Source organism: Sphingobacterium sp. InxBP1, assembly GCF_026191775.1.
GTDB lineage: Bacteria > Bacteroidota > Bacteroidia > Sphingobacteriales > Sphingobacteriaceae > Sphingobacterium > Sphingobacterium thalpophilum.
This window is the reverse complement of sequence record NZ_JAINDX010000049.1, coordinates 346,029-403,699: the sequence shown is the minus strand read 5'-3', so window position 1 is coordinate 403,699 and position 57,671 is coordinate 346,029. Positions and strand designations below refer to the sequence as shown.

The window sequence follows — 57,671 nt, the reverse complement described above, 5'->3', positions numbered from 1 at the left end:
CGTAACCAACTTGTGATAGCTGACTTATCCGGAAGTTCAAATCCTGCTTTATCTGTCCCTAAAACAATGATCACTTGATCCTTTTCAGCCAAATAATTGCTGATGTATCGATTGATATCGGCTACCTCTACCTGACCCAAAGCTTCCCTAGTCAATTTGATTTTTTGATCAATTGATAAATAAGTGTCACCATTGAGAAAATAATTCAAATAATCCTCCACGAGACTGCTCGAAGAAATTTTATTTTTTTCTTTTTCCTGCATATTGATTCTTGCAGCCAATCTCTCCTTGACGTCCTTCATTTCTTCTATAGTAAAACCATGACGATTAATACGCTCTACCTCAGTCCAAGCTGCAATAAAGCCTTCTTGGATTTTATCAGGAGATAGAGAGACACGAACATTGAATGAAGTTAAGTCTGCTATGAACGCCGATGCCCCCATGCTCAATCCGGTGAAAGATTTACTTCCCTGACGCATTATCTCCTGGATACGCGAAGCCATTAAACTATTGGCAAGATCGGCCACTAAGGCGGCTTTGAAACTCGCCTTATCAATCACTTTAGTAGCTTTTCGTTTAAAAACAATATCTATATTGATATTGGAAAACTCCTTATCCTTACTTTCTACAAATCGGGTGCTGTCTATTAAAGGGATAGTATATTTTTTGCGTTCATACCCTTTTTTTTCAGCTTTTAAATCAGAAAAAAGGTTAATAATCTGTGATTCAACCTGGTCCACATCAATATCGCCTACTACAATGAGCGCTTGCAAATCGGGACGGTACCATCTTTTATAGAAATCTCTAATTAGGGAAATATCTGCATGTTCAATAACATCATCAAGCCCTATGGGTAATCTATCTGCATATCTCGAATAATTGTATAAGGTAGGCATATACTTTTCCCGCATGCGACCAGCAGCTGTCTGTTGTAATCTCTTCTCCTCTAAGATGACACCACGTTCTTTTTCAAATTCATCGCGATCCAGTGTAGCTTCGGCAGCCCAGTCACGCATAATCTGCATGCCATTTCTCCAAAGTTCTCGATCATCCGTTGGTAATGGAAGTTGATACACTGTTTCATCATATGATGTATAGGCATTGAGATCTGCGCCAAACTTAACCCCAGCCATCTCTAAATAATCAATTAAAGCATTTTTGGGAAAATGAGTCGTACCTTTAAAATTCATGTGCTCCATAAAATGGGCTAAACCACGTTCGGAGTCCTCTTCGAGAATCGATCCTACTTTATTGGCAAGATATAATACTGCGCGGTTTTCTGGAAATCGATTTGCCTTTATTATGTAGCGAAAACCATTGGACAAAATTCCTTCACGAACTGTTGTGTCTAATGGGAGATTCTGACCGAGGGTAAAATTCAAACTGACCCAATAAACACAAACGCCTATTAATATTTTTTTTATATTCATAATTTTACTGCCTTTTTAAAAATGGCTATTCCTTGTTTATCGGCAATTTTCAGTTGACTATATGAACTGAAAATTGCCGATAGATTATCTTCTTTTTCTTCTTATCAGGAAAGTCGCAACAGCTCCTGCAATACCGATTGGCAATAAAACCAACCAGCCCCATTTGATATAGTTAAGCTGCCTTGCAGTAACGTTCACAACGTCAGTCGGCTCGGGTCTATTGGTATTGATTGGAAATTGATCGTTACTGAACCATCTGAATAAATCAGTCATAACGGAAAAATTACTTGTACGCGGTGACTGTCTAATGAGTTCAGCATTATTGATAAAATCTGCGTCCCCAACAACCAGTATGCGCTGTTGCTTGTTTTTTACTTCACGAATCAAAGTCATTGCGATCGGGAACGATTTCTTTTCCACATCATTTCTAGGGTCCGCCAAAACTTGAGTTCTATCAAACTTAAGGCTGCCTTGCAGCCAGGTATTTGCTGCCTGAGTCACCAGCAAAGGCTTCGCTTCAAATGGAGAATTAGGCAAGACAGTCAATGAAACTGCGGAAGGCATGGAAATCAATACGCTATCTTGGCCTAGAAAGTTGCTTTTTCCAACTGTATTTAACCAATTGGCTTTGGATACATTTGCAAGTATAAAATCGCGGTCATAGTTTTTACTCTGTTGAACGAGCATTCCATTGTCCATTTCAATATTTAAAAGACCTAGTATTGGATTGATATAATCTCTGTTCTCAGCCTCGCCCAAAATCATCATATTTCCACCGTGCTCGATAAATTGCTGCAGATGTTGAAGTTCGGACGTACTGAAAGCCACCATTGGGTCGGCAATGACCAGGATATCGACACTTTTGGGGGCAAGGGGCTGTTTTAATTCGACCGATCTTACATCAAACCCTTGGTTGACCAGCGCATATCTAAATGCAATCTCAGTAGTGGCAACCTGATAATCGCGATCTCCTGACCTTTCAATGCTTCTTTCATTGTGACCACCCACAAATCCAACAACTGGCGCATCTACCAATAGACGCTTGAATGCGGCAGATATCTCCTTCTCATTAGGATGCTTAAATAGGTCATCGTATACGCGAAGGTATGCAGACTTATTTTTATACGTCAACACTCTCAAAAAACGATTTCGCTCAGTGCTAAGATCGATCTTTTCCCTGATCTGTTTTGGGGTGAGAAACATATCAAATGGCAACTTGTTTATCTTGGCCATCTTGCGCGCGATCTGCTCGTCATTGAGTCCAGGATTTTCTTTATAGATACGGTCGTTTGCTACATGATCCCAATAGTATACATAGTCCATTTTTAGATAGGGCATGTAACGCAGATACATATCAAAACGTTTCTTATCGCTGTTATGTCCAGATGGAACGCCCGAATGGTAGTTATCATCCAAAAGATTGACATAGGTCGTAATTTGGACCGGCTCTTGAAATTGTGTTATTATTTTTTGACTGGCAGCGGTGAGTGTACGGCCTTTATTCGCGGTCATATCCTTATATAGGATGAATTGAGGAAGAGCACTGACATATCCGATAATAAGCATCGTCGCTATAAAACCCATATATCGGATTGCTTTGCTGGCTTTCGATAAGGTTTCACGCTCGAATTGAAGTTTTAAATATGTCAGCCCCAGAAACAGGACGATTACGATGATAAAATAAAAAATATCACTGCTGCTCAACAGACCATTGATCGACTCTTCCACACGCCCCGACATAGAGAGAAAATAAGTGATGTCACGGACAAATGCGATATCCTGCCACAGTCCGCCAATAAAATTCAATGCGGCAAGTACGACCAACGTACTAATGGCGGCTACGACCTGATATGTTGTTAGACTAGACATAAATAACCCTATTGCCGCATAGGCACATATCAGCATATAAAGTCCAATTATCCCACTCAACACCAATGAAAATTCGGCATTTTTGACTGTAAATAAAGTGAGTACCCCAAGGCCCAATAACACAGAAATCAGGAGGAGACAGTAACCCATGATGGCTAAATATTTACCCAATATAATTTCACTGACCTTGATCGGGGAGGAATACAATAGTTTTATAGATCCGCTATTGGTCTCCCGGCTAATCAATCCCATGGTCAGCAATGGTATATACAGATAAAGATACTCCTGCATCTGAGGAAACAGGGATCTAAATCCCGCAAATATTCGGCTCGTTACGCCCGGGATTCCCTGTCCCATCTCATTAGCCTGGTATATACGCTCCAACATGGAATGATATTGCCACCCAGATTGTACAATAAGAACGATGAGCACAATCCAGGCTACTGGAGAATAAAAAAGCTGGCTTAATTCTATCTTTGCAATTCTTAATGTCGTTTTCATATTTTCTTGTTGGAAGTTTTATTTGATAATTGGGCGAAAATCTGATCCAAGGAGCTTTTCTCTAAGGTAAGCTCCTGAAGCCGCCATCCCGAAGAGACACTTGCTTCAATAAGGCGCTCACTAATATCTGGGACATCTTCAAATCTGACACGGAACTGCTTAGCAGACAGCACCTCCACCTGAGTCACACCAACGATAGACTCCAGGAGTGCTGGAAGCGGTGGATTTTCCATCCGCATAATTATACTATCCGGCTCAATGTAGTTGTTGAATGCATCCATGCTATCTTCGAATACCATCACTCCATTTTCAATCATCTTGACCTGTTCACAGGTAGCTTGCACCTCAGATAGAATATGTGAAGAGAAAATCACGGATTTTTCTTCACCGATCTCTTTAATCAGTTTGCGTACCTCTAAAATTTGATTGGGGTCTAGTCCGTTGGTTGGTTCATCCAGTACCACAAGCTTTGGCTCATGAATAATCGCCTGAGCTATACCAACGCGCTGTTTGTAGCCTCCTGAGAGATTGGAAATCAATCGGTTTCGAAAATGACTGACCCCACACTTTGCCATAGCACGATCAACAGCTTTTTCAATTTCTTTTTTTGGAATAAGTCTTAAATGGGCACACTGTGTTAGGTATTCATATACTGTTAAATCGAGATAGAGAGGTGCATTTTGAGGCAAAAATCCAATTAAGCGCTTTGCTTCGATGGGATTTTTTCGAATATCATGACCACCAACGGTAACCTCTCCTTTTACCTGATTCAATACGCCACACATAATATTCATGGTCGTGGATTTCCCAGCACCATTAGAACCCAAAAGACCTAGCACGCCAAACTCGTTAATCTCAAAATCAATATCCTGAATGGCCCAAGCAGATCCATAGCGATGCCATAAATGTGATATTTTTACGATTGTATTATCCATTTATATAAAAATTTAGAAGTAGTGGGAACATGACTTACGTTCCCACAAAATGTCTTGAAATCAGTTAATGTTATCTATAACCATCATTTTGGGTCAGAAATGGATTGGTATCCCGCGCAGGCTGTGGTATTGGATAAAGCTGCGCATAAGATTTCCAGAAAGAAGGTCTCAACTCCTGCATGATCACATCTACCTTGCCCATCCTTTTGATGCTATACCAGCGATCTCCGAGCTCACAAAAATATTCGGTTTGTCGCTCCTTCAAGATAGCTTCATCCAGATTGATATTTGAGGACAAATCCTGCAAACCAGCTCGATGACGAATAACATTAAGATCCTCACGTGCTCCCGTGCTATTATTGAGCTGTGAACGTGCCTCGGCACGAATCAGATATTGTTCGGACAAACGTAGAAGCATTGGCACTTCGGTACGGCCTGAGGATAGTGCTACGGTCTGGTTATAATTTTGATATTTAAAAGGTTGAAAAGTTCTTTTGCCCAAATAATTACTTTCTTTTATCCAAGCAGCGCGGCGTGCATCATTGCTCTCGAAGGCTGCCAAAAGATTTTGCGTAAGTTCATAATTAGCTACTGTAGACGTTGGAGTCGGCAAAAAGGTTGATCCTTCGACTGTATAGCCATTTGTATTCATTACGGCGGGACCAAGTTGAAGAATAGCCTCTTTTGAGTCTTTTAAAAAGACTTTTCCTAAATCAGACTTAGGCAACAAAGTATACAAATCGGTTTTGTTTATAACTTCCGTTGCATATTGTTCTGCCTTTTGATAGTTTTTCTGAAAGAGGTAAACGCGGGCAAGCAGCGCTTTTGCGGCCGACCTATTCACCTGCGCTCTACTGGTCGTTCCTACTGTGCCTGGATAAGTATCACTGACAAGATCTTTAGCTTCTTCTAACTCTGAAGCTAACCAGTTATAGATTTCTGGCACGGCAACACGTGGCAATGTACTGGTTTTATTTACGTCGGTTATCGTTACCAAAGGGACCTCACCAAACATATTTACCAAATGAAAATAACAAAATGCACGCATAACCCTGGCTTCACCAATCATCTGCTGCGCAACCGGCGCTGAAATAGCATTATTGTTTAAAAGACCGTCAATAATGCTATTAAAACGGTAAATCACGTTATAGGTATCTGCCCACACATTGTTTATCCTGGTGGTGACAACAGGATCATACGTATTTTGCATAAAATCCTGAAAAGTTGTAGAACCGACAAAATCGATCTCTCCGGCAGACATTCCATTAAACTGTGTAATATTCTGATTGAAAGCACTCGAAGAAGTCATGGATGAATATGCACCCGCCAGTGCCGACTTGGCGGTTGTTTCTGATTTAAAAATAACTTCAGAGGGCAATTCATTTATCGGGTCATCAATTTCAATGAGCTTTTCGCAACTGCTTAGGGTAATTGCTGCAAAAAGGGCACCGATATATAGTTTTGATTTAAATTTCATGTCAAATAGCTTAGAATGTGAATTGTAAAGTTCCAACGACTGTCCGGAGCGGTGGCAAAGATAATCCCTGAGACTCTGGATCAAAACCCAAATAATCTGTAATGGTGAATAGATTATGAGCCTGTACCTGTAAGCGTAGATTCCTAAATTTCAGGCGCTCGACCAATGCTCCCTTTATATCATAAGATAGACTCACGTTTTTCAACCGAATGAATGAAGCATCGACAATTTGCGCACTGGAATAAGTATAATTGGACCATGCTGTATATGCATCAGTAAAATCCGCTGCCACCTGCAACTGCTCCGACTTTCCTTGATTGATATAATCGAGCAAAGGTTCAGCGGCAAAGTTTGTCATACCGTACCCAGGCGGGCTCCATGATGCAGAAAGAATGCCCCGACCCTTCTGTTTGACAAACTGAAACAGAAAGTCCAAAGTAAAATTTTTATAATTTATCGTATTAGTTATACCCCCAAAATACTTTGGTAATGTAGTACCGGCCAAATAACGGTCTCCTAATTCATAATCCACTAAACCCGTACTAATCTTTCCGTCACCATTAAAGTCTTTAAAGCTCGGAAGTCCCGTTGCTTGATCAAATCCTGTGTATTCATAGGCATACAGTGGATTCATCGGGTGCCCCACTACCAATGTCGAAGCGTAGGCAGATGATCTTATGCCGGGAAATTCAATTAGTTTATTTCTATTAAGTGAAATATTGAAATCGGTACGCCAACGGAGATCCTTTTGCTGGATATTCTTTGTGCTTAAAGTGAATTCCCACCCTTTATTTTCAACAACCGCTGGAAAATTGGCCTGATAGCTGTCCCATCCAGTTTGAGAGCTCACTTTCTGGCTAACAAGTTGATTTCCGGAACGATTTCTATAAAAGGCTGTAATAAGCGAAATGCGATCATCGAGTAAACCTAATTCCAGTGCTGCCTCAAACTTTGCTGTGCTTTCCCAACGGAAGAGGTTATTTGCCAAACGTGTGGGAACTAAACTTGGAATACCATTGTAGACATATGAATTGGACCTGTAAGAATCAAAATAACCATAATCGGCAATTTTATCATTTCCTACCCACCCATAACTTGAACGAAGCTTAGCAAAGCTTACTAGTGGAACCGACTTTAAAAACCTCTCCTCGGAAATAATCCAGGCTGCACCAATGGATCCAAAGTTTCCGAAACGTGCATTCTGAGCAAACCTTGACGAGCCATCGCGACGGAAGCTTCCATTCAGGATGTATTTTCCCTCCCAATTATAATTTAAACGGCCAAAAATAGAAGAATATTTATATTCGCTGCTGCTTCTGGAAATACTCACCGTTTTGGCACTCCCAATATTTTCTAGAAATTCGTCCGAAGAGAAGTCGCTCGCACTAATGTAAGATGGCTGTTTGGAAACACTGTGCTGCCATGTCGACCCTACCATTGCGGAAAGCTTACCTTTAGAAATATCGGTCGTGTAATCCAATTGTGGCTCAATGGAGTACGTATTATTGACGTTGTAGGCGAATAAACTATTGGATAGACTCGTAGCCAGCCCCGGATCCATGGCCGTCTTGGGCGTTAGCCGTTTTTGGTCCATATCGGACTTGCCATAGCCAAAATTACTCTTGAAACTCAACCCTTTCCATATCCTGTAACTTAGATTTAGATTAGCAATCAGGTTACTGCCTTTGTTGCTTACAAGCTGGTTAAGCTGTCCTAATGGATTGGCTGGCACACCATAATTGATACCGCTCCAATAAAGGCTTCCATCTGAGTTGTATAAAGGATAATTGGGCGGTAAATTGTAAGCGATCGAGGTCTGGTCCAAGACAGATACATCGTTATTGTCAGCAGCATAGATCGCCGAAAGGCCTACGTTAAAACGTTCATTGGCAGATTTATGTTGAAGGTTAAAATTAACGGCTGATCGATCGTAACCCTGATCTCCAATAAAAACATTACCTTCCTTGTGAAAGGTTCCACTTATTCTAAAATTTGTCCGTTGATCGCCACCGCTTAAAGAAAGATTCGCATCGGAAGACTGCGCAGTGTTACCTATGAGCAGCTTTTGAAAGTCGGTATAGGCAGTCTGATCCCATTTCGTCAAGTCAAAAGCATTGGCCAATTCAGGCGTTGTATATTGACTTGCGGCATTTTTGAAAGCTGTCCTTCGCATGGCCAAATACTGATCCGTATTAAGCGTAGATACAAAGTGACTTACTTTTGCAACCCCGTGCCTAAAGAGTCCTTCGACCTGTGTGCGACCAGCTTTTCCTTTTTTGGTCGTGATCATTAGAACACCATTTGCGGCACGAGAACCATAGATTGCTGTCGCATCTGCATCCTTTAAGATATCTACGCTTTCGATATCCATAGGATTGATCAAATTAAGTGGACTTGCACCACCTAAAGGGGCATTGGCGCCATTCAGACCCGTTCCTACAGTACCGTTAACGGCGTCTGTCAAATAGGGAACACCATCGACAACAACTAAGGGTGCATTGCGGTCAATTGTACTCCCCGACGTAATCAGCGAATTTTGACCCCTGATTGTAATTTTCATCGGACTACCGGGAAGACCATTACTCTGAACGATCTGAACGCCAGAAGCCCGTCCCTGAAGAGCATTCAAGAAGTTTGCTGATGGCGTGTTCAGTATGTCCTCTGATTTAATCGTCACGGTGGATCCTGTATTATTTCTCCGCGTAGTAGTGCCGTAACCAATGACAACAACTTCATCCAAGCTGGACTGATCGGGAACTAGAGACACTCGAAGAACTCTATTTCGCGCACTTTTTTCATGGGACGTCTTGTAGCCCAGATAACGAAATTCTAATGTGTAGGGGTCATCAATTATACCGATCATAAACTGGCCGCTTTCATCTGTCTGAACAACATTTCCAGCTTTCGGTACAGAAACGACTACACCTGCTAAAGGTTTTCCTTTTTCATCTGTGACGACGCCACTCTGTACAAAACCGCTTTGATTGACTCCTACGGGTAATTCTGTGGTAACAATTTTATTCCCCCTAACATGCTGTAATATAACGTATTGATTGTCAATAAAATCAAATCCAAGTTTATAAGGGCTCAACAATTGATTGATAACGTTTTCTAAGGTGCCATTGAACACGCCATCCGCCTTCATGCTGGACTTTATGTGACTATCATTAAAGACAAAACGGACTTTGGTTCTGCTCTCAATAGCCTTTAAAGCTTTCTCGAGGGTTAGATTGTTGAACTTGATATTGATCTGCTCTCTTAAAACCTGCCCATAGGAGAAAGGGATGATACAGAGAAAGATTAGAAGCAAAAGGAATCGTTTCTTATGTTTCGATAAAACATAGCATTCCTGTGTCAAATTTTTTTTATACATTTGATAGGTTAATTTTGTTGATTGAAATTAATTGAATTAAGGTATTTGCGGGGATGTAGCCGCATCTCCGCATATCCTAATACTCAGGTTTGTTTTCTATACATTTTTTGGTTAGTGTTTATTTCATTAAAAACAGCCTCCTCCTGTTAATCTGATCTCTTTTTTATTAATTTTATAATCTGCATTTATAGACATACCGATTATTTTCAATGAGGTTTCAAGCGATTGGTCTGTCAGGTTAGCGGTCACTTTACATGAACTATATTCACCCGTATAACCTATAAAAGTGACATCGAATTTTCGTTCAAATCGTTTCATTATTTCCTCCATAGGAGTAGAAACGAAATTCATATCGTATTGTGTTCCCCGCGCCAAGGTCTCTTTGTCATGATCACTCATAACTTTCGTCGGCAGCTCGGAAGTGGCATTGGTCGTGTACAGACTTTCATTAGCTGCTACCGTATATTTCTTTTCTAAGGTTAAACCGGAACCTTTTTTTATGACCTCAACTTTTCCGGTCAACACATCCAGATTCAACAAACCATTTTCGGGAACGACTTTGAGGTTAAAGCTCGTTCCGAGGACCCGAGTGGTATAATCTCCTGCATGAATCACAAATGGTTTTGATTTATCCTTTGTTACTTCAAATAGAGCTTCCCCTACCAACTCCACTGCTCGACTCTTGCCGCTAAACTGTTGGGGATAATTTAACTTACTGTTACCTTTTAACCATACGATTGTTTGGTCCGGCAAAATTACCTTAGTTATTTCATTGTTTTTTGACTGTACGGAAATCGGCGCGATCAGATCACTCTTTCCCTGCAGGGAATAAATCCATATAGCAAAACAAAGTAAAACAACGGCTGCGAAGGAAGCTATCAGAGTTTTGGATAGGAATGGCCAGCCTGATGATACTTTCCTACCTTCCAATGCGAGACGGAACCTCACATTTGTCTCTATTCGACTTTTTAATTGAGTTTCTGTATCGCCGTACCAATAAAGCTCATCTGGAAGCTCCTCATTATACCAGTTATCCAGGATTACACTTTCTTGGTCAGTTAGTGACCCCTTTTGATGTTTCAGAATTAAAAATTTAATATTTTCGGGGATATGCTCCATCAGTAATGCCAGCTGTTAAGTTGTTTATTACTATAGAGTCAATAACTTGTTGAGCTACGTACGCAAAAAAAATATTTTTCCTTTTTTTTACATAACACGTAAACTGCTCACAAATTGATTTATTGTTAGGAATATAACAATGTACTTAGCTTCCGGATTGCATCTTTAAGTACACGGATTGCCTTGCTAATTTGAGTTTCCACTGTACGATGAGAAATATTAAGTTGATTAGCGATCTGCTTAGCAGTCATCCCATCATCGCGGCTCATCTGAAAAATTAATCGACATTTGTCTGGAAGCCCACTTACGATTTGCTTAATTTTGTGCTGAAGCTCAACATATTCAATTCGTTCATGTCCATCGCTATCCATAGAAACAAATTTTCGAGATGCAATTTCATCGATAGAAATATTGTTTGATTGTCTAAGACGATCTTCCATATATCGAAATATTTCATTTCTCAATATGGTATATAGGTAATATTTTAGTTCGCCCTTTAAGACGATATTCTCCTTCCACTTCCATAGATTAACAAAAACATTCTGTACTACTTCTTCTGCAGCGACTTGATCCGAAAGTTTGTGTAAAGCTTTTTTAATCAAATTTGCCCAGTGACGGCCATATAGTATTGAAAACGCTCCCTGGTCGCCATGTTGAAACATGACAAAAAGCTCTTCATCCGACATTTCTTCTTTGCTTTTCACGAGGCAATTGTATGGTAGTAAATATAGAGAATGTTTGATATTAAAAAAAATAGACTTGTCAGCATCATTTGGTTTATTGAAGAATATGGACTACTGGTCCGTAAGATAAAGTAATTGAAAATAGTTTTTTGGACACTTAAATTGATTGTTGCTGGCTATAAACGTTATCACAGTGAACAGCAAATTCGCATGAGGCATTTGAAGACATTATTCAATGCTGTACGTGATTGTATAACACTTAAGACCTCGAAACATACCGTATCACGCACTGAACATTCTAGAAATTTAAGGTTGTTTCCCCACTACAAACCAAGAAAGGAAATTGTAAACTAGTACAGATAGTGCCAATTCACGACTGTGCCACAAAAGCCGGAACGGGATTGGATATTGTGGACGATAGACATCAAAAGAATATTTAGAACATTATAGTTCTCATTTTAAGTTTTTATATCCATCGATTTGCGTATTACTATTTTTTTTAGTATATTTATCCTCATAAAAAGTAAATAAAAATTGTAATAGCCTGTATTCCGTCTAGGAAATCTCGAGTGTACCTATCTGAAGAGGTAGTTTCACCATACTTCCACACATCACCTTTATTTAAATCTATGCTGCCTGTAGAACTGTGCATAATGATGTGCTAATCTATATCTCAAGAAAAGCATGCCAAATGTCATTTGCAATTCAGATATGCTATATCGAACATTCTTATCAAGCTGTGCCTTCCGTTATTTGTAATGGATCATCCAAAGGAGAAGTACAAACTTCCATCTCGACCAACGGCAATAACAAGTTTGTGGTGGTGCCAGCTTCTTCAAACGGTGTCAATTGTGTAGTGATATTAAATTTCAATTTGTTATTTCTAAGTAAAACAACCTCGCCTCCTATTGCAGAACATAATAGAAGTTTAGCATTCTGCGATCTTGTCAATGAATTACAGAGTGAATTGCAGCATTTGATCGACTCAATGATTTTCCCTGTTCCCTGTTCGATATAATTTATATGGCCATTATAATAAGGTACGATCAGATTGGAAGACGATATCAAAAAATCGTTATTATAAGTTATACCCCTGGTGTTACCCCAGGGTTCAGGCATATTTAACCCGTCGTCGTCCGTAAATTCGTTAATAAAATCCAGTGAAGGGAACATATTTACCTGATAACTAAAAGGTGGAAATCCGCCCGTTGTGACAATTTCCTCGCCATTCTCCGAAAAACTACAGGCACTTGGAGCAAATAATGTGGCTATATATTTCCCGTAAAGCTTTACCGAGTTGTCTTTTATTTCGAAAAAACGGATACTTCCGGTATCTTCTGATTCTGTTATTTGTGCTGCAATTATTTGCTCACTCGGATGAACTACTATGTTCTTCGTATAGACCTCGCATAAAGCATCGGTATTATCCAGCCTGAGCAGGGAATTGAGATGATAAAATTCAATTTTGCATGAGCCAGCGTTCGCCGCGATAAGAAGGTTTTTTGAAACAATAACCCTGATACAGGAGTAGCCTCTTAAATGTGGGACCAAATTATTTTGCACCACGTCTCCACATGTTCTTGAAACAGTTTTCGTATTAATATTCCATTCAATATTCCTCGTACCGTTTAGGGCAAACCAAACATAGTTTTCTGTAGAAAAACAGGCGTCTAAAATAACAAAATCAAATTGGTGGTAGTAAGATAGAATTAATTGATCATCTACAATATCAATAATTGCAAATTCAGAAGAGTTATCAAATAACACAAGAGCTGTACTGCCACTTTCGTTAATTATAGATTTTGAAATTTTACGCTTTAGATCTATTTTATCTACTATCTGCATTAGTAATTTTTTTAACGCTTTTTAGATTTAAAAAAGAGGCTCAAAATTTCTGCCAATACCTTTCAAAACCGGAGTCTGTATAATCATGTGTTTCAGGCAACTGTGTTTGTTTACGTATTCAAATTGTTTTTTTCGTTACTCATGGTCCAATAAACTATTCGTTATAAAAATAATAGACGTTATTCCAGCGCTTGGGGATCCAGTTATTCTTGACCACAACAGAATCTTCAGTGATATAAAACTTCATTGTAACAGACTTGGAAGTATCTATTTTATTATATTCCGCCGCCTGGAGGTCAATGACCCTTCCGGAGGAATCCGTTCCAGATATTTCAAAAGAGATATGTTTGTGCGTGAGCATATCAAATAGTTCTTCCACTTCGATAAGCTCATCGTCAGAATTGGTGGCCGTAGTTATTTTATTCCATAGATCATCTATTTTTTTCATGTCAGTTCTGGATGAGCTGCACGAGAGCAGACACGTTATAATACTGTAAAAGAAAAATACCTTTTTCCTCTGGTGCATGAGACTTTTTTCTATAAAGTTTGGATTGTGCATGCTAAACCTCATGATCAATCTAAACAATTTTCAAGTTAATAAAAAGAATTGAGAGAGTTGTCGTCTTCCCCAAATTAAGACTGCATAAGTTTACAAATTTCTCATCAAATTAACCTGAACCTAAATAGCCTAACACGCCTGTTTGTCGCTTTCAAAATCGGATAGGCAGCATATTCCGTTGGCGACATATTACCTGGGCTGTTGTGCGGTCTGTGATTGTGATAGTCATCCATCCATTGCCAGGTCACTTCCCTAAATTCATCCAGGGTGTTAAACAGGTAACAGTCCACCACATTTTCACGGTAGGTTCCATTCAATCTTTCTAAGAATCCGTTCCGCATGGGCTTACTCGGCTGGATGTAGATAAACTGAATGCCGTTGGCCATACTCCATTCCGTTAAAACAACACATTGAACAATCCCCAACGCTAGGTTTGTCAGAACAAAGGGGGCATGATGATAAACTATACAATTATTTGAAAAACAGAAAAATATACATATATTCGTTAGAAATATTAACCTTAAACTAGATATAATTATGAAAAATCTAATTCTATTTTTATTTGTCGTCGCGGGATTGCTACTTGCGTCTTGTAAAGATTCAATTAAGTTTGAAGAAATCCCCGCTCCAACTTTGCCAGAAGTAAAAATAAAAGATGTGCTCGCCCTTTCTCCTCAAGCGCAGAAAGTTTTTATTTCCGGTATTACGGATAAAAATGAAATCATCTCACTCTTCAAACAAAAGTTCAGTAAAATAATTGAAGAAAAAATTACTTTTAAGACAGATGCTGAAATTAAACAAATAGCTGTACTCAAAGATTTTTTAGATTCTGAAACTGTAAATCAGATCTCTACACATGAGCGAGAATTTGACAATTTCATTGCTAAATGGTATTTAGAAACCTCTAATCAGTTCAAATGGAATAATAACATTTATAAATTCCTTTTGTATTCTCTAGAAACTGATCTTGAAAAGTATTTAGCTCAGCAATCCGTATCATCGTTGGCGAATGCTGTCGCTGGGTTTGACTGTGAATGCTACACTGGTGGACAGGGAATTGTTATTAAAGACTGTGCAGGTCCCGAAGCTAAATGCAAAAGCAAAAACAGCTGCGCTAATAACCAGACTGGCTGTGGGTCTTTTTGGTTAAGACCCTGTGACGGTGCGTGTGAGATAGAGAGAACTAATCCTCCTAATCCTCCTCAGTAGATAATAGAATATTCGGAATGAAAACTCTAACAAAACAAAGGCTTATGAGCAAAGCGGGTAAAATTTTATCGTATGTAATACATTGTATTTATGTAATGGTTCTCCCAATGTTTATACTTAGGAGCGGATATTTTCAGGCCGATGTCAGATTTAAATACTTACCCATTTTTTCTTTGTTTCTACTCGGTTTATTTTTAATAAACCGAGTAATGCCTATTAAAAAAAACAAAATACTAATAGTATTACCAATTTTATTTTTAACAGTTTTTGGGCTTTGTGTGAATTTTGATGGCCTAGTACCGTTTGTTTTTCCGGTTATAACAATTCTTTTTTTTCTCGCATTCGCTATCCTTATAATAATTCCCAAAAAAAGGATGATCATGATATTGATCAGCTCCTTTATCATTCTAATCTATTCTTTTGGAATTTACCCAAAATTGATCGTCCGAAAAGAAATTGTTGAAACTTCATTAAGCTTGAATAGTATTACGTTATACCCTTTTGTTTCCGTTCAAAAAGATTCTGTAAACATTCATCTTGAGCGCCCTGTACTATTGGACTTTATGTTTACTTCCTGTGAGCCATGCCTTAAAAAATTAACATATTTACAGGCAATCAAAAACCTTGATCTGTCTATTTATGTTATCGTTGACGGGAAAATAGATTCATACACAGCCTTCCAGAACTATTATACGATCCATAACCAAGCTTTGCAAGGAATTAATTTTCTATACGATCCAGATGGAAGATTCACCGAACAATTCAATATCGATAGCTACCCTACGGAAATACTTATACGAAATAGAGAACTGATTGCAAGGGAAAAAGGTATACCCGATGGAGCTCTCAAAGAATATGCTGAGTTAAGGAAACAATTAATAGTTCCCTAGGAAGCTTGTTCTTATCTGCAGTGACCAATATTTTATAGGCGTCAATATACATACCTGCTGTGAAGTAAAATGAAGCAAGATCCAGATTACTTTCATTGATTTGGAAGGAATCGCCACTCCTTTCTGCTAATTTTACATTTCCCCTAGCATATATAATCGCAGAATCTAGTTTATAGGAAGCATATTCTTGGTAAAGAAGCTTGTTTAATTCGTATTGTGCGGAAGTGTTATTTGTTGATTTCTGAAGCCGTCGTACCAAGTCGTCTATTCTCACTTCTTTGATGGCCATAAACTCTTCCTTTTTGTCGATCATCTGCAGCAGTTGTATCAACGACGTATCCTGTCCGGTTCCTGCTTTACATAGGATAACCGATATGACAATCAACAGGACACATACGAAAGGTCTATACATGATTCTTTAAACCAAAAGTGACAAAACACAATAGTAACATTTTCTAGGCTTAAAACAAAACGTGCGTATATTCTAAAAGACGTAGTTTTTGCAGAATCTTATGTATGTCTACATATATAATCCCAATACTCTTCCTGAAGCATTCCTGAAGCAGTATATTTATGAGGAGACACTTTGTAGGTCGTCTCTGCAAATTCTAACGCATCAGCAACTGAAGAAAAAATATGTATCACACCAAATGGCTCATCTGGATCAACCAATGAAAACGAATAGATGTCCAAGAAATCTTCGTTTCCCTCATCAAAGGATTCGAAATAGGCTACAGAAAAGCTTCTATTGGTTTCTTTATAAATGCTTATCCATCTGAGTATGGTATAATCTGCTTCCTGAACAACACCCAACCATTGCTCCACTGATTTTCCGAGTCTCAATCTGGATTGAATTTCATCTTCGTTCAAATACCGCATCATAAATTTATTTATACATCCGGAATCTTTATCAAAGGAGAAAAATCACCTTTAAAATATCTAATTCATAAAAATTATCATCAGTATCCACTATAACAGAGATAAGCAGATACATTCCATCAACATCATGAGCATTCATATCGGCTAGCACACCACCTGGACGCCTGTGATCCTCTCCTTCTATAATTACATGGAGGCTAACCATCTTCCATTTCTTCAATAAACAGGTCTTCCAACGAAGCTGTAATAAGGGGTCCCTCTGGTGTATCCTGCACCAAATAGGAAATCAGCTTTATTTCTGCACAGCTAAGTCTTCTTTTCATATTTCGCATAGTTCTATTGGCTTATCAAAGATTGATCTATATAAAGATCAATAATCACTTAAACAAATCAAACTTTTGCTATATTTATTTGCCAAGCCTTTTATGATGAGCATACACAATATAAATAGAGGATCCAGACATTATCGTATTCCGACTGGTTTTGAAGAGGCAGACTTATGGGCTCCGACGGTGGACAACGGTACAGCGAAAAATTTTGATATGATTCAAATTCGAACAGCGATTTTATTGGTATATTTTCTACTGAAGCTACAGCAAGTATATCCACAATCTAAAAAGATACAGGGTAATACAGCTACAATTGATATTCAGCAAGAATCGCTGTCAAAGAAATTAATACTTTCAGATCTAAGACAATCCAATCATGAATTTGCATTTAGATTTTGGGGTCGCGGACAGACAGTTGATATCACTGCAGACAGTACGCGCATTATAGGTACAGTAACGAACTATATATATCATCAAAAAAAATCTGCTGATTACAGAACAGATACCTTATTCAAAAAAACTTCCCTTTCGCCTGGTCAGGCAAAGACCGCTTATGAACTTTTTCTGAATCTTAAGTTGCTAAATATACCTACAGCCGAAAAAATAAAAGGATGGAGCGAGGGGGTTGACGGTATAACCTATACTATAGAACAATCAGACAAAGAGAATTACAGTACAAAAAGCTATTGGACACCCTCCATTCAAGATGGGCTGCCGGAAGCAAGAGCAATTTCGGATTTCGTGAATAGCTTATCGGATACGCTAAAACTAGAAGAATCCTTCCAGTCGTTCAAAAACACCTTACCTCGTAAAGGGTGTTATCATACTGGCGGATTAGCATTCACGTGTTATGTTTCGAACAGCTTTTGGGCAGGCTATAGTGCCGCGACAAAAATGCCCTATGGTTTTTATACCGGTTATAATACAGGATATATAGGAGGAACAAAAGTAAACATGGGAGCATCGCTGCAATATAATTTCAATACGAATGGATTTTACCATTTGAACGCCGTCCTAGCTAAGGCTAAAATCTTGTATGATAAGGCTACTCTCTCTGATTATATCGCCTATAGGTATCAGAAGAGAAAGATCAATATAAGAAATGCTAACGAAAAGTTTGAAAACCATCAACTCATGTATGGATTGCAGCTTAGAAACAATTTTAACGTTGGCGGCGGTATAGATTATCTGAGGAATGAAGGTAATGTAGGCGCTATCTACCTCTCTGCATCAAAATGGTTTACAAAGCCTAATATCAATACCGGATTATCGGCTTCCTTATTTGAAGGTCAGACGAATTATAAAATCGACCTGTCAAAGTCTATCTATTTTAACACTAGATTTTTTGTAAAGGGATTGTCGCTTGGTGTCAGCTATGAAGATTTTATGCGTTATACAGATGTGTATTTTAATCTCGCACTGTTGTTATAGAGATTATCATCGCTTTTTCATCCTCATTGTCGACCGCTCTTTTTATTTGTTTTTTGCCCTTAATAAATGGCTCAGAATACAAACAAGATGCTATGCATTCTATCTGCAGTTCTATTTCTTATCCTATGCCAAGTCGATCGAAGAACAATTCTGTTAGATTCGTAAGACTGCAAATGATTAAAATTCAGGTAAGAATGAAATAGAAGTGCATCAATCGTAAGGTCAGCCAATAAAGAAAAAAATAACCAAAAAATATAAAGCTATGCAAAAGATAATTCCAAACCTATGGTTTGACAGCAACGCACAGGAAGCCGCAGAGTATTACTTATCGGTTTTCAAAGATGGCAAGATCATCAATATTACGTATTACCCAAATTCAGAAAACGAAGGACTGGCGGATTTCCAGAAGGATTTTGCCGGAAAAGTGCTGACCGTAGAATTCGAGATTCTGGGAATGCGTTTCATCGGGATCAATGCCGGACCAGTATTCAAATTTAACGAGGCCATTTCGCTGATGATCCCCTGTAAAGACCAAGCTGAAATAGACTACTATTGGGAAGCACTTACATCGGATGGAGGACAAGAGAGCGTCTGTGGATGGCTGAAAGACAAATATGGGTTAAGCTGGCAGGTTTGTCCTGAAAATTGGGAGGAACTCAACAAAAGACCCGGCGCATTCAAAAAAATGATGGGAATGAAAAAGATCATTATTGCCGATTTCTAAGACACTGTCCCATAAAGGTACCCTCGGGAGATATTTATATTTCGTTATTATCGAAATAGATTTTTATATTAGATACAAAAGCAACTTTGTCTGAGTTTGAAAACTGAGCCCGATACTATACTATAGAGAGATATGACTTTTTTAAACGATTCCATGACATCAATATACCGGAATATCAATTGTTGACTTATTGTCTGCAGACAGGGTCATTTAAGAGAGGTGACTTTATTACAGTTCCGGGACAGGAAATTCCTGAAAATTATACAACACCTACGACAGGAAATCAACACAAGAACAAGTTTAATTAATATTAATAATGACTAAGAAATGATAACAAAGGATGAAATTTTAAATCTCGAAAACACACTTTACGGGGCTATCAAAAATAATGATACGGAAATACTCGACAACCTATTGCATGCTGATTTACTTTTTGTACTTCCCAGTGGTCAGACAATAACTAAGGAAATAGATTTGCAAACCTACCGCGAAGGAAATTTAAAAATCGAGGAACTCATTCCTAAAGTAGAACAACTGAATATCATAGAGGATTTGGCTGTCATTACTTTGCAGATGGGGTTAAAAGGAAATTATAATAGTGAGCCTTTTGAAGCTAATTATAGATATATCCGTTTTTGGAAAAAGTTTCCTGAAGGCCTAAAAGTAGTTGGCGGAAGCGGAATGGCTATTTAGTGTATTTATTTCGTTTACAGCCAAGGTGGAAAACCTTCCCCGAACAGCATCTTAGTACCTGAATAATATAGTTTCGCCCCAACTCATCAAGCGAATAGTTTAAAAATTGAAAGTCGTCTGGTCTAGACTCTACATGTAACTGTGGAAGGTCAACATGGTCAATTGTCGCTGATGTGCTCAAAAGAATGGAAAACCTATTAGAAACCATACTTACAACAAAAAAAAACGTAGTTAATAATGTAAATCACAAAAAACAACATAAAACAAAAAAAAGGTTTTCAAACGGGGAGAATGAAAACCTTAAATAACCAATTATAAACCTAATAAGGTATTCCAAAAATACGATTAAAATACATCTAAACCAAAAATAACACAAAAAAACTTAATAAAAACACATATTAACAAAACAAATAGAAAGAAATGCGCTAAATAAAAATTAAAAAATCACAAATAAACAATAAAAATAATAAAAACTACAAAATAACCTCTATAAAAAAAGATAATACCCATCAAAACATGACCTTATACCTGTAAAAATTAAAATTTAACACATAAATCTAGATTTTTTTTAGATTTTCAAGTTTAGCTACAGCCACAACTCATGGTGCTACCTTGCCTTACAGCACTCGGCTCGCCTGTCCGTTAGGATACGCATCGGCTGGATATCACATTGTTCATAGATGGGAAGTACCCTGTCGTTGAGCATACGGCTAATTCAAAAAAATACTAATTTTATATAATAAACGGCAAAGAGATGCATAAAGCTGACAAAATAACCTTACCTGAAAATTTCAGTCAAAATAATAAGCTACCAATTCGCATCGTAGCCCCAAATTTTGGACATCTGGGTGCAGATGAAGTAAAAAAATACGGAATGACCCAACGGCTTCCCTACTATTTTTTTCTGTTTGTACTCGATGGCTCTACACGGTATAGTGTTGATCTGGAGGAGGTAACCGTAAATAAAGGAGAGCTGTTCTTCTCCCTTCCGTACCAGGCCCAGCAATCACCATCGATGCACAGTAGAGACTATTATAAACTGGGATTTGATAATGAATGTCTTTCGCTCCTTCCAAGGCAATACCCTTTTTTGCTTAATCCGTTAAACAAACGAAAGATACTCTTTACCGGTGAAGCGGCTATCAGGCTGACGGCCATCTTTAAAATACTGTTGTCTTTGCTAAAACACCCTGATGCCGATCCTAGGCTTATACTTGCGCATCTTAACTGTCTTTTGATGGAAGTCGATATTTCCTATTTTTTGGGGCATAGCAAGCCTACAGACACAACACGTTCAAAATTTACTGAGTTTAAAATTTTCGTCGAAAACAATCTTACTGCCCATCCGAGCATCAAAGAAATAGCAGAAAAGCTTGCGATGAGCACTGACAGTCTGTACCAGATTGTAAAACAGCATTCAGGTCTTTCTCCTAAAGAATATATGATGGAGAGGTTGATACAGGAAGCCAGACGTCATCTATACTACGGGAAAAGGTTGTCTGTAAAGGAACTGGCTTTTGAATTAGGCTTCAACGATCCTGCTTATTTTTCCCGCCTCTTCAAAAAAGCAACAGGCAAAACTGTCCTGCAGTTTTTTCAGGATTTGTCCTGAAGATATCGCTTTTAATCCTATCTCCTTATAAATGCGCTACCGATCTTTGTTCATATATAATTAGAAATATTATGGACAGAAAAACGGAAAAAATATTAGTGACCGGTGCGACCGGTCTTGTAGGGTCACGGCTTTTACCAAGACTTGTTGAGGCCGGTTATGACTGCACGGCATTGGTGCGGGGCAGCAAAAGCGCACCTGAGGGCAGCAAGACCTTGGAGGGCGATCTATTTGATATACCCTCGCTAATAAAGGCTGTCGACGGAAAGACTGCAATCATTCATCTGGCGGCTGTGTTTCGTTCCGAGGACACCAATCTGATACTGAAAAGTAATTTAGAAGGAACTCGAAATCTTATCGATGCTGCAAAGAGCCATTCTCCAGGTGTACGCTTTATAATGGCGAGTACTTCACATGTCTACAGCCCCGATACACCCAATCCGGGAACCGAAGAAGACATCGTAGCACCTGAACACGCCTATCCAGCCAGTAAAGTTGCAGCTGAAAATGTGCTCAGGGAGTCTGGATTGAACTGGTCCGTGCTGCGATTTCCATTTGTATATGGAGATGGTGATGGACACTTGCAAATGTTACCAAAGCATGTAAAAGCTGCGGGATGGCATCCTGCCATGAAAATTAGCACAATACATCACCGCGATCTTGCCCTCGCTGTAAAAATGGCCTTGGAAGGTCTTATGGACCGACGCATTGTCAATATTTCTGATGATGGTCCAACCTCCCTTTATCAACTTTTACAGCTAGTCGGAGAAAAGATGGATCCATCAGCAGATCCGCTTGAAAATCCCTGGTATCTACATTCCGATGCAAGTCTTGCCCGCAGTCTTGGCTTTATACCCTCAATAGGGACTGTATATCAGGCAGCCCGTGAAAATTTGTTGTAGAAGCCACGACGTCATACGATACCGCATACATTCCGCTGTTGCCTTAAAACCTGTACCGAAGTGCGATCTGGCGCCAGATAGCTGCCGCCAGATCCTGGTCTTCATCATGCTGAAATGGCCACTTACCGTCTTTCTTTATAAGTTTCTGCATCATACCATCCAGCAACATCTGGAATTCATGCATATCTTTATCCACCTGCATATTATATCCTACGGATACACCCTAATCATAGGAATTTTAGCCGAAAAAAAAAGATCACAGATTTTCTAATGTTCCAAAAGTCCTTTCAACACTTTTTTTCCATTTTCGTTATCAGGATTGAGTTCTATCGACTTTCGATACATTTTGATGGCTTCTTGTTTTTCTCCGTTTGCCAGAAGTGCTTCCGCATAACTATCATAGGCGTTCCAGCTGTTGGGAAACAGTTCGACATTCGTTTTTAATGTCTCAACAGCCTGGTTGTAGAAATGGGTCTCCGGCAAATGATAAGGATTAGTATTCCCCATAAAATCATACCCCAGTGTATTCATTTCATGCTCAGTCAGGTAATAATTAAGCGTATCTTTTCTTAAGCTTTCCAAGGTCACCCTTGCTTCTGTTGTGCCAATGTTGAGTAAAATGTTTCCATAAATTTTGGCAATACTCTTTTTGGGTGTATCCACCTTTTTGTCGTTTAAAAGCATCATCACCTTTGTAGCATTTTCGTGGGCATTGAAATGAGCATTATCAAACAGGATAACGGTTTGATGTTTGGTGATGTTTCTGAGAATATTGGAACTCAAACCCATCGCTGCCCCACTGTGGTACACCAATTTTCCCATTGTCGAATCTTTTTCTATTTCCCAGCCTAATCCGAATTCATCGGGATTATTTTCGCCGTTATTTAATTTTACCGGAACAAATGCTTCTTCCAGAGTCTCTGGTTTTAGCAAAGTGTTATTATAAAGCGCTTTGTCAAATTTCCAAAGGTCCCGGATCGTACTTACATAATCAGCAAATCCTCTAAACCCATAAGAACGCCAGTATTGTCTCACATAAGGGATTGAACTGGATTTAACAGGCTTATCGTCATAAAAATGAAGATAGACGTGAGGAAATGCAAAATTTTTTATGTCGGCTCTGTTGAATTGCTCCGGTAAGGGAAAAAGCACGGTTTCTTTCATCCCCGCCGGTCTAAGGATATTACTTTCAATGTATTTTTCATAGGACATTCTCGAGACCTTTTCAACAATCAGAGCCAGGATAAGGTAATTGATATTATCATAATTTCCTTTTTCGCCCGGTTGATACACAAGCGGTTGTCTGTTTGCAATAACTCCCGGAAGAAAGTCTTCGTTGGTGAAAACTTTATCCGGATTTTCTTTTTTCTCTTTGTCAAAAAAAGCATTGTAAGGCGGAAGTCCAGAGGTATGCGAAAGCAAATGCGTGATCTTTATTTCCGGATAAGGAAACCCCGGCAGATACTTCGTAACGGGATCTGTTATATTCAGCGAGCCCTTCTCCTTGAGCTGAAGAATAGCCGTTGCTGTAAATATTTTTGAGATACTGGCAATGGGAAAAGTAATGTCAGGTGTATTTGGCGCTTTGCTGATGTGATCTGCAAACCCGAACGATCTTTCATACACAATCTTGTTGTCATCAACTACTAAAACATTACCGCTGAATTGTTGGTTTTTGACCAATGCATCGAAATAATCATCAATTATTTTTTCTTTTGATTGCCCAAAAGTTTTTACCAATAAAAAAAGAAGGACGCCGGTTAAAAACAGTTTTTTATGCATATCCACAGTATGTTGTATTATTGTATATCCTGATATTTTTGATAAGAATCATAGCGAATAATAAAGCCTATCCAAATGACAAGCAATACCCAAATTAAGATCAATTCTGTCTGATGAAGGCCCTGTCTGAAAAAGTTATTGAGCGAATGAAATCCGGCTACAGCCAGTAATGAATAGGTCTTACTGTAGACTTTACCAATTCCCCAGGTGCCTAAAAACAAGATGCCGAGAAAAATCATATTGGAAGCAATGAATTCTAAATTCAGATGCCAGATAAACCACAAAACAGCAATAATGATGATGCTTTGAGATTTTGGTAGATCTTTTAATTGTTCCTGCAAAAATCCGCGCCAACCGACCTCTTCCAATAAGCCATAGACCAGAACCGTGAAAAGCAGTACAAAGGGAAATTGTCCCTGCTGCAGATAGCTGACTGTCCCAATGAGAGCGACCGGCAAGATCCAGAAAACGAGCAAAGGCAAAAACAAATTTCGGTAATTTCCTTTCAGGGAAAGCCTGAAAGGAATATTAAACCATCTAAGCGAAACCAGTGCACCAATAGCAGGACCAATTCCCCGGAGTAAAATTTTTATAAATTCATTGTCACTAAAATCAAACAGATGGGTTTTCACCGCCAAAAAGCGAAACAGAACGGCAATAGTATAAAAAACGATAATGCTCACAAGTCCTTTTCTTTCTTTCATATTTTTGAATTAGATCATCCAAAATTAGTGAGCTGAAAGTGAAATCCACTTGACGATGGGTAAGTTTTATTTCCCGGTAACTCTTTTTCTGAGGCGGCTTAGGCTTTCCGCAGTTAATCCCAGGTAAGAAGCGATTATTTTGAGCGGCGTACGCTGGAAAATTTCAGGACGCTGGCTGATCAGATTGAGATAACGATCTTCCGGACTAAGTGTCAAAAGGTCGATCTGATCCTGTTGCTTTCTTAGGAATAATATTTCGGAAACCGCTTTTCCGATCCGTAATCCTGTTTCATTACGAGCATAAAGCTCATTGAGATCAGGATAGCTGATCGACCATAAAGTACAGTCTTCCAATGCCTGTGTTTTAATAGCGGAAGGTTGCTGCCTGAGGAAAGAAAGATAATCGCTCATAAAATTGTTTTCATACAACAAGTTGATGCAGATATCTTTTTTCCCGTTCCAGACAAATAGACCAACAGAACCTTTGGCTACAATATTCAAATATTTTTCTACACTCTGATAGTCTTTTATTATTTCATTTTTCTGAAATTCTCTGACCGTTATTTTTTCCGAAAAACGCTCCCAGATATAGAGCTCAGCTTCATAAAAGGGAGAAAAAACCTGTTGGATATCTTGTGGTGTAGGCATTGGCAGAATTTACGATAATGGCCGTTAATTATTTCAAATATAAGAAAGTAACCTTAATACATGGCAATATAGTCGTAATAATAATAATTAAAGCTTCCAACCGTAGCGAACATAGCCCGAGGTGCTTATCTATTGCGAAAAACCGGACCTCCAGACATGTACAAAATGATGGACATATTTTACGTGACCTTTCCATTCCCCAGATTGCAGCGGAACTTAGTTTCAGTGATCAGTCTTTTTTTGGCAAATTCTTTAAGAAGAAAATGAAAGTGTCTCCTAAAATTTTTAGAGTTATCCTATTGTTTTCCATGCGCTTCATTTAATTTAGAAGCCTGAAACCATTGCCCTTTGTCCAAAAGAAATTTTTAAAAAAAACAGATTATTTTTTAAATTTAGGCACACTGACTATCGTACATAAGCCAGTCGTATAGACAATATACTATTGATGTAAAGTATCAAAATAATGCGGAAACCTACAGAAATCATAAGTATCCTCCTGTGTTGTCTTTGCAGTTGTTCGCCGGTAAATAATCCGTATAAACATACAAGTAACATGGCATCACAGGCAACCCAAAAAGTAAATCCTTTGAAATCAAGACGTTATTACAGGTACTGAACTACGCACAAAGATCAAGATCGTTTCCTCATCTACTGCTTACCGCAAAAAGCATTTTAAAAAAAATGAAACACAAAAAAGATAATACTTAAATAAACATGAAGAAAAAATTAGTAGCAACATTTTTTACTCTGCTTTCCTTCAGCGGCTTTGCCCAGGAAAAGGTAAATTTTACGGAGAAATTTCAACAGGAAAACCGCGGAAAATACAAAATAGAAATCAATGAGGTCAAGGAACTGATGCATATCATGATTGCAATCACAGCTTCGGGGAAAGAGAATGATGACATGATCGAACAGAAAGGACAATATTACAAAGACGTGCGTGCATATTTTGAACCTTTTGAGCATGAGAAGATCATCAGAACGTTAGATTCGGTGTTGGTCTCCTCAATGTATAGCTATGTTTTTCTGACCGGAAATGCGATCTCGTACGACTTTAAAGGCGACAGACTGGTTAAGAGTGAGATCTTCGATTTTCCCGCAAACGGAGTAGCAAACGTTAAAATTCAGCAAAACCCAATTACAACATATAAAAAGGAAATAGAAGATTTCGCAAAAAAGTCGAAATTCAGAAAATTCTATGCAGATCACAAGAAGTTTTACGCCGGAATTATTGCTGAATATCAACAGAAAGCAAACTTGGGCAAACAGTGGAAATGGCTGGAAGAGAATTTTGTGACCAAAAAAGACAGTTACATTATTTTTTGCTCCCCTTTGATCAACGGATATAACTTTACAGGGCAGTTCAAGAATAACAATTTTACGCTGATCCACATGAGTCTTCCCCCAGTTGATAATAATCCCGACCTTACGCCGCTCGAAAATGAATTGTTGAACACAAGGGTAATGTTCACGGAAATCGACCACAATTATGTCGGCGCCCCGACGGATGCGAACAAAGACCTGATCAACAAGATTTTTGCTGACCGAAAAAAATGGGTGGATACCCAGGCCAGAGGAACGGCCGCCTATCCGAATCCTGTCAATGTTTTTAATGAATACATGACTTATGGTGTTTTTGTCCTATACTGTAAAGACCACTACGATCAAACTACCACTGACAAGGTGAATAATGATATCACCCTGCAAATGACTAGCAGGGGTTTTACAAAAATGCAGGTTTTTACTGAAAATCTGCTGAAAGTGCGCGCAGAACATCCCGATAAAAAAATTGACGATCTGTATGTCCAACTTTTGAACAAGTTTACCGAGTAATCAGGTAATTTACCAACAAAAAAGAGATTTGGGGAGTCGATAAGTCCCTGGTTCAGTAGGCTCGCTTCCCTAAATCTCTTTTTTTGAAAGAGTTGATCAACCCGCTAAACTAGCATGAAAAAGGTTGAAATTATTTAACCTGTTGTATCTGGATATTTCTGAATACACGTTCCAGTTCTTTATGGAGGTTGTCACCCCGAAGCCCGGATGCTATTATTTTTCCGGAAGGATCGATCAAAAAATTAGCGGGTATTGCCTTGATTAAATATGATCGGCTGGCAGAATTTTCCCAGCCTTTTAAATCCGAAACTTGCGTCCAAGGCAAATGATCTTGTTCAATCGCCTTTAACCACGCTTCCCGCTTTTCATCTACAGAAACAGATAGTATTTCAAGACCTTTTTTATGAAAATCGTTATAGGCCTTTAGGACATGTGGATTTTCGGCGCGACAGGGTACACACCAACTCGCCCAAAAATCAACAAATACGTACTTTCCCCGGTAGTCGGAAAGGCGTACTAGCTGTCCATCTTTGTCAGGCTGTACGAAATCAATGGCCATCGTTCCCGGTGCTATTTTCAACCGACTACGTTGTTCATTAATTTCGGCATAGATGGTCTGTGCAAGGAAAGATGAACGGAGAACCGGATCCATTCGGCCCAGTTCAGCTTCAAACTTATTCAATCCAGCTTCATCCGTAGGAATAATCATGCTCTTATATCGCAACGTCGCAAAACTGTTCGGATTTGCTGCTATCCAATCGTTAATATCTTTTGTATAAAGTTCCAGCGCATTCCTATTTGCATTTGTTAAAGCCCGCATCTGAGCGGTATCGCGGCGTTTTTCGGCTTCTATATAGGCTTCTCTAATTTGATCTCTTCCGGATCGTTTCATAGCACCTTCAAACAGATCCTCATTTTCTTCATGTACTTTAGAACCTGTTATTTTCAAATTTTTTACATAATCATGGGTAGACTTGTCCCAAGTTGCACGCAAGTTAATCTTGGCATTCTCTAAAAATAACTTCATTGTAGCTGGGTATTTACGTCCAGGTACAATGATATATATGTTTACCATACAAGGCTCGTCCACCCTGCCTCTGAATGTAAACTTACCGTCTTTCATGAGTACTGAATCGGTATGCAACTCGTGATCTCTGACTACAGAAGACAGATAAACATATTGCTTGCCCTGCGGCATACGATCAATTTGTCCATGAATGACATAACGATCTTTTTTTTCCTTTTGAGCGAAACCCAAAAAGGGTAATAAAAGTACGATCTGGATTAACAATATTTTTATTTTCATATACGTATTATGAATGATGATGTTATCTATTATTATTTTTACTTACAATTTTCAGCCGCTGGCTCAATTTTCGAAAAAATATATTTCCAGCCGGCTACACACTATGCAGAATAGCCAGTACCTAAAGTATTCTCTTCTCCTGACCGGAAGGGCAAGAACTGTCGATAGTTAAATCCAAAACAGAGGCTCCTAAAGGATTTTAGGAGCCTCTATTTATTTTAACTCTTTCGTGCAAACTCAATCATGGCAGAAAGTTCCTTCACAGCGGTCGCCTCATCGCCTGCAAAGCCCGATGTCTCGAATCGGATACGTCCCTGAGGATCGATGATTACTTTTGTTGGAATGCCGTCTACTTTGTACGCTTGCGCCACCGCACTCTCCTTACTTGATGGATCACGTAGATCCATCAACACCTCGAAACTGTACTTATTGTCAGTGACATACTTCTTGGCATTTGCCGTAGCATCTCCCCCTCCTCGTTCCCAGGTGTGTATGAACAAAAAGCGAACGTCTTTGTCGTCTTTGTATAGATCTACCGCTTTCTGCATAGCTGGAAAGGACGCCTTGCATGGACCGCACCAAGTAGCCCAAAAATCGAGCACGACGACTTTTCCGCGGAGATCAGCCAGTCTCAAAGTGTTGCCATTCACGTCCTTCAATTCAAAGTCCGGCGCATCTTTGGACACCAGCTTTTTCAACATTTGGGCTTCAGCATGTGCAAGTTTAGCCTGATCCAAAGAAGCTTTATAGGTTTCGTAACCTTCCAACGATCCTTTGCGATCGGAATATCCTTTTTGGAGCAGATCGACGGTTACGACACCAGCAGAACCTTTGACGTAATCCTCTTCGAGATACGGAAGAGCGTCCGCATATTTGTTATTTGCCAGCAAGGCCTTTAAGTAAGCGCCATCTATAATCTCCAGATTGGCCTGCTCCATTGGCAATTTTTGCATCAACTCCTGTCTTACCGCCGCAAGCAGCTGCAAGCTTTCGGGTGCTCTTTCTGCTCTTCCTAAAGCATCGGCATAGCTGCTAAGCAAAATATAATACGCCAGCTCTCCCCGACGACGCCGTTCCTTTCGGATCTGTTCTGTTTCTCCTTCCTCCGGTTTGGAAAGGTCTGATCTATGGTAGGCAAGCCCTCCCTCCAACAATGGCAGCGCGGCCTTTGGATTGCTCCTGCTCAAGATTTGCGCACAGTTGGACAAAACCCATGCTTTATTCAAATGGTTGCCGTTTCTATCCAGAGCCCTATCCGCATAAGAAGTAGCATACTCGATCATCTTTTCAGTATTCCCCTCGGCGGCATACGCATTGGCCATATTGTACACTTCAAAACTTACTGGAGCATTGGGATGTTCCTTCAAAAGGGCCTGAAATTGAAAATCGCGTTCGGCAAGCGACTTAATGGTACTAATTTTTTTTAACTTGTCCTGAATGGCAAGTTGGCCGTTCGGAAAATCTCTGATAACAGCCTGCTGAACCAAGTTTATCTTCTCTTCGTTTTGCTGTCCATAATAATACCAGTAGGCCAGCATTCTATCGGATTCTTCTTTACTACGCTCCAATTTTTTTAAAGCAGACTGCAGTGATCTGGTGTCTTTAATCTCTTTCAAAGCGGTAAGACGCTCTTGTATGGTCGATACGTTTTTCTCTTGTGCCTGCACTGTATATAGAAGTGCGATCAAGCCCAGTGTAATGCTGATTTTTTTCATGGTTTTATTTATAATTTATATGGATAATATGGCCAAGATTGCCAAAAACCTTTTTGGGGGATGCATCAACAAATTGACCTAAATCGTTTATATCAAAAAGGTTAAGGATACCAGAAGTACCGTCTAGGGTCGCTACGGCAAGCGTTCTACCCGTTTTTCGGTTTATCTCGATATCAGTAATCGTTTGAGCGCCCGGAAAGCTATATAGTAACTCAGCCGTATTAGCCACGATATTGTATAGATAGATTTTGTTGCCTACTGCATAATACATATGCTGAAATAAGCCTGATGCCGCAAATAATTTTGCTTTGCTGAAATCGGGACATTGACTGTCTATCACCTTCTGGAACAAACTCGGATCTGAATCATTTATACTCGCCACGTAACGGCCTTCATTGTCCTGCATTACAAAATAAAACACAGCAGAACTATAACTAGCCCTTCCCTTTTCGGCAGCTATCATCGTCTTGCCGACATTTGACATATTGAATATACTGAGTGTGCTGTTCGATCCGTTCGACGCTACAGTGAGCGCTCTCTCAAAAGCTAGAGCAACCAGAAACCGTTTGTATTTATTGTCGTAAAAGAAAGTCCGATAGGAGTTTGAGGAGATGACCGCTGGAAACAAGTCGTAATCACCGCCAAGTCCAGGCGTATATGGCTTTAATATATCCTCTGGATAGAAGTCCCCCATACCGACATGTAACTCTCCTTTATTAATAAAATACTGATCTATACCACCTAGTCCACTATCCCAAGCTATCCCATCGTAACCGCTTGGAGACATAAAAACTTCCTCGCTCTTGCCCGTCAATTTGAACGTATTTGGATCAAAGCGAAATACTTCTGTTTCGGTAAAGCTGGCTATTGAAGCATATTTAGCCCGATAAGGTATTTGGGTATAAAATGTAGCCTTTAGGTTTTCTGGGAAGGACAGATTATTTGCCTGCCCTACCGGATCTGGATACACCACATCGTCAGCCCGTATAAAGGTAAGTTTACCTTTGCCTCCTCGATTATGAGAAACCAGCCAACCTTCATAAAAGGCGCCATTTACATTTAAAAATAGCTGCTTGTTAAATTCTAGGCCGTTATCGAGATCAGTTACCGTATATTGAATATTATACTGTTGAGGAGGCAAATTGATGATCGTATCCAAATCTTTTTTATCCGACAATATGTAGATGGCTTCATTGGTCATTGCTTTCCAGCGATAGGCATATCGCCCCGTTTTCCCCGGCGGAACAGTTAGCGTAACAGGGATATGTATTTTTTCCAGTTGTACGACGTCGTATTCGCTCTTGTCCATCAGAATTTTGACTTCACCAAGTGGCGTTATGCTAAAATCCTGTTCAAATGAGGAGCACCCCTGCATAAGTAAAGCTATCAGACCAAGTCCTAAGTAGTCTATAGTATATTTTAAGAATCTATTTCCTTTCATTATGTGCTGAATTTAAAAAGTTACGCGTTGTCCAAATTCATCGATCAAGGGACCGTTCGTCGCTTCATATTTTGCTAAAGCATTGCGTAGAATAACGGGATAGGTATACGATCCATAGGCACCTATAGCATCATATGAAAAATCAGAGATTCCCAATACACTAATCATAAAACGTATACGTGTCGCCGAAAATGAGCCAAAGTAGTATTCCGCATCATCCCAATAAACTGGTCTTTCAGGTTTGTTGGACACCCAGACCTTGTACGAATTAATGGCTTTGGTGCCATCGATTACCTGTCCTATACCACCCGGTAAAAAATCGCCTGATGCTGCGACTTCGGCCACAATTCGTAAAGCTTGTGTTTCCATTTTGGGTGTATTGATTAATATGACCGGATAGTTAATGGTAATAGAATCTGCTGGAAGTACTACCTCCGGAAAAAGAAAATCCTCGCCCAAAACAGCTGTGGTACCCGCACCTGGTTGAACCTTAATGGTTCTAGCTCGATCGTGGGTTCTGCCCTGGATACGCATTTTTAGGTATATGGTATCACGCTCTTTTTTCACGGGGTCAAAAGCGAAGGTATAACTGGTCGAGTCAACATCATACTCACCGATAAAGAATGAAATACGCTCTTCGCCCTCGAATAGGATTGTATCCTGTTTCTTACAGGCCATCAATGCGAGCAGCAGTCCGGCAAAAATAAAATATTGTATTGTTTTCATAGATTTATTGGTATGTAGGATTATACTCCAATTCCACATCAGGAACAGGTAATTTATAAATGGATAGTGGAATATCGGAAGTCATAAAAGGCATACGCGTGATTGCTTTTCTTTTTAAATAGAAAAAATATTGTCCTTCGGCATAAAACTCTTTGTGATACTCCTTTTGGATTTCGTTCTGTAGCTGTGTACCGGTAACCGAGCCGTCTTCGGGCAGCTTATTAACTGCCCGGGCAAAAAGTACTTTGTTCAACTCGAGCACTCCTGATGCCGGGCTACCCGCTGCTTCGGACAATATATAATACATCTCGGACAGGCGTATAAGCGGTATCAGTTGATCACGTCGCTGAGACGAGGTCAATCCTTCTCCGGTCAAAGGTGTATAGGTCTGCCAAAACTTGGAAGGAAACAATATTCCCTGATCTTGTTCGAATAAGTAGAGTCTCCGAACATCAGTCGTCGAGTTTTCATATAATGTATTTATATTGGCTAACGTGCGTGTCAGGCCCCTTCCTGAACTTATGTAAAACCTGAAATATTGTTGTGTCCAGTTAAGTATATCCCTTGAGCGTAAAGCGAATACAAGCTCTGGCATGAACAACCTGTCTTTCGACCCGGCAGCTGCACTAACCGCCGTATTGGAGACAAATTGAAACTTTGCGCCATCGATTACTTCCTGAGCCGCTTTAGCTGCAGCCGGTTTGTCTCCTATATACATATATACACGAGCCTCTAATCCTTTGACCGCATAATAATTCATTCGGATACGACGGGTATTCAGGTCGGTATCATCCTCGAAAACTGGGTCAACGGATTTAAGTAAAGCCGCAGCGTTCGCAATGTCGTTTAACACCAATTTACACACTTGCTCGGATGTACCCGGCACATTGGCAAAAGCATCCACTATCGTCTCGTAGGGAATTGCCTTTTGTCCTTTTCCGGATTGATACTCGGGGCCAAACAAACGGAAAAGATCAAAGTGGATATATGCACGTAACGCCAAGGCTTCCCCACGGATCAAATTATAGCCTTTTGAAGAAAGAACCGATCTGTTAGACGCTGTTTTTTCAATAATTTTATTCAGCCCCGCGATAGCATTGTACGAGCTGCTCCAAACCGCGCTAAGAATATTTCTAACCTCATCGCTGTTGTAGTTATATGAACGTGTCTCGTAATAAGGTGCTGTCGAACTGGATTGGGTATAGTTCTGCGCCAAGGCCGATACAAAACCCAGGGAGAGGCGGTCTCCATACATGTTTTGCTTGCTGAGCTGAGAGTATACCCCTACTAAAGCCTGTTCAAACCCTATTTCAGAAGCAAACATCTGTTCCTCAGCCAACGAGGATTTAGGTTCAACATCCAGATACTTGCTGCATCCGGAGAGCAACGAAAGATTCATCAATGCTAGTAAAAATACGTGTATTTTCATAATCTCTGCTATTTAGAAACTCGCGCGAAGCGATAGTGAATAATTGCGGGCGAATGGGTTGTCCGTACCCCGTTCGAGCTGGACAGAACTCCACCATATCGGATCATTTGCCAACGCTGTAATAGATAGGGAGTTGAAACCCAATCTTTTTAGAAAGGCCTTGCCATAAAAATTATACCCTAATGATGCAGAGGTTAGTTTTAGGTTATTGTCATCCTGAACGAACCGTGAAGTGGCCTTCGTCGCATTGGGCGTGGACACGATACGTTTGTACAGGGATACATCCCCAGGCTTGGACCATCCCAGTTCGTAGGCACGGCGGTCTACATTTTGTGAAATATCCACATTCTCGACCCGATCTACCAAGGTATAGTTATAGAGTTTTCCTCCAAACTGGTAGTTAAAGATCAAATTCAGCTCAAATCCTTTATAGATTAGATTTGATCCGAAGTTGCCATTCCATTTCGGCTGCTGTATACCCACAGGAACCTTATCTCTAATATCCCAATCGTAAGTAGTCGTACCGTCTTTTTTCAAAAACATTTCAGTACCTGTGGCAGGATCTATCCCTAATGAGCGGACTGCAAATATGGTATTCATTGACTGGCCCTCTTCCAACAGTACATTCGGGTAAATTTGCCCTTCGTTTGCCGTGTTTAGATCTTCGTTAGCCGTCTTCAACTTGTTGGACAATTTCTTGAGTATGTTTTTATTCGTGAATCCATTGACATTGACAGACCACAGTACACCCTTCTCCTTTCGATTGATAATGGCATATCGCGCAGAGAATTCCATACCTGTATTCCGCAGCTCGCCAAGATTTTCCGAATAGCTACTAAAACCTGTCGAAGGAGCAAGTGTAACCGAAGTTAAAGCATTCTTGGTATCGTCTCTGTAAATCTCCATTCGAAGATCTAAACGTTGGTTCATCAACGATGCGTCCATCCCAATGTTTAACTTATAGACGTTTTGCCAACTTAAGTTGTAATTTCCCAAATTATTCAGGACAGCTCCGAGCTGGTCGTAGTACGAAGATCCCACACCCAAACTGTACCTAAATTGAGCGCCATATGCCGGAATATTCAGCGATCCCGTGCTTCCATAATTCGCTCTTAGGCGGAGTTTGTTAATAATTGGGCTATCTTTGAAAAAATGCTCATTATGAATATTCCATCCTAAACCCGCAGACCAGAATGTACCGAAGCGCCTGTCCGTACCAAACTGAGACGAACCATCCCTGCGGACCGACAGGTCCATTAGGTAGCGATTGTCATAGCTATAGTTGCCAGAATACACTAGGCCTATATTGCGAGTGGTACTCTCATCGCCCGTGGGTCTGCCATTCGTCTGGTATTGATTGGCAAACAACAAATTGTCCAGACGGTCGTACGGAAATCCTTCTGCAACAATCTGGTAAAATTCGTTCGCAGCACTTTTAGCATTAAACCCGAGCATCGAAAAGAGTTGATGTTTTCCGAGTTGCACGTTATAATTGGCCGTGGTCAAACTTTCATAACCAAATGATTTTCCTGTCCGGGCGGTATAGGATCCGCGGCGGCTTGGCTCAGCAATAGCGGCAAACCTGGAGTCCTGTGCAGAATAAAACTGATCAGAGTCATCATGCTGTTTCGTAATACTAAAATTAGACTCCACAAATAGTCCCGGAGTAATATTGTATCGCACAGAAAAATTATTGGTAACGCCAAAGTATGCTGACTTATTTACAGAATGTAAAGTGGTATTGTATAGAGGATTTATGGTCGTGAAAGGTTCGTACCATTCGTGATAATACACTTCCTCCAACAATAATGGAATATTGCCTTCAGCATCATAAGGTGAAAAATAGGGATTAGCTGTCACATAATCGCTAAAACTTCCGTATGGAGAAACATTGGCCTTATTCTGGAATACGCGGAGAGAGTTCATAAAGCGAAACTTATCGACATTGTAACTGAGGTCGACCTGGCCACTGTAATTATTCCTGTCCTGTCCCTTCATTACCCCTTCTTGCATATCAGCGGTAAACTGCAATCCATAGCGAAAAATCTCATCGCCTCCCTGAACACGTAAGGAAGAACGGTTACTACGCCCAATTTGAGTCGGAATTTTCAACCAGTCGGTATCTACTCCTTCAAGGATATTTTTGAGGCGTGAATTGTACAGTACATCTTTACCCAATTGAGCGATGTTGAAGGTACCGGTGTAAAAGCCGGCACGCTTTTCGAAGTCGAGCTTTTCCCTAGCATTCAACAGATTATAAACTCCTAATTCAGGGGTTGCTATTCTAAAGTCGTTTGTCAAGGTGACCTGTACTTTCCCAGCCGCTGGAGGTATAGTGGTAATGACCATAACGCCATTTGCTCCCCTGGAACCATAAATCGCGGTAGCTGAAGCATCTTTCAGCAGTGTAATCGACTTGATCAAATTCATATCGAGGTCGACAACACGCTGCAGGTTTACCTGAAATCCATCCAAAATAAAAAGAGGCTCATTGGGATTGTTGGAAAGTTCCCCACTTAGGTTTGGAAACGAGTTTTGCCCTCGCATCTGCACCTCAGGCAGGCGATTGATATCTCCACCAAACTGATTATTAGCTACTAACCTAAAGGCCGGATCTACAGCCGATATTGCAGCTAGCACCGAATTCGTATTAATTTTTTTTATTTCCTCGCCACTAACGGTTGTAGTGGCTCCGGTAAAACTTTCGGCGGAGCGGTTAAATATACCGGTCACGACGACTTCGTTTAACTCCTCGGATGTGGGTGATAAATGAATGATGTAATTAGTTGCTGCTGTTAGCGGGACTGTCTTCTTTTTAAATCCTAAATAAGATACCTCCAGTGCTTTGGCATATTCAGGTATTTGGATGATAAACTTTCCGTTTATATCTGTGTTTGCTTTAATTGCCTTATCGGTAAAAGTGAGCGAAACACCGGCCATCTCACGATCTGTGTCTTCGCGGTGTACTACTCCGCTAATTCTGCGCATCTTGGCCTTCTGCTCATCCATCAAAATAATACTGTTATTTCTAAATACGTATACTACACCAGATCGAACATTAAAATACTTGTCCAACACCTGATACAGTGGTTCGTCCTTAAAGTTTACATCAATTCTTTGGAAATGATCGACTTTGGAAGTTAGCGACACGAAATCAACTCCGCTTTGTATCCGAAGCTCAGTAAGAAGCTCATCTATAGTAATGCCCTTCTTTTGGATCGTTATCTTTGCGTGCTGTCCAAAGACAGTGGTCACAAAAATAAGGCTGCAAAAAAATAATAGGCAGCATCTAAAACTGTTATTATTGATAAAAAGTTTCTTCATAAATAGTGTAAGTAAAGACTGGTTAGTTCTTTATATTTTAGGGTCAAAAATTATTGGCTTTTAAAACCATAACTTTTTATTTACTTGGTAAGTATCAATCTGTCAAAACAACCTCCTTTCCACGGAAATCGTATTTGATATCGTTAGTCTGAGCCAACATATCCAGTACTTCTATGAGGCTTTTATTTCTGGATATTTGAGCGAGTACTTTCTTGTTTTCTTTACTTCTTTTATAAGTAACCTTGATACCATACCATCTTGCCAACTCTAAGCAAACTTCATCTACAGAGGTATTCTTGAAATAAAATACATTGTTTCTCCAAGCTGAACTCATTTGCAAATCAGCTGTAGCAATGGCATAGTGCTGATCTACCGTAATTTGTTTTGATGGCTGTAAACGCACAGGAACGGATGCTAGCCCCGACACTTGAATAGATCCCTCATACAATGTTGTCACGCTTTGCTTATCATTACGGAATGCCCTGATGTTGAATTGCGTGCCTAATACCTGGACAATATGCTCCTTCTTAAGCCGATTACCGAGAACATGTACATTAAATTTTCGGTTCTGCAATTTGGCAACATCAAAATAGGCTTCCCCCGTCAGATACAAATCCATATCTTGCTGGAGGGTATTAATAGGATACCGCAATTCTGTACCCGAATTAAGTAATATTGTGGTACCATCAATCAACCTGACAGAAAAACGCTTGCCGTAAGGCACTTTGATCGTGTGATATATCGTGGCACTAGGCATGAGCTGGGTGGTGCTATCTTGCAGCTTATAGCTAATCTGGTTATCGCTGCGGGATATATGGATAGATTTCTCCGCACTGGCAAGCACTGCTGAGTCCCTGCTTAATAGATTGACCCTCCGGTCCTGAGAGAGAAGCAATTGAATTTCTTCGGCAAATTCTTCCGAACCAGGGTCTGGAGTTTTATCTTTAAAAATATCGTTTACCTCACGTACCAGTTTTAACTCGGTGATCGCGGGTGGCAAAGCATCCCTGAAAAAGTACAATGGAATCATTAAAAACAATAACACAGCAGCAGCATACTTCACAAACTGCATTACAGCACTCGATCTACGGATAGGTTTTACTGGAACCTCTTGAGCGATCTGCTTTTCTATCGCTGTCCAAACTGAATCCGAAGGTTCTAGCCTGACCTGCGCTTGATGAAAGGCGGCAACGATCTTAGCTTCGATCTGCTCATTGTCCGTATATTTCAGTACACGCATCAGTACTTTTCGCTCTTCGCCAGTCGCTGTACGATCCAAACAACGTTGTATCAACAAGTCTATATAGCTATCGTTATAATTCATAGGGCCTTTAAAAAAAAGTAGGACTGGAAAATTTCAAAACCTACATCCGTTTATCAGTATGACTCTGGTATATGACCTTTTGGGGGGGAGGAATAATTTATTTTTTTTGCAAATAGAAAAAAATAAGCGCTAATGGAAGGTTATTTAGCATTTCGGTCATCGTGGACCTTATTTTTTTTACAGACGCCTCCAGGTTCCATTTGACGGTTTCGGCAGAGACTTCAAGTATTTTTGCAACCTCTTTACGGGAAAGTCCTTCGATTTTGACCAGTTGATAAGTAATCCGTTGTTTGGGAGATAGAAGCTGCAAAGCCTTTTCAAACGCCGTTTCCAACTCCTGATATTCGATATCATTATAGGTCTTGGGGGTCGCAAAGATATCGTGCAGGATAAGATCAAGAGGCTCTTGTGAAGGATTTATTTTCTTAATCTTTGTCAGGAATACGTTCTTTGCCACCCGATAGATCCATGCGTCAAAATTATCGACCTCGATGAGTTTACTCCTGTAATTCCAAAGTCGGATAAAAGTATCCTGCAAAACTTCCTCAGCCATAAATTCGTCATCACTCAGGTTAAAAATAGTCGAATAGATGGACGTTTTGTAAGCATCAAAAATAGTACGAAAAGCTTGTTCATCTCCTTTAGAAACACGAAGTAATATTTCGGCTATTTGGTCGATAGGGATGTGACTTTTCATAGGTCTTAGATCCTAATTTTGTTTGTGAACCAGTCATGTCAGAAGCATTTGCTCCCCCTTACTGTGTCTACAAATATATAGATTTCCGAAGATTATCCATCAATCAACACTACCATTCTCATCTTTTAATAACAGATAAAGATTATTAGATTTCGGATAAATGACCTTTCCAAAAAATGAGCCGTTTAAATGTAGAGAATTCCTGTTTGGGGAGAGGTCTGAAAATTGACATATTTTCTGATCTTCACCTTTTATTGCGGAAGTTCCGGCATCGCAATCCGGCGTTGTGTCGGTGTACTTAAAGCCTGCAGAAATGCTATGACAGCGTCAACTTCCTGCCTCGATAAATTCAATTTTTTTAACAATGGTGAATGTATGGGTCTTGTCTTTTCATCAATTTTCACATGCCTTTGTATTGGTGCTGGATTGCCAAGATTATAGAGCTCGACGACATCACGCAACGTTGGAAAATTACCGTGATGCATCCAAGGACCTGTCAGGCCTACATTTCGAAGCGATGGTGTACGGAATGCGCCAATGTCTTTTTGATTGCCTGTAAGATGGTAGTGGCCAAAATCCTGCTGTTTGGTCCCGTATAGTGTCTGTCCATCATTATGAAAAAGATTGTCAGAAAACAAAGGTGTATTGTGGCAATTTATACAGCGTGCCTTCGTCCGAAACAAATGTAGACCGGTAAGTTCCTGATCGTTCAGTGCATCGGCCTGTCCCTGCACAAATCGATCAAATTTTGTTGGATAGCTAACGATACCACGTTCAAAGGTGGCAAGCGCCTGTTGTATTCGGAGCAGTGTAATCTGTTTGTCCCCAAAAGCCTGTTCGAAATATCCCGCATAGCCGGGCACAGCTTTAACATGTGCTACTAAAGTATCCAGCGGCGTATTCATTTCCACAGGATCCTGTGTCGGCAACAGCACTTGATCCTCAAGGCTTTTTGCTCGGCCATCCCACATAAAAGTTCTGTAAAATGCAACATTGTACAGCGTCATCGCATTTCTTTTGCCCTCTCGTCTTCCATGACCGTGCGCCAGACTTTTTCCGTCTCCAAATCCCAATTGGGGATCATGACAGCTTGCGCAGGAGATTTGCTTGGATGCTGAAAGTCTGGGGTCAAAAAACAATAGCTTCCCGAGCAGCGATTTTTCCTTGCTATAAGGATTATCAGCTGGATAGCTTACTGGAGGCAATACCCCGATATCCGTAAAATTAGATCTTACAGATGCGTCGATATGTGGTTTGGGCCATAATTCCTGACGCCCGCTGCTGTAGCGTTTGCGCAATTCCTGTAGATCTTCCTGCTCCTCAGCGCGATTTGCAAATGCCGAAATCAACAAAGGTGCAATAAAGATAGCTATAACCATCAGTGTTTTCTTCTTCATCGAGTGCAGTCTCTTAAAATCCATATGCCAGCATTAAATTCATCTGTTTCCTGACTGTTCCTATAGGGGCAAGATTGGTGCGATCCAGATCAGATAAACGCCCCGCCTTTTGATAATAATAATCTGCTACCAGAGAAATGAAATTTCCCTTTCTTAAACGTTGTTTGAAACCCAATTTTACTTTGCCACCGTATACGTTTGCACGATGGTAAAGGATATCATGATAAAAAACATATTGATGGAATACATTTTCATTGATTAACGGTAGAGACCAAGATGTACCTATATTGTGGCGAAGAGAACCTGTGAGTCCAAATTCTATTTCTTGATTCGCAGTAGTTGTATAGGTCCACGCTCCATGGAGCTGATAGTTTACATGCTCGTAGTCCAGACTTGTGCCAGTGCCGCCATCCCTTCTGATTTCATTCAATAGACCCATTTTACCTCCGTAGTAGTGTCGCCACTTCTTCCGGGCCAGCATATAAGATACATTCAGTGCTCCATTGTCATTCTGGTAAACATAATTCTGTGCATCGCCACTTTCTGTTATCCAGTCCTTTCCACGTGTGCTGGACCAATCAAGCGATGCCATATAGGAATGATTTCCTTTTGACAGCTGCCATACCAAATTGTAGTCTAGCCGATTTAAATTATACTGACTGAGTTCATTGACGCGGGACTCGTTGCGCAGTGTTTGCCTATACTTCTGTTCTTCACGTAAATAAGCTGCATTGCCATAAAAGTCCCCTACCGAAGAATTCCATGACAAGTAAACTTTACTACCGAAGCGCTTCATGTCATTTTGATAGAACATCTTCTGCTCCAGGAGCCAGTCGCTGACTTTCCATCCATATCCTCTGATAATATAGTTCATGTAGGGCGACTCCACAGCGCTTGTCGCCGAATTTCCGTTTTTGTACGCTATTTCAAAGTCCTCCTGTCCATAACCATACCGCCCTTCGATACCAATATCAACGTTTTTCACTATACGCCTACTACCGCCGACCGTACCGTTAAGTTGCGCTACGCGAATGCTACCTCTCGGATCATTATTGCTAAAATGATTTGCTACCTGGTAATCGAATCCACCAAAGACAGCATATTTTCTGTCTGCAAAATAACGCTGTCCCCGCGCCTGGATACGATAGGTCGTTCGTTCATAATGATTGTAACCATAGGAACCAAAATACCAGGGCGAAGAGGGATTTTCTCTGGTCTGATGCGCAAACCGCGTGCTATCCTCCACGGATCTTGTATAATTGAAACGCCCCCACAAGCGCACATCCTTGATGGTGACGGCGCCCTCCGAACCAAAATCCAGCGTATTTACCCGCTGTGCGTCCTGGGCACGGTGATAATCACCAGAGGTGGAATTGTATCCCATGCGAATTAAGCTATAACGCTGCGGCACTTTCTTTTCCAGCCACATCGGGTTATCGACAGCGTACTGCCGTAAACGCAACTGTATGCTGTCCTGATCAATATGCTGAATATACAGTACGGTATCTTGTCTTGCTATCGCTTTGGTCTCAAACTGGGAGAAAAAAACAACAAATAGACACAAAGTAACTTGAATATAATTTTTCATTTGTCTTCACTTAATCAATAAACCCCTTTGGATTTGCCTTCATCGACACAAAATCATCACTTGAGTTATTAGAATCCTGCAGTATTCTTCTTCCGTTGACAATCTCTTTTGTTTTCCTAATAACGGAATTTGATGAACGCGCACCTCCGTCTACAGCGATAGATCCAGCATCGATTTTTGCTGTAAATCGTTTCGGATATTGTGTAGAGGTCGATGACTGAATTTCCACGCCATCCAAAATATTAACTATTGGAATCTGGATGTAATCTGTCCCCAAATTTTCCCGTCCATCAGCATATGGCGGCATAAATCCCTTCCAGTCGCTCACCGGTCCCATGTTTTGATCACGGAAAATGATCCAGCTGCGTTGACCTGCCTGGTTCATAATCATGTCGGCACCATTGCCCCGGTTGATCAGCCGTATGTTGGGTACATTTGGGTTATCGATGTCTGATGCCAAAGGTTTGGTACTTCCAAGATAGGGCACATAATAAGCTTCAAAATCTGCTTTGCTGAGGTCAATGGTGAGGCTCGGATTCTTTACGGAGATCGCTACCCCATCGGCCCCTACATAGGGCGACTGATGATTGGCAGCCGTTGAGGCAACAACAATACTCTCGCCCGGCGGGATCGGATAATCTTTTCCACTGCCCGGAAGCTGAATGATCAGATGAGCGTAGACATAATCGCTGTTGGCATTTATATCCTGTGGCATACGATACGACTTGCTCCAGTCGTACTGTCCGCTATTAGGCTGATATACATAGGTCGTGCTCGCATTTGTCGCACCAAAAGCTTCGGCTATATAGAGACTGTCTGCATAGCGAAGGCTATCGGAATTGTTATATATTTCAATAAATTGATCTCTAAAACTGGCGCCTTGATTGGCGTCTGAGCCTGCGTAATAGATCTGCTTGATCACCAAGCCCTCCTGATTACTATTACCGGTCAGGAGAGTAAGATCCCAATGTGTCTGCGCTGACCCTTTAACGACTTCGATACGGCGTATCACCGAACTAAAGGTGACCTCATTGTCTTCACGCTGTCCCGTCAATTGATTGAATTCTGCCGCACTGAATGTTTTCACGACCTGAACATTATATGTATTGGGCGCCAGATCCATGAACTCAAATACACCATTTTCATCAGATTTCACCGTCATCAGCAGTTTCCCTTTCAAGGTATAGAGATTTAAAGTGATATCATCCAACGGCAGCTTATTGACATAGGTTTCACTTTCGTAAGACGTACTCAACGAAATGTCTACCGCACCGTTTTCGGCATAGCTATCTTTTTGACAAGCCATAAAAAGATGGCTGGAGCCAAAGATCAAAAGTATAAGTTTAATAATGATTTTCATGGCGTTATAGTTTAAGTCTGAGCTGCGCACCATAGGTAGGTTTACCATTCGGAATGATCATGGAATTATCCGAGCGTTTATACTGTGGACGATAGTTAAATACGTTATAGACATGAAAAGCCAGGCTTAGGCGTTTGCTGATTTCCTTCGAAACGTTTAAGTGGAAATTAGTATAGACAGCAGGCTGGTTCTGATTGTTGATTTCTTCTATAGGCCTTAGCGTATGGGCATAATCGACATTGTTGCGATCAAAATTGTCTATGGCATGATAGGTTCCATCCTGTGTATAATAGCCGATAGGTATCCCGTCGGACGCATTGGTATTGGTTTTATTCAAGAGGTTAAGTTCGGTCGTGAAATTGATCAACAGTCTAGCCTTTGGAATATGCGTACTTGAGGTAATTGCGGCATTGCTTACCGTAGTCGTCCTGCGCTGTGTTGGGTATATTGCAGATTCTGCACGATTGGGGTTGTCCGTGTTGTTGGTAAATGTCGCCATGTTTTGCAGAGGTCTATAGTTTGATCTGGTCAATCCCGCCCTTACACTAAACGAAGTAGCAATGGCCATCCATTTTGGCGTAGATAGCATGAATTCGATCCCCTGAGTTCTTTTGTCATCAGCATTCATAAATACAAATCGCGATAGCCTATATTGTTTTGTCCCCTCAATACTATAGGGAACATCCGCATTGGGATCGGGATTATCGTTGTATTTGTCCAGTACTACTTTCTCAAAATCGGTGACGGTAACGATATCTCTATAATTCCTTTTTTGATAAAGGTTCAGCCCCCATTTAAAATCTTTGTATTCATAGGTGGCTGAAAATTCAAACTGTTCGGACAACGAAGGCTTAAGCGTGCTATTATCCGGTGTAAATTTATCTATATACATCAGGTAAAGGCTATTTGCCTCATCAACACTGCCCCCATTAAATGCAGTATGCTGAAATAAGGGAATCTCATAAAATACCGGTCCCGGATACAATTGTGCCAATGCCGGCGCCTTACTTGCCCAGCCATATGCTACGCCCACTGTCAGCGCTGGGGTAATCGCATAGTTAATATTCGTCCGCGGTGAAAATGTAACATACTTTTCGAATTTGTCCAGCCGTGTCCCAATACGGACGTTCAGGTCTCGCTGCGCGATTTTCGCCGTAAATAGGTCCTCTGCATAAAATCCCAGCTGCTTTTGGCCGTGAATACGTGAGACATCATAATAGCGTTCTTTACGAATATCAGCATTTGCTGCTATGGTATTGTTGCGTGGTCTGGATGGGTCAACAATCTGTCCTTTTCCTATATTTTTTGAGTAATTGAAAAATGATCCAAAATTCACTTGATGCAGCAGGTCGCCGGTCTGAAAGGTGCCCGTCAGATCGAGGCGTGCCGTTAAATCGATGGGCTTACCCTCAATATTTGTAATGGCCTGATAGATCCCGCTTGCATATTGGCCTTGATGAACTCCCGTTTCTGTGGCGTCTGAGTAGATGATATAAGTGCCGTTGACGTCCTGCTCCTTGTATGTATTCTGATAGGTTTCGCTATAACGGACATTCAATCCGATATTGGAAAGAAAACCTCGGTCAATCCGGTAATTGGCCCTGCTTCCAATGGCAAAGTTATAGGACTTGAAGCGCATGACCGTTGCTGTTGGATCATCCTCGTCTCGACGCACTTTATCGATGTTTCGGCCATAATCTATGGATAAAGTATTGGTGAAAGCTTTTTCTTTCCCGGCGAAAGTACTCCACATGATATTTCCACCTACACGGTCGTAGGATTTCAGCTTGTCCCTGTTGTCTTCAAAGGAGCGCGTGAAATTTCCACCAATGGTGAAAGCCCCAAACTTACGGGTATCAACGCCTTTGCTCATTCCGTAAACGGTTGCATTGTCACGGAGCTGAACATTAAAATTGAGCGGTGTCTCGCCCGCAATACGATTGATGATAATAGCTCCATTGGTCATATCCCCAAACTTCACAGAAGGTACGCCGGCAGCAATTTCTATGCTCTCGATATTGTCTGTGGCAATCTGGCGGAGATCGGTCCCGCCAAAAGTATAATCACCGGTATAGTTGTCTGTACCGGCGTCGCTACCACTCAATCTAGATATCTTGCCATTGACATAAGAATTTCCCATACCATAAATTCCCGCATTTAAGGTCTGCATATTAGCGTTGTTGGACAATGCAATACCATCCATGATCAATGCTACACCAAAAGAATTATTGAGTGCAAACGGATCCCTGTTGGAAAAAGAATTTGTGCTCAATGTTGCGCTTCTTAAGTTAGCTTGCTGGACCTGTTGTAAAGAGGGTGCGGCGATCTTTTGTCCAGGAATAAGGCTCAACAAGTCATTAACACTTAATGCACCCGACTGTTCGATCACTTCGCGGTTGATATAAAGTGAGCTATTGCTTTCCAGTCGCCTGTTGGTCCGGGGAGTGAGGGCTATTTCTTCCAGTCCTACACTCAAAATTGGTAATGTGATGTCAGCAACCGTATTATTTGTCCCACTTAAAACAGTTGTCATGGAGGCCCCCTGTCTTCCGATCATGGAAAACTGCAAATTTGCTGACTTCAGCCGATGGGCCGGAAACTGGAATCTAAACGAGCCATTATTATCTGTAAAATAATACTGGTTCAGCTCTTTGAGATGTACGGTTACCAATGGTATTCCTTTCCCATCCTCATCGACAACTTTGCCCGATAAAACACTCACAGAAGCTTTACTGATCAGAATATTCTTACCGGAGACCTGTAATTTGAGATAAGTCAACTGTTCCAGCTGATTTAGAACCTGTGGAAGTGCTCCATTCACCTCGATATTGATACGACGCTCCACATTGATCTGCGACTCGTCATAGAGAAAACTGTAACCTGATTTTTCTTCGATCTGCTTCAGAACAGACCTCAGGGGTTGATTTTTACCTTCAATCTTTAACTGTTGCGCGTACACGGCTAAGACCTGAAAAGAAAGAAGTACACCAAGAAGCAGGGCTCTTCTATGGATGGATTTAGAAGACATAGATATATGATGTTATTTTTTACGAACGAGAAGTGTATTGGATTCGATGGCGAACCGATAATCTGTTGTCATGGAAAGTTTTTCGAGCACCATTTCCAACGGTTCATGCCCTATAGTCCCCGAATACATCAGTTCGATATCCGGTCGGTCGGGCACGATGATTCCATATTTTCGGTTCAGCTGTTTGCCTATTTCGCTGAAAGTGGCCTTCTCAAAATGCAAAACACCCGCCATATTTTCCTTTTCTTTAGCTACATCAAAGGACTCTACATTAAAGGTTGCTTTGTTTTTATGATATACAATGGCCTGCCCCGGAATGAGCTGTAGTCTTTTTGTTCCGTTTGAAACTTCTACTTTTCCGGTAAACAATGCTATTTTTGACAGCTTATCGTTTTCAAAAGCGTATACATTAAAGGAAGTTCCCAATACTTTGATTTCAAGTTCACCTGTTTGAATAATAAAAGGCTTATGGGCGTTATGAGCGACCTCAAAATAGCCTTCACCATTGAGGCTCACGATCCGTTTATCACCATTGAAGTTCTTCGGATATCGCATGATAGACGTTGGGCCGAGCTTGACTTTGGTACTATCGCTCAAAAGCACATTCATATATTTACCGGTCGGTACCAGTTGGCTAATAAGTTCAGTTTGAGTGGCATTTTCCGCTAGCGGCAACTGTCTTTTTAGGAATAGAAAAGCCATCGACACAAACAAGAGGCTGGCAGCTGCATAGCCAATCCACCTATAGTTTCGTAAATGATGTACCGGAGTGTCATTTTTATGGATAAAGGCCTGAAGCCGGACACGCTCCTCAGCGATCTCGGTCTGGCTTGGACCAGTCTGCATCAGTTCGACTAGTCCTTTCGCATCTTTTACAAGCTGCCGGTGCTGCGGATTTGCGTCAACCCATTGTTTCCAATATTCCATATCCTCAAGCCTTGCTTGCAGACAATAATTGATAAAGGATTCATTACAGATGAGTTCTTCCAAAGTAGGTTGTTCCATTGCTCGATGTTGCATTTACACAGTAGTGCCGCAAAGGCCTCTTTTTTACCTATTTTATTTGGAAAAATTTAAAATAAAAACAATAACCACTGATAATGAACCCTTTAATTTTTTAATTGCTTCATAAACAACGTTGTAAACTGTTCTTAGTGCTGCATTCTCCATGTCGGCGATTTCCGCATAACTCTTATTATGGAAAAATTTTAGCTCAATATAGTGATGCTGTTTTTTTGTCAGCTTGCCCAACGCATCGTGTAGTGCCTGATCTCGTTCCAATGTTTCCTCAATGGCAATTTTTTGCGATTCGATCGAATCCTCCATCGGTGTGTGCAAAACATCTTCCAGTGGTATATTTTGATTAGCTCGCTGTTTGTAGATCACGCGCTTTAGCCATACAAAGAGATAATATTTTGGATCTGTAGTTAGTATGGGTAATTTTTCACGCTTTTCCCAGAGGTCACAGAATAAGATATGGATGGATTCTTTTACAACTTCACGGTCGGCATTAATTTTCAATCCGTAGCGGAACAGGGCTGTATATACCGAGTCGTATAAGGCTAAAAAACTGTCTCTATCGCCAGTTTTAATCGAGTTCCATGTTTTTAGTGCATCCAAGTGCGCAAAATAAATAATTATTTAGATTTATTCCAAATAATATTAAACCTTTACTACGCTAGCCAAAGATTCACTTGGTCAATTTCAATCTATGATCATCACTACCCACAGTCCCTGCTACTTTAATGGTGTGAGCGCCTTTGAATTTTTGAGCAGCACCATGTACTGAAAATAATCAAGCGTGGAAGTTCCCGGCGCGGGGTTGAAACTCTCACCGAACAATCTGGACTTGATCGTTATCAGCTTTTCAGAGTTTTTATAAGGTGAATCTTTAGCATCCAACTTAAATAAATTCATGGAATTTGGCTGCGCTAGTCCCGAAAAATCATGGATTCCCTTAACCAGCATAAATGGCCCGTCTGCATTGATCACACTAATCTTCTGGTCCGATGGTGTCGGAAATTGAGGGTTTTTAGGAAGGTACATTTCGCTCTCAAGCGTATAACTTACAATACTTGACACGCTAAAGCCCGAATTCTTTAGTCGTTCGGCAAATGGACTTTTACCTTCTTTTGCACTATGCTGTAACACGTGGTAAAATCCGAAAAGTCCATAAAATTTTTCATTTTCAAGATGTAGTCTTTTCACTGAACTGCTGAAATTGGCCATCATCGCCGAATCTCTGGAGACCTTATGGGAATTATTGTCAAAATCTGTATCGACCCCTAGCACCGATATCTTTAACGAATCCGCCAACGTCTGGTTATAGTCGTACACAGCGTCCCATTTTTCTAATAACTCTTTACTCGATTGCTGAGGGATTCGTTTACTGACTGCTGTCACCACGTCTCTGAGTAAATTCTCATCTTTTGTACTGCCTTGTAAAAAACGATTGAGCTTATTAGCATTCAGACTATCCATCTCAGCCACGTAATATCTTATCCCCGCTTTTTTATTCAAAAATTTGAAAAAATACGCATCCATTTTCTGATTATAAGCGTAGCCATGAACCTCACCGAATAGAAAGATCTGGGACTGATAGAAATTATCATCAAACAGTTTTCCTTCGATCCTGTCTGAAATCTGCTCCTGGTTACGTTTTAAATAATCTGCAAATTGTTCATCCTCACCTCCAATGAAAATTCTGTTACTGATAAAAACATAGAAAATAAGAAGCAAAATAGTGGTAAGTATGGCTAAGACAGCATACTTAAAGAATGTTAATATTTTTTTCATGGCTATTTTGTGACCAAAACTATCATAAAAAAGATTAATTCTGAAATTTCACAAATAAATAACTTTTATATATCTATGAATCAAAAACTTAAAAGCTGTATTATTTGAGCGGTATATAGGCAGTAAGGGCGTTGAACAACAATTAGAGCAGAACCTCTCATTTCATTTTGAATTCAGTAGGTCTCATATTGGTCAGCTGATGAAAATTATTACTAAACGCAGATATATTCGAATATCCAATTTCATAGGCTATCTCTGTCATATTCAGATCTGTATCCTTTATTAACTCCATGGCCCGGATAATACGCAGCATTTTTAAATACTGAATAAAGGTGATCTGCAGTTTGGCCTGAAATAATCTGGTCAAACTTCGCACACTCATACCGAATCGTGTTGCTGTATCCTCTAAAGTGAGATTTTCATTGAGCCTACTTCTAAGACTGTCCGTAATCTCATTTATCCGTTGATCTTCTGTTGTGGGAAGCTGTATCGAAAACTTTTTCAGTTTTTCCTTTGACAGCAGCTTCCTAAGCGTTGATAAAAACTCAAATTCCCAGGAACCCTTATAATAATCACCTTGCCATTTCTCGCTAAATGAGAGCATTTCTGCTAAGAGCTTACTTACTGGATATATTCCCAATTCATCATAAAAACCATCATCGCTTTCGTCTGGAAAATAGATATTGATAATATATAGATCCTGCGTGTTAAACATGAGGTTGTGGGGGTAGTTTTTGGGTATCCATAGGTAATGATTAGATGGAATATAGAAATCTTTTTCACCTGTTTGCAAGTAAGCAATCCCCCCATAAACCAACAACAACTGGGCCTTATCGTGCTGATGAGCAGGCAAACGCTGTTCCGTCTGTTGTCGCAGCACAAGGATTGAATCGCGATTTTGATCCACTATAGTTATTAATTGGCTAAGAATTTCCATATGGCCAAATATAACAAACATTAGGCTAATTATATAAAACCGTAAAGTGAGGTGTTGAATAATTTTGCGGTGTTAATAATAGAGTCATAATGAAAGATAAAATCATAAAACCTGATAAAGATTTCGGACTTGCAATACAAGCCAAAAACTCTGAACAGACATCACCTCATCCGGATAAAGAAATAGATAGAGCCTACGTCTATCGGCTGTCCTGTGCTTATTCTAGTCCCTTTATGCCCATGATAGATTTAAGCTTCGCTTTTGATGAGCTGAGAAAGCTGTTAAAACAATGGCCCGCAAAGAGAAAGAAGAAACCAGTCACAGCCCCACTCTTGGTCATACTGTTGCTATTTTTTGTACAATCCGTGTATGCTCAGCATGCAGAAATCATCCACCCCTTAAGTTTGGAAGAAATATGGAAAATCGCCGAAGCTAACAACCGGGACCTGAAACTATCGGATCTAAATGTTCAGCAAAGTAAAATAGAAATATTGGAAGCCAAAGATCATTTGCTGCCGGAATTTTCAGCAGGTGGCGATGTAAAACTCAATTCCAAATTTTTGATCTATGACAACGGATTATTCTCATCTCCACAGGATGTACCTATAAAAGGCTATGGATACGGAGTGGGTTACAACTTAAACCTTAACCTCTTCAATGGCGGTAAAGACAAAAGAAACATCGTCATGAAAAAGGAAGAAGGGGTACGAAAACTGTATGAAGTGGAGCTACAAAAGCAAAGCGTAAAATACCATGTAGCAGTTGCCTATTTCGATCTGTATAAATTTCTGCACTTCTATGATTTTCTTGATGCCGAAACTGAAGCAGAGAAAAAACAGCTGACACTGATTGAAAGCCTGCATAAAAACGGTACTGTGCTAAAAAGTGATTTACTGAGAACTTCCGTCAAATTATCGCAACTGGAGCTGGCCCTTTCCGATGTCAAAAAAAAGATTGCAATCGCCAAGCAACACCTCAATATACTGATGGGCCGTGAAATTGATACCGAGCTAGCAATAAAACATGCGGATACAATTGAATTAAACGCCATCACAGAAGGTGACTACAAAGATTATGTAGATATCGCTTTTAACAAGTCTCCGTCATATAAAATGGTGAATAGCGACATCAAATGGAGTAAGCTGAACGTTAAACAGATGAAAGCTACGCTATGGCCAAAAGTCTCTCTGTATTCCAATTACAATTATACGTATCCGCAGATTTCCTTTTATCCCTATTCGAATGATTTATGGGGATTTGGTCAGACAGGCATTAAAGTTCAGTTTTCCATCGATAATCTATACAAGAGCAAGCATTCCATCGCTCGTGCCCAGACTGTCAGCAATCAGGCAAAGGAAAAAGCAGAAATGAAGAAGGATGAAATCTCTCTTCAGGTAAAAGAGGCTTATTTACAGCAACAACAGGCTTTCGAGAGCGTGGAAACAGCTGAGCAAAATATCATTAAAACCACTGAAACCTTACGTGTTATCAGAAGCAGCTACTTAAATCAGGAATCTCTTCTGACCGATCTTCTGGAAGCCGAAAATGCTTTATTGGAAGCTAAATTTAATCTGACAACAGCACAGACAAACGTACAAGTAAGCCATATCAGATTATTGGCAATAGTAGGAATTCTTTAATACAAAACTGATGAACAAAAATAAAACAGATAAAATTGTGGTAAACCTAACCAAATGCTTTGGTATCGTATTACTCGTAGGAATCATAATCTGGGCAGCTACCTATTTCTTGAAAGGGTATCACTATGAACAGACCAATGACGCTCAGGTAGATGCCTACTTGTCGCCCATAAACGCAAAAGTAGGTGGCTATATCAGCAGAATATATTACAAGGATAATCAGCGTGTTAAAAAGGGGGATACGCTAGTGGTAATCGAACTGGACGAGTACGGGCTGAAAAAAGATGCTGCGGCAGCAGAACTCATGAGCGCACAGGCCAAATTACCCGTCCTGGCTGCAAACGAAGAAACGCAACTTAAAAGTATTGAGGTCATAAAGGCCCAATTGGCAGGTGCTAAAGCCAGATTGAATCAACAACAAAAAGAATTTGACCGGTATAAGAATCTACTGAATGACGGATCTACGACACAACAAAAATTTGACAACATCAGCGCTTCTTTGGCCATCGCGCAATCGGATTATGATCAGGCAAAAGCGTCTTTGCAAGTGGCAGAATCCAAACTAAATGATTACAGCACACAACGTAATGCCATACAGGCAGAAATAAAGACCAAAGAAACGCTCCTCGCGAGGCAGGAACTGGATATTCGGTATACAGTTATCACTGCACCTTTTGACGGACAAATCGGGAAAAAGACGATTCAGGAAGGGCAACTGATACAACCCGGACAAACTTTGGCATTTTTGGTAAACAAGGCAGAAGAAAAATGGGTAGTCGCAAATTATAAGGAAACACAGGTCGGCAATTTCAGAATTGGGCAAGCGGTATCTATTGAAGTCGATGCTTTTCCGAATGAAAAGTTCGCTGGTGCTATCGAGTCCCTTTCGCCAACCACCGGCTCCCGTTATTCACTGCTTCCTCCCGATAATGCCACGGGCAATTTTGTTAAAATCATACAACGCATTCCTGTTCGGATCAAACTAACCGATACGCCTGAAAAATTAGCAAAGCTCTCTGCAGGAATGAATGCAAATGTTTACGTTTTAAAGGATGAATAATGCAAGCACATAACCTACCAATTTTCAAATCATGGGTATCTGAGTGGGTGGCGAGATCTGTCATATTTGGCATTCTGATGGCCTGTCTTTTTAGTTTTGCTTTTTATGGCAGTCCAGTAGCAGCTATGGGCTATTACGGCATACAAGCTACCGATGTCCAGTATGCGATGGTCGTTATCTATGGTTCAACCGTAGCTTTCCTGGCACTTGATTTTCGTATGGTAAAATATTTTGCACCAAGAAAATATTTGCTGATGGCCCTCGCCGTGAATATCCTTTGTTGCCTTATCTGCTTTCATGTCAAAGATTGGACATTGTTTGTTATTTGCCAGTTTTTGCAAGGCATTACCTGTGCATTGATGTCAGGAATTGCGACACAGCTTATTTTCCCGCGGCTACAGTCTGTACGTGCCCGTGTGATTGCTTATAGCATTCTTTACGGCAGTATACAGATCGCTGTACCTTTCTACTCCATCTATACGAGTATGGTCGTTCATTTTTTTGATTTTAATTGGCTATTCTACGGATTTATCATCATACTCATCATCCTGACATTTGTCATACTGCTGACGATGAACAGTAACGCCAGATTTACTAAAAAGATGCCATTGTATCAGGTGGATTGGATAGGCTATCTATTTTATGCATCATTTATCTTGATATTAGGATATATTCTTGTCTATGGACGACAATTAGGATGGTTCGATAGTTCTTTAATCATTAAGCTCAGTTTAGCTAATGTAGTTGTTCTTTCTCTTTTTATCATGAGAACACTAAAACTTAAAAGACCATTAATCAATCTACAGATATTTAAGACAAAGAATTTTGTTATCGGCCTCTTGCTTCTTTTTACATTTTATATTTTCAAAGGAAGTACAGGCCTCGCCTACGGCTATCTTGAAGTGATATTAGGAAATGATCCACTGAGCACCATTCCGATATGGACTACGGTAATTTTAGGAACTATACTGAGTATGTTCGTTACTTCCCGATTCATCTTGGCGGGTTACAACCTAATAAGGATTATTACTATTGGTTTTGGAACGATGGCGATTTATTATGCTTATATGATACGGTTTGTTTCTGTACAGGGAGAGACAGTCGACTTTATTCTGCCAATGTTTATTTATGGTGTGGCAACAGGTGTATTGTTTGTTCCGATTGTTTCATTTACCGTTTCCTCAGCACCCCAAAAGATTGCGATCAATGCCTCGCTTGTTGGTATATTGGCTAGGTTTACAGGATTTACAACAAGTCTGGCACTAAGTAACGAACTTCAGTTATTTGCAAAATCGGGAGTTCGGGAAAAGGTCCGCGAAGCACTCACGGAAACCAATCCTCAATTACCAGTAACTTTACTGGATATCCAAAACCAATATATGAATGCGGGTAGCGATATGTATACGTCAAAAACAGCATCCACAGGCTATTTCAATCAAATGGTCGGGCATCAAATATTGGCTCGTGCTACCAGAGATTACTATGATTGGATGTTAACAGGCGTGATCTTGGTAATTGCTGTTCTGCTCCTCTTGCCACAGATTCAACATGTTGTTTTGAGATTAAGGAAAGGTAATATTCCCTATTAGAATGCAACTGCCCCACTCCTGACCTCTTCTAGAAAAGCTGGAGCATTTTAAAAGTAGACAATTCGGTGATGAATTACTAATTTTAAAAGAAAGCTGACAGAGGCACCGGACGAAGGCTACGAGGAACTGCCATTTGCCAACTGTATGAAAAAGAAGAAAGCGAAAAATTTATATGAAACAGGCACTCTTTGAACAAATAACAAAATTTATTAAAATTACTGAGCAGGAAAAAACACTGATAGACTCGTTATTCTATTTCAAAAGTTGGGACAAGGGAGAATACTTCTTAGCACAAGGAACTGTCTGTAAGGAAATCGGCTTTTTAATTAAAGGCTTAGTCGTCTACTTTATAGAGGAAAAAGAGTCTCATGCCTATAATTTTGGTAAGGAGGGTGACTTTGTCTGTAATTATGAGAGCTTTCTAACGAAAACACCATCTTCCAAATCCATTAAATGTGTTGAAAACATAGAAATGCTGTGTATTAGCTATGACAGACTACAACAGCTGTATGACAAAATTGGACAAGGTGAAAAAATGGGAAGAATCATTTCAGAGCAATTGTTTCTAGAGGCAATTGCGGATATAACTTCATTCTACGTCGATACCCCCGAACAAAGATATCTGAAATTTTTGGAATGCTACCCGGATTTAAATCAACGGATTCCCCAATACTTAATCGCTTCTTATATTAAAGTAAAACCTCAGTCTTTAAGCCGGATACGTAAAAGAATGCTAAAAAAATGATTTGTTAACCCAGGTGAATGAAACTCCAGGTATCCCTTTCTAAGTTTGCATCAATAAAATAAAGGTAAGATGAACTTAGAAGAAAGAATATTCACCAAATTATTTATGAATTGGGCAACTGTAATTGGAAAAAAAGAAATTGCAGAGAAAGTATTCCATTTCACCCTGGAGGTAAGTATCAATTTCACCGGATTAATCCCGGGACAGCATCTCAGATTACTCCTGTTCCCGAATCAAAAAGGCAAACTGCGAGACCGTGTTCGGACATACTCCATTTGGCGTTGCCAGTGTGATGGAAAGAAAAGTTATATAGATATTGCTGTGTGCGCACATACGGATGGTCCGGGTAGCAAATGGGCCGAAATTACAAAAGTCGGCAGTCAGGTCCTCATTTCCAGACCGCTCGGTAAATTTACATTAGATACCACCAAGCCTAAACACCTCTTTATAGGAGATATTACCGCCTTGTCACATTTCTATTGTTTTACGCATCATCTCACACCGCAACAGGAGATAAACGGAATCATTTATGGAAAAGACGAAAAACAATTGTTTACTGATTTTGACGGAACACTTGGCTTTACTTTTCAAAAAACAGCAAATGGAACTGACACAAGCTTACTTGCATACTATAGGAGTTTGAAAATTGGGCGCGATACTAGGGTTTATATTGGAGGGGATGGCCACTTGTGCATAGCACTAAACAACCTGTTTGTAAAGGAATTAGGTCTACCCCGTAAACAATTGAAAGTAAAACCATTTTGGATATTAGGAAAAACCGGTTTGGAGTAGAATTTACGCTTTATGATGTACGGAAAAATGAAAGTCGTTGAAATATTTAAAACCAATGTCTCAACCGAAAAAGAGGCTCGGGATACAACACGCTCACTTTTAAGACTGTATCCAATTTATAAAATAAACTTTGACCTTGAAGATGAGGAAAATATCCTTAGAGTTGAGGCTCATAAACTTAAGGTTGAAACCGCCGAAATAATTAAGTATATGATTGAACTGGGGTATAACTGCGAGCGAATAGAATAATTTTTACGTCTAAAACTCGATAAGTTTATTGACTGTCCGCAAGGCCTTTTTGACAATGTATGTGGTTGGTTGTCCCTTAATTTTCCCCTGTAGTGAGACTTTTGCGGCGAGATTGCGACAAGTGTTGCGTTTCTGTAGACGATCTGTTTTAGGTTATCCTGCAATGCGTACGTGGATAATCCCACTCATCAATCATCCGAGATGAACGAGGAAAAACCCACGGTGGATAGTATAGCTGTTGCTATTGGTAATGGACAGCGATGAGTCAATACATTATTTCCATAGTATATTTTCTACAACCTTTTTCATCTCGTTGCACTGGTCTTCATTTGTAAAATATACATAGCCAAATTTCTTATCAGGATCAATCATAAATGAAGAGGTGTACCCTAAATTATTACCCCCATGCCAATAATATATAGCATCATTTAATTTCACAGCAGCCATACCCAAAGTCCACGAATCAACTCCGAAGTATTCCCTTACCGGATCGTTTCGATCCAAAGAAATGACAGGTGAAAACATCTCCTTGAATTCTATTTCATTGTTCATTAAATAGATTAAGAATTTTGAATAGTTTGTTGTATTTGCATATAAACCGCCTGCTGGATCAAAATGATACCTATCTCTTTCGTCTTTTACATGCTGCCCCTTTTTATAACCGTCTGCCAGATTTTTCTCTACCTTTGGTGTGATTATAAAATGGAAGTTATTCAGCTTTAGTTCCTTTAAAACTAAATGTTGAATGACTGCATCCAAATTTTTAAAATCCGCATTACAGAGCTTGGCGATCACTCTGGCAAGATAAACATATGCTTCGCCTGAATAGGAGAATTGTGTGCCCGGGGCAAATTGTAACTGCATTTTTTCGGTTTCGCTCCAGTTGGGCAGACCGGTGGTATGGCTTAAAACCATTCTGGCTGTGATTCTTTTGTAGCGCCCGTCTTCGATATTATCGGCTTCTAAGTACTCAAATAAGGGCTTGTCTATGTCTAGTTTGCCTTCTTTAACCAATTTAAGCACGACGAAGGCAAAAACAGGCTTCGATAAAGACGCTGCTTCAAAAAAAGTCGATCTGGTCACCCTTTTCTTAGAATCGAT

At 40.1% G+C, this 57,671-nt stretch carries 49 protein-coding genes (2 of these 49 cut by a window edge); 14 read left to right on the top strand and 35 right to left on the bottom strand.

Annotated features, from left to right (window positions below):
- The 10 genes from K7A41_RS21750 to K7A41_RS21705 all read right to left on the bottom strand — a co-directional run.
- Window positions 1-1,430 carry the 5' portion of a M16 family metallopeptidase gene (locus tag K7A41_RS21750; protein WP_265715525.1) on the bottom strand. The gene continues 1,360 nt to the left of window position 1, outside the view, so 1,430 of the gene's 2,790 nt are visible here — the first part of the coding sequence; it begins with the start codon at window positions 1,428-1,430; the stop codon falls past the left edge of the window.
- Window positions 1,431-1,514: 84 nt separating this feature from the next.
- Window positions 1,515-3,800 carry a Gldg family protein gene (locus K7A41_RS21745; RefSeq protein WP_265715524.1) on the bottom strand — a complete coding sequence of 762 codons (2,286 nt, stop codon included), beginning with the start codon at window positions 3,798-3,800 and terminating at the stop codon, window positions 1,515-1,517.
- On the bottom strand, window positions 3,797-4,735 hold the full coding sequence (locus K7A41_RS21740; protein ID WP_265715523.1) for an ABC transporter ATP-binding protein: 939 nt from the start codon (window positions 4,733-4,735) through the stop codon (window positions 3,797-3,799). Before K7A41_RS21740 ends, K7A41_RS21745 begins: the two co-directional genes overlap by 4 nt.
- 70 nt (window positions 4,736-4,805) lie before the next feature.
- Window positions 4,806-6,212, bottom strand: a complete 1,407-nt coding sequence (locus K7A41_RS21735) for a RagB/SusD family nutrient uptake outer membrane protein (RefSeq protein WP_265715522.1) — start codon at window positions 6,210-6,212, stop codon at window positions 4,806-4,808.
- Window positions 6,213-6,222: 10 nt separating this feature from the next.
- Window positions 6,223-9,522, bottom strand: coding sequence for a SusC/RagA family TonB-linked outer membrane protein (locus tag K7A41_RS21730; RefSeq protein ID WP_265715521.1), 3,300 nt, complete (start codon window positions 9,520-9,522; stop codon window positions 6,223-6,225).
- A 189-nt stretch (window positions 9,523-9,711) separates the two neighbouring features.
- Entirely contained in the window at window positions 9,712-10,704 is a 993-nt protein-coding gene (locus K7A41_RS21725) for a FecR family protein (RefSeq protein WP_265715520.1), read from the bottom strand.
- Between the two features lie 125 nt (window positions 10,705-10,829).
- The gene (locus K7A41_RS21720) at window positions 10,830-11,408 is read right to left on the bottom strand and encodes an RNA polymerase sigma factor (protein ID WP_265715519.1); all 579 of its coding nucleotides are present in this window, start codon (window positions 11,406-11,408) and stop codon (window positions 10,830-10,832) included.
- Window positions 11,409-12,119: 711 nt separating this feature from the next.
- Window positions 12,120-13,232: a hypothetical protein gene (locus K7A41_RS21715; RefSeq protein ID WP_265715518.1), complete on the bottom strand. Its 1,113-nt coding sequence runs from the start codon at window positions 13,230-13,232 to the stop codon at window positions 12,120-12,122.
- Window positions 13,233-13,386: 154 nt separating this feature from the next.
- Window positions 13,387-13,680: a hypothetical protein gene (locus K7A41_RS21710; RefSeq protein WP_265715517.1), complete on the bottom strand. Its 294-nt coding sequence runs from the start codon at window positions 13,678-13,680 to the stop codon at window positions 13,387-13,389.
- A gap of 215 nt (window positions 13,681-13,895) precedes the next feature.
- Entirely contained in the window at window positions 13,896-14,177 is a 282-nt protein-coding gene (locus tag K7A41_RS21705; RefSeq protein WP_265715516.1) for an integrase core domain-containing protein, read from the bottom strand.
- A 151-nt stretch (window positions 14,178-14,328) separates the two neighbouring features.
- Between K7A41_RS21705 and K7A41_RS21700 the strand changes: the two genes are divergently transcribed.
- Window positions 14,329-15,000, top strand: coding sequence for a bacteriocin fulvocin C-related protein (locus K7A41_RS21700; RefSeq protein ID WP_265715515.1), 672 nt, complete (start codon window positions 14,329-14,331; stop codon window positions 14,998-15,000).
- A gap of 17 nt (window positions 15,001-15,017) precedes the next feature.
- On the top strand, window positions 15,018-15,890 hold the full coding sequence (locus K7A41_RS21695) for a TlpA family protein disulfide reductase (protein ID WP_265715514.1): 873 nt from the start codon (window positions 15,018-15,020) through the stop codon (window positions 15,888-15,890).
- Here the strand turns inward: K7A41_RS21695 and K7A41_RS21690 are convergent.
- The 4 genes from K7A41_RS21690 to K7A41_RS21680 all read right to left on the bottom strand — a co-directional run bounded on the left by K7A41_RS21690 (window position 15,847) and on the right by K7A41_RS21680 (window position 17,092).
- Window positions 15,847-16,302, bottom strand: coding sequence for a hypothetical protein (locus tag K7A41_RS21690; protein ID WP_265715512.1), 456 nt, complete (start codon window positions 16,300-16,302; stop codon window positions 15,847-15,849). The two genes, K7A41_RS21695 and K7A41_RS21690, sit on opposite strands and share 44 nt — an antisense overlap.
- Before the next feature lie 98 nt (window positions 16,303-16,400).
- Window positions 16,401-16,772 (bottom strand): hypothetical protein, encoded by a 372-nt coding sequence (locus tag K7A41_RS21685; RefSeq protein ID WP_265715511.1) that lies wholly within the window; start codon window positions 16,770-16,772, stop codon window positions 16,401-16,403.
- A 28-nt stretch (window positions 16,773-16,800) separates the two neighbouring features.
- The gene (locus K7A41_RS23825; protein WP_410240412.1) at window positions 16,801-16,974 is read right to left on the bottom strand and encodes a DUF6984 family protein; all 174 of its coding nucleotides are present in this window, start codon (window positions 16,972-16,974) and stop codon (window positions 16,801-16,803) included.
- On the bottom strand, window positions 16,967-17,092 hold the full coding sequence (locus tag K7A41_RS21680; RefSeq protein WP_265715510.1) for a hypothetical protein: 126 nt from the start codon (window positions 17,090-17,092) through the stop codon (window positions 16,967-16,969). The genes K7A41_RS23825 and K7A41_RS21680 overlap by 8 nt, the downstream gene beginning before the upstream one ends.
- A gap of 102 nt (window positions 17,093-17,194) precedes the next feature.
- Here K7A41_RS21680 and K7A41_RS21675 point away from each other — a divergent pair, with 102 nt between their 5' ends.
- From K7A41_RS21675 to K7A41_RS21655, 5 genes are all read left to right on the top strand, one after another.
- Window positions 17,195-18,529 carry a hypothetical protein gene (locus tag K7A41_RS21675; RefSeq protein ID WP_265715509.1) on the top strand — a complete coding sequence of 445 codons (1,335 nt, stop codon included), beginning with the start codon at window positions 17,195-17,197 and terminating at the stop codon, window positions 18,527-18,529.
- 262 nt (window positions 18,530-18,791) lie between these two features.
- Complete coding sequence (locus tag K7A41_RS21670) at window positions 18,792-19,253, top strand: VOC family protein (protein ID WP_265715508.1); 462 nt, start codon at window positions 18,792-18,794, stop codon at window positions 19,251-19,253.
- Between the two features lie 327 nt (window positions 19,254-19,580).
- Window positions 19,581-19,946, top strand: a complete 366-nt coding sequence (locus K7A41_RS21665; RefSeq protein ID WP_265715507.1) for a nuclear transport factor 2 family protein — start codon at window positions 19,581-19,583, stop codon at window positions 19,944-19,946.
- Between the two features lie 754 nt (window positions 19,947-20,700).
- Window positions 20,701-21,558, top strand: a complete 858-nt coding sequence (locus K7A41_RS21660; RefSeq protein WP_265715506.1) for a helix-turn-helix domain-containing protein — start codon at window positions 20,701-20,703, stop codon at window positions 21,556-21,558.
- A 71-nt stretch (window positions 21,559-21,629) separates the two neighbouring features.
- Entirely contained in the window at window positions 21,630-22,460 is an 831-nt protein-coding gene (locus tag K7A41_RS21655) for an NAD-dependent epimerase/dehydratase family protein (protein ID WP_265715505.1), read from the top strand.
- Window positions 22,461-22,503: 43 nt separating this feature from the next.
- On the opposite strand, the gene K7A41_RS21650 is transcribed toward K7A41_RS21655, so the two are convergent.
- The 4 genes from K7A41_RS21650 to K7A41_RS21635 all read right to left on the bottom strand — a co-directional run bounded on the left by K7A41_RS21650 (window position 22,504) and on the right by K7A41_RS21635 (window position 25,594).
- Complete coding sequence (locus tag K7A41_RS21650; RefSeq protein WP_265715504.1) at window positions 22,504-22,662, bottom strand: hypothetical protein; 159 nt, start codon at window positions 22,660-22,662, stop codon at window positions 22,504-22,506.
- A 65-nt stretch (window positions 22,663-22,727) separates the two neighbouring features.
- On the bottom strand, window positions 22,728-24,242 hold the full coding sequence (locus K7A41_RS21645) for a serine hydrolase (RefSeq protein WP_265715503.1): 1,515 nt from the start codon (window positions 24,240-24,242) through the stop codon (window positions 22,728-22,730).
- 17 nt (window positions 24,243-24,259) lie between these two features.
- Window positions 24,260-24,946: a CPBP family intramembrane glutamic endopeptidase gene (locus tag K7A41_RS21640; protein WP_265715502.1), complete on the bottom strand. Its 687-nt coding sequence runs from the start codon at window positions 24,944-24,946 to the stop codon at window positions 24,260-24,262.
- 66 nt (window positions 24,947-25,012) lie between these two features.
- Window positions 25,013-25,594: a Crp/Fnr family transcriptional regulator gene (locus K7A41_RS21635; RefSeq protein WP_265715501.1), complete on the bottom strand. Its 582-nt coding sequence runs from the start codon at window positions 25,592-25,594 to the stop codon at window positions 25,013-25,015.
- Window positions 25,595-26,308: 714 nt separating this feature from the next.
- Here K7A41_RS21635 and K7A41_RS21630 point away from each other — a divergent pair.
- Window positions 26,309-27,427, top strand: coding sequence for a DUF4932 domain-containing protein (locus K7A41_RS21630; protein ID WP_265715500.1), 1,119 nt, complete (start codon window positions 26,309-26,311; stop codon window positions 27,425-27,427).
- A gap of 130 nt (window positions 27,428-27,557) precedes the next feature.
- Here K7A41_RS21630 and K7A41_RS21625 read toward each other — a convergent pair whose 3' ends face one another.
- From K7A41_RS21625 to K7A41_RS21550, 16 genes are all read right to left on the bottom strand, one after another.
- Window positions 27,558-28,733, bottom strand: a complete 1,176-nt coding sequence (locus K7A41_RS21625; RefSeq protein WP_265715498.1) for a TlpA disulfide reductase family protein — start codon at window positions 28,731-28,733, stop codon at window positions 27,558-27,560.
- A 218-nt stretch (window positions 28,734-28,951) separates the two neighbouring features.
- Complete coding sequence (locus K7A41_RS21620) at window positions 28,952-30,448, bottom strand: TlpA family protein disulfide reductase (protein WP_265715497.1); 1,497 nt, start codon at window positions 30,446-30,448, stop codon at window positions 28,952-28,954.
- Window positions 30,449-30,452: 4 nt separating this feature from the next.
- Window positions 30,453-31,889 (bottom strand): PKD-like family lipoprotein, encoded by a 1,437-nt coding sequence (locus K7A41_RS21615; RefSeq protein ID WP_265715495.1) that lies wholly within the window; start codon window positions 31,887-31,889, stop codon window positions 30,453-30,455.
- A gap of 12 nt (window positions 31,890-31,901) precedes the next feature.
- Window positions 31,902-32,615, bottom strand: coding sequence for a DUF4843 domain-containing protein (locus K7A41_RS21610; protein WP_265715494.1), 714 nt, complete (start codon window positions 32,613-32,615; stop codon window positions 31,902-31,904).
- Window positions 32,616-32,619: 4 nt separating this feature from the next.
- Window positions 32,620-34,044 carry a RagB/SusD family nutrient uptake outer membrane protein gene (locus K7A41_RS21605; RefSeq protein WP_265715493.1) on the bottom strand — a complete coding sequence of 475 codons (1,425 nt, stop codon included), beginning with the start codon at window positions 34,042-34,044 and terminating at the stop codon, window positions 32,620-32,622.
- A 12-nt stretch (window positions 34,045-34,056) separates the two neighbouring features.
- On the bottom strand, window positions 34,057-37,368 hold the full coding sequence (locus tag K7A41_RS21600; RefSeq protein ID WP_265715492.1) for a SusC/RagA family TonB-linked outer membrane protein: 3,312 nt from the start codon (window positions 37,366-37,368) through the stop codon (window positions 34,057-34,059).
- Between the two features lie 94 nt (window positions 37,369-37,462).
- The gene (locus K7A41_RS21595) at window positions 37,463-38,692 is read right to left on the bottom strand and encodes a FecR family protein (protein ID WP_265715491.1); all 1,230 of its coding nucleotides are present in this window, start codon (window positions 38,690-38,692) and stop codon (window positions 37,463-37,465) included.
- Between the two features lie 97 nt (window positions 38,693-38,789).
- Entirely contained in the window at window positions 38,790-39,389 is a 600-nt protein-coding gene (locus tag K7A41_RS21590) for an RNA polymerase sigma factor (RefSeq protein WP_265715490.1), read from the bottom strand.
- 251 nt (window positions 39,390-39,640) lie between these two features.
- Window positions 39,641-40,786: a cytochrome-c peroxidase gene (locus tag K7A41_RS21585; protein ID WP_028071446.1), complete on the bottom strand. Its 1,146-nt coding sequence runs from the start codon at window positions 40,784-40,786 to the stop codon at window positions 39,641-39,643.
- Window positions 40,787-40,799: 13 nt separating this feature from the next.
- Complete coding sequence (locus tag K7A41_RS21580; protein WP_265715489.1) at window positions 40,800-42,374, bottom strand: DUF6850 family outer membrane beta-barrel protein; 1,575 nt, start codon at window positions 42,372-42,374, stop codon at window positions 40,800-40,802.
- 10 nt (window positions 42,375-42,384) lie between these two features.
- The gene (locus K7A41_RS21575; RefSeq protein WP_265715487.1) at window positions 42,385-43,734 is read right to left on the bottom strand and encodes a DUF4876 domain-containing protein; all 1,350 of its coding nucleotides are present in this window, start codon (window positions 43,732-43,734) and stop codon (window positions 42,385-42,387) included.
- A 4-nt stretch (window positions 43,735-43,738) separates the two neighbouring features.
- Window positions 43,739-46,762, bottom strand: a complete 3,024-nt coding sequence (locus K7A41_RS21570) for a TonB-dependent receptor domain-containing protein (RefSeq protein ID WP_265715486.1) — start codon at window positions 46,760-46,762, stop codon at window positions 43,739-43,741.
- A gap of 12 nt (window positions 46,763-46,774) precedes the next feature.
- On the bottom strand, window positions 46,775-47,767 hold the full coding sequence (locus K7A41_RS21565) for a FecR family protein (protein WP_265715485.1): 993 nt from the start codon (window positions 47,765-47,767) through the stop codon (window positions 46,775-46,777).
- Window positions 47,768-47,821: 54 nt separating this feature from the next.
- Window positions 47,822-48,382, bottom strand: coding sequence for an RNA polymerase sigma factor (locus K7A41_RS21560; RefSeq protein WP_265715484.1), 561 nt, complete (start codon window positions 48,380-48,382; stop codon window positions 47,822-47,824).
- Window positions 48,383-48,499: 117 nt separating this feature from the next.
- Window positions 48,500-49,558, bottom strand: coding sequence for a hypothetical protein (locus K7A41_RS21555; protein ID WP_265715482.1), 1,059 nt, complete (start codon window positions 49,556-49,558; stop codon window positions 48,500-48,502).
- Window positions 49,559-49,715: 157 nt separating this feature from the next.
- On the bottom strand, window positions 49,716-50,495 hold the full coding sequence (locus tag K7A41_RS21550) for an AraC family transcriptional regulator (RefSeq protein WP_265715481.1): 780 nt from the start codon (window positions 50,493-50,495) through the stop codon (window positions 49,716-49,718).
- An 89-nt stretch (window positions 50,496-50,584) separates the two neighbouring features.
- Here K7A41_RS21550 and K7A41_RS21545 point away from each other — a divergent pair, with 89 nt between their 5' ends.
- From K7A41_RS21545 to K7A41_RS21520, 6 genes are all read left to right on the top strand, one after another.
- Window positions 50,585-52,135 carry a TolC family protein gene (locus K7A41_RS21545; RefSeq protein ID WP_265715480.1) on the top strand — a complete coding sequence of 517 codons (1,551 nt, stop codon included), beginning with the start codon at window positions 50,585-50,587 and terminating at the stop codon, window positions 52,133-52,135.
- A gap of 10 nt (window positions 52,136-52,145) precedes the next feature.
- Window positions 52,146-53,195 (top strand): HlyD family secretion protein, encoded by a 1,050-nt coding sequence (locus K7A41_RS21540; protein WP_265715479.1) that lies wholly within the window; start codon window positions 52,146-52,148, stop codon window positions 53,193-53,195.
- Complete coding sequence (locus K7A41_RS21535) at window positions 53,195-54,784, top strand: MFS transporter (RefSeq protein WP_265715478.1); 1,590 nt, start codon at window positions 53,195-53,197, stop codon at window positions 54,782-54,784. Before K7A41_RS21540 ends, K7A41_RS21535 begins: the two co-directional genes overlap by 1 nt.
- Window positions 54,785-54,956: 172 nt before the next feature.
- Window positions 54,957-55,529: a Crp/Fnr family transcriptional regulator gene (locus K7A41_RS21530; protein WP_028071456.1), complete on the top strand. Its 573-nt coding sequence runs from the start codon at window positions 54,957-54,959 to the stop codon at window positions 55,527-55,529.
- Window positions 55,530-55,598: 69 nt separating this feature from the next.
- Complete coding sequence (locus K7A41_RS21525) at window positions 55,599-56,321, top strand: siderophore-interacting protein (RefSeq protein WP_265715477.1); 723 nt, start codon at window positions 55,599-55,601, stop codon at window positions 56,319-56,321.
- Between the two features lie 12 nt (window positions 56,322-56,333).
- Complete coding sequence (locus K7A41_RS21520) at window positions 56,334-56,570, top strand: methyltransferase type 11 (protein ID WP_265715476.1); 237 nt, start codon at window positions 56,334-56,336, stop codon at window positions 56,568-56,570.
- 273 nt (window positions 56,571-56,843) lie between these two features.
- Here the strand turns inward: K7A41_RS21520 and K7A41_RS21515 are convergent, their stop codons facing one another.
- Window positions 56,844-57,671 carry the 3' portion of a serine hydrolase domain-containing protein gene (locus tag K7A41_RS21515; protein WP_265715475.1) on the bottom strand. The gene runs 207 nt beyond the window's last position, so only the last 828 of its 1,035 coding nucleotides appear in the window; the start codon falls outside the window, past its right edge; its stop codon occupies window positions 56,844-56,846.

Coding starts and splice junctions, on each gene's coding strand:
- K7A41_RS21745 (WP_265715524.1), bottom strand. CDS start 3,800: ATGAAAACGACATTAAGAATTGCAAAGATAGAATTAAGCCAGCTTTTT.
- K7A41_RS21740 (WP_265715523.1), bottom strand. CDS start 4,735: ATGGATAATACAATCGTAAAAATATCACATTTATGGCATCGCTATGGA.
- K7A41_RS21735 (WP_265715522.1), bottom strand. CDS start 6,212: ATGAAATTTAAATCAAAACTATATATCGGTGCCCTTTTTGCAGCAATT.
- K7A41_RS21725 (WP_265715520.1), bottom strand. CDS start 10,704: ATGGAGCATATCCCCGAAAATATTAAATTTTTAATTCTGAAACATCAA.
- K7A41_RS21715 (WP_265715518.1), bottom strand. CDS start 13,232: ATGCAGATAGTAGATAAAATAGATCTAAAGCGTAAAATTTCAAAATCT.
- K7A41_RS21710 (WP_265715517.1), bottom strand. CDS start 13,680: ATGAAAAAAATAGATGATCTATGGAATAAAATAACTACGGCCACCAAT.
- K7A41_RS21705 (WP_265715516.1), bottom strand. CDS start 14,177: ATGGCCAACGGCATTCAGTTTATCTACATCCAGCCGAGTAAGCCCATG.
- K7A41_RS21700 (WP_265715515.1), top strand. CDS start 14,329: ATGAAAAATCTAATTCTATTTTTATTTGTCGTCGCGGGATTGCTACTT.
- K7A41_RS21695 (WP_265715514.1), top strand. CDS start 15,018: ATGAAAACTCTAACAAAACAAAGGCTTATGAGCAAAGCGGGTAAAATT.
- K7A41_RS21690 (WP_265715512.1), bottom strand. CDS start 16,302: ATGTATAGACCTTTCGTATGTGTCCTGTTGATTGTCATATCGGTTATC.
- K7A41_RS21685 (WP_265715511.1), bottom strand. CDS start 16,772: ATGATGCGGTATTTGAACGAAGATGAAATTCAATCCAGATTGAGACTC.
- K7A41_RS23825 (WP_410240412.1), bottom strand. CDS start 16,974: ATGGTTAGCCTCCATGTAATTATAGAAGGAGAGGATCACAGGCGTCCA.
- K7A41_RS21680 (WP_265715510.1), bottom strand. CDS start 17,092: ATGAAAAGAAGACTTAGCTGTGCAGAAATAAAGCTGATTTCCTATTTG.
- K7A41_RS21675 (WP_265715509.1), top strand. CDS start 17,195: ATGATGAGCATACACAATATAAATAGAGGATCCAGACATTATCGTATT.
- K7A41_RS21670 (WP_265715508.1), top strand. CDS start 18,792: ATGCAAAAGATAATTCCAAACCTATGGTTTGACAGCAACGCACAGGAA.
- K7A41_RS21665 (WP_265715507.1), top strand. CDS start 19,581: ATGATAACAAAGGATGAAATTTTAAATCTCGAAAACACACTTTACGGG.
- K7A41_RS21660 (WP_265715506.1), top strand. CDS start 20,701: ATGCATAAAGCTGACAAAATAACCTTACCTGAAAATTTCAGTCAAAAT.
- K7A41_RS21655 (WP_265715505.1), top strand. CDS start 21,630: ATGGACAGAAAAACGGAAAAAATATTAGTGACCGGTGCGACCGGTCTT.
- K7A41_RS21650 (WP_265715504.1), bottom strand. CDS start 22,662: ATGCAGGTGGATAAAGATATGCATGAATTCCAGATGTTGCTGGATGGT.
- K7A41_RS21645 (WP_265715503.1), bottom strand. CDS start 24,242: ATGCATAAAAAACTGTTTTTAACCGGCGTCCTTCTTTTTTTATTGGTA.
- K7A41_RS21640 (WP_265715502.1), bottom strand. CDS start 24,946: ATGAAAGAAAGAAAAGGACTTGTGAGCATTATCGTTTTTTATACTATT.
- K7A41_RS21635 (WP_265715501.1), bottom strand. CDS start 25,594: ATGCCTACACCACAAGATATCCAACAGGTTTTTTCTCCCTTTTATGAA.
- K7A41_RS21630 (WP_265715500.1), top strand. CDS start 26,309: ATGAAGAAAAAATTAGTAGCAACATTTTTTACTCTGCTTTCCTTCAGC.
- K7A41_RS21625 (WP_265715498.1), bottom strand. CDS start 28,733: ATGAAAATAAAAATATTGTTAATCCAGATCGTACTTTTATTACCCTTT.
- K7A41_RS21620 (WP_265715497.1), bottom strand. CDS start 30,448: ATGAAAAAAATCAGCATTACACTGGGCTTGATCGCACTTCTATATACA.
- K7A41_RS21615 (WP_265715495.1), bottom strand. CDS start 31,889: ATGAAAGGAAATAGATTCTTAAAATATACTATAGACTACTTAGGACTT.
- K7A41_RS21610 (WP_265715494.1), bottom strand. CDS start 32,615: ATGAAAACAATACAATATTTTATTTTTGCCGGACTGCTGCTCGCATTG.
- K7A41_RS21605 (WP_265715493.1), bottom strand. CDS start 34,044: ATGAAAATACACGTATTTTTACTAGCATTGATGAATCTTTCGTTGCTC.
- K7A41_RS21600 (WP_265715492.1), bottom strand. CDS start 37,368: ATGAAGAAACTTTTTATCAATAATAACAGTTTTAGATGCTGCCTATTA.
- K7A41_RS21595 (WP_265715491.1), bottom strand. CDS start 38,692: ATGAATTATAACGATAGCTATATAGACTTGTTGATACAACGTTGTTTG.
- K7A41_RS21590 (WP_265715490.1), bottom strand. CDS start 39,389: ATGAAAAGTCACATCCCTATCGACCAAATAGCCGAAATATTACTTCGT.
- K7A41_RS21585 (WP_028071446.1), bottom strand. CDS start 40,786: ATGAAGAAGAAAACACTGATGGTTATAGCTATCTTTATTGCACCTTTG.
- K7A41_RS21580 (WP_265715489.1), bottom strand. CDS start 42,374: ATGAAAAATTATATTCAAGTTACTTTGTGTCTATTTGTTGTTTTTTTC.
- K7A41_RS21575 (WP_265715487.1), bottom strand. CDS start 43,734: ATGAAAATCATTATTAAACTTATACTTTTGATCTTTGGCTCCAGCCAT.
- K7A41_RS21570 (WP_265715486.1), bottom strand. CDS start 46,762: ATGTCTTCTAAATCCATCCATAGAAGAGCCCTGCTTCTTGGTGTACTT.
- K7A41_RS21565 (WP_265715485.1), bottom strand. CDS start 47,767: ATGGAACAACCTACTTTGGAAGAACTCATCTGTAATGAATCCTTTATC.
- K7A41_RS21555 (WP_265715482.1), bottom strand. CDS start 49,558: ATGAAAAAAATATTAACATTCTTTAAGTATGCTGTCTTAGCCATACTT.
- K7A41_RS21550 (WP_265715481.1), bottom strand. CDS start 50,495: ATGGAAATTCTTAGCCAATTAATAACTATAGTGGATCAAAATCGCGAT.
- K7A41_RS21545 (WP_265715480.1), top strand. CDS start 50,585: ATGAAAGATAAAATCATAAAACCTGATAAAGATTTCGGACTTGCAATA.
- K7A41_RS21540 (WP_265715479.1), top strand. CDS start 52,146: ATGAACAAAAATAAAACAGATAAAATTGTGGTAAACCTAACCAAATGC.
- K7A41_RS21535 (WP_265715478.1), top strand. CDS start 53,195: ATGCAAGCACATAACCTACCAATTTTCAAATCATGGGTATCTGAGTGG.
- K7A41_RS21530 (WP_028071456.1), top strand. CDS start 54,957: ATGAAACAGGCACTCTTTGAACAAATAACAAAATTTATTAAAATTACT.
- K7A41_RS21525 (WP_265715477.1), top strand. CDS start 55,599: ATGAACTTAGAAGAAAGAATATTCACCAAATTATTTATGAATTGGGCA.
- K7A41_RS21520 (WP_265715476.1), top strand. CDS start 56,334: ATGATGTACGGAAAAATGAAAGTCGTTGAAATATTTAAAACCAATGTC.